At 32.1% G+C, this 46,175-nt stretch carries 46 protein-coding genes and 1 tRNA gene; 24 read left to right on the forward strand and 23 right to left on the reverse strand.

Annotated elements, in window-relative coordinates:
• Window positions 1-93 precede the first annotated feature (93 nt).
• Window positions 94-165: transfer RNA gene (locus ACXAHM_RS21645), tRNA-Glu, on the reverse strand.
• 148 nt (window positions 166-313) lie between these two features.
• On the opposite strand from ACXAHM_RS21645, the gene ACXAHM_RS21650 reads away from it, so the two are divergent.
• The 3 genes from ACXAHM_RS21650 to ACXAHM_RS21660 all read left to right on the forward strand — a co-directional run bounded on the left by ACXAHM_RS21650 (window position 314) and on the right by ACXAHM_RS21660 (window position 2,896).
• The gene (locus ACXAHM_RS21650) at window positions 314-1,078 is read left to right on the forward strand and encodes a TIGR02757 family protein (protein ID WP_474964738.1); all 765 of its coding nucleotides are present in this window, start codon (window positions 314-316) and stop codon (window positions 1,076-1,078) included.
• Window positions 1,079-1,192: 114 nt separating this feature from the next.
• Window positions 1,193-1,591: a c-type cytochrome gene (locus tag ACXAHM_RS21655; RefSeq protein ID WP_474964740.1), complete on the forward strand. Its 399-nt coding sequence runs from the start codon at window positions 1,193-1,195 to the stop codon at window positions 1,589-1,591.
• Window positions 1,592-1,729: 138 nt separating this feature from the next.
• Entirely contained in the window at window positions 1,730-2,896 is a 1,167-nt protein-coding gene (locus ACXAHM_RS21660; protein WP_474964743.1) for an AIR synthase related protein, read from the forward strand.
• A 138-nt stretch (window positions 2,897-3,034) separates the two neighbouring features.
• Here the strand turns inward: ACXAHM_RS21660 and ACXAHM_RS21665 are convergent, their stop codons facing one another.
• Entirely contained in the window at window positions 3,035-3,253 is a 219-nt protein-coding gene (locus ACXAHM_RS21665; RefSeq protein WP_474964746.1) for a DUF5522 domain-containing protein, read from the reverse strand.
• Window positions 3,254-3,737: 484 nt separating this feature from the next.
• Here ACXAHM_RS21665 and ACXAHM_RS21670 point away from each other — a divergent pair, with 484 nt between their 5' ends.
• Window positions 3,738-4,073: a hypothetical protein gene (locus ACXAHM_RS21670; RefSeq protein WP_474964750.1), complete on the forward strand. Its 336-nt coding sequence runs from the start codon at window positions 3,738-3,740 to the stop codon at window positions 4,071-4,073.
• A 140-nt stretch (window positions 4,074-4,213) separates the two neighbouring features.
• On the opposite strand, the gene ACXAHM_RS21675 is transcribed toward ACXAHM_RS21670, so the two are convergent.
• Window positions 4,214-4,858 (reverse strand): glucosaminidase domain-containing protein, encoded by a 645-nt coding sequence (locus ACXAHM_RS21675; protein ID WP_474964753.1) that lies wholly within the window; start codon window positions 4,856-4,858, stop codon window positions 4,214-4,216.
• A 560-nt stretch (window positions 4,859-5,418) separates the two neighbouring features.
• Here ACXAHM_RS21675 and ACXAHM_RS21680 point away from each other — a divergent pair.
• The 4 genes from ACXAHM_RS21680 to ACXAHM_RS21695 all read left to right on the forward strand — a co-directional run bounded on the left by ACXAHM_RS21680 (window position 5,419) and on the right by ACXAHM_RS21695 (window position 10,500).
• Entirely contained in the window at window positions 5,419-6,324 is a 906-nt protein-coding gene (locus ACXAHM_RS21680; RefSeq protein ID WP_474964757.1) for a hypothetical protein, read from the forward strand.
• Window positions 6,325-6,399: 75 nt separating this feature from the next.
• Entirely contained in the window at window positions 6,400-7,212 is an 813-nt protein-coding gene (locus ACXAHM_RS21685; protein WP_474964760.1) for a hypothetical protein, read from the forward strand.
• Window positions 7,213-7,507: 295 nt separating this feature from the next.
• Window positions 7,508-9,043, forward strand: a complete 1,536-nt coding sequence (locus ACXAHM_RS21690) for a glycoside hydrolase family 10-like protein (protein ID WP_474964764.1) — start codon at window positions 7,508-7,510, stop codon at window positions 9,041-9,043.
• Window positions 9,044-9,063: 20 nt separating this feature from the next.
• Window positions 9,064-10,500 carry an MFS transporter gene (locus ACXAHM_RS21695; protein WP_474964767.1) on the forward strand — a complete coding sequence of 479 codons (1,437 nt, stop codon included), beginning with the start codon at window positions 9,064-9,066 and terminating at the stop codon, window positions 10,498-10,500.
• Window positions 10,501-10,602: 102 nt separating this feature from the next.
• Here the strand turns inward: ACXAHM_RS21695 and ACXAHM_RS21700 are convergent, their stop codons facing one another.
• From ACXAHM_RS21700 to thrC, 5 genes are all read right to left on the reverse strand, one after another.
• On the reverse strand, window positions 10,603-12,000 hold the full coding sequence (locus ACXAHM_RS21700; RefSeq protein ID WP_474964769.1) for a TolC family protein: 1,398 nt from the start codon (window positions 11,998-12,000) through the stop codon (window positions 10,603-10,605).
• Window positions 12,001-12,021: 21 nt separating this feature from the next.
• The gene (locus ACXAHM_RS21705) at window positions 12,022-13,143 is read right to left on the reverse strand and encodes an HlyD family secretion protein (RefSeq protein ID WP_474964771.1); all 1,122 of its coding nucleotides are present in this window, start codon (window positions 13,141-13,143) and stop codon (window positions 12,022-12,024) included.
• A gap of 39 nt (window positions 13,144-13,182) precedes the next feature.
• Window positions 13,183-13,575: a DUF3302 domain-containing protein gene (locus ACXAHM_RS21710; RefSeq protein WP_474964774.1), complete on the reverse strand. Its 393-nt coding sequence runs from the start codon at window positions 13,573-13,575 to the stop codon at window positions 13,183-13,185.
• A gap of 447 nt (window positions 13,576-14,022) precedes the next feature.
• Window positions 14,023-14,976 (reverse strand): helix-turn-helix domain-containing protein, encoded by a 954-nt coding sequence (locus tag ACXAHM_RS21715; RefSeq protein WP_474964778.1) that lies wholly within the window; start codon window positions 14,974-14,976, stop codon window positions 14,023-14,025.
• A 161-nt stretch (window positions 14,977-15,137) separates the two neighbouring features.
• Window positions 15,138-16,457, reverse strand: a complete 1,320-nt coding sequence (gene thrC / locus ACXAHM_RS21720; RefSeq protein ID WP_474964782.1) for a threonine synthase — start codon at window positions 16,455-16,457, stop codon at window positions 15,138-15,140.
• Between the two features lie 220 nt (window positions 16,458-16,677).
• On the opposite strand from thrC, the gene ACXAHM_RS21725 reads away from it, so the two are divergent.
• Both ACXAHM_RS21725 and ACXAHM_RS21730 read left to right on the forward strand, forming a co-directional pair.
• Window positions 16,678-18,903, forward strand: a complete 2,226-nt coding sequence (locus ACXAHM_RS21725; RefSeq protein ID WP_474964785.1) for a caspase family protein — start codon at window positions 16,678-16,680, stop codon at window positions 18,901-18,903.
• 19 nt (window positions 18,904-18,922) lie between these two features.
• Window positions 18,923-19,504 (forward strand): Crp/Fnr family transcriptional regulator, encoded by a 582-nt coding sequence (locus ACXAHM_RS21730; RefSeq protein WP_474964788.1) that lies wholly within the window; start codon window positions 18,923-18,925, stop codon window positions 19,502-19,504.
• Window positions 19,505-19,545: 41 nt separating this feature from the next.
• Here the strand turns inward: ACXAHM_RS21730 and ACXAHM_RS21735 are convergent, their stop codons facing one another.
• Together ACXAHM_RS21735 and ACXAHM_RS21740 are read right to left on the reverse strand one after the other, a co-directional pair.
• A complete protein-coding gene (locus ACXAHM_RS21735) occupies window positions 19,546-20,565 on the reverse strand; it encodes a hypothetical protein (protein WP_474964792.1) in 1,020 nt (339 codons plus the stop codon).
• A gap of 42 nt (window positions 20,566-20,607) precedes the next feature.
• Window positions 20,608-21,165: a transporter gene (locus ACXAHM_RS21740; RefSeq protein ID WP_474964795.1), complete on the reverse strand. Its 558-nt coding sequence runs from the start codon at window positions 21,163-21,165 to the stop codon at window positions 20,608-20,610.
• A gap of 266 nt (window positions 21,166-21,431) precedes the next feature.
• On the opposite strand from ACXAHM_RS21740, the gene ACXAHM_RS21745 reads away from it, so the two are divergent.
• Entirely contained in the window at window positions 21,432-21,848 is a 417-nt protein-coding gene (locus ACXAHM_RS21745) for a YybH family protein (protein ID WP_474964800.1), read from the forward strand.
• 58 nt (window positions 21,849-21,906) lie between these two features.
• Here the strand turns inward: ACXAHM_RS21745 and ACXAHM_RS21750 are convergent, their stop codons facing one another.
• The 4 genes from ACXAHM_RS21750 to ACXAHM_RS21765 form a co-directional block, all read right to left on the reverse strand.
• Window positions 21,907-22,818, reverse strand: a complete 912-nt coding sequence (locus tag ACXAHM_RS21750; RefSeq protein WP_474964804.1) for a Kelch repeat-containing protein — start codon at window positions 22,816-22,818, stop codon at window positions 21,907-21,909.
• Between the two features lie 172 nt (window positions 22,819-22,990).
• The gene (locus ACXAHM_RS21755) at window positions 22,991-23,389 is read right to left on the reverse strand and encodes a nucleoside 2-deoxyribosyltransferase (protein WP_474964807.1); all 399 of its coding nucleotides are present in this window, start codon (window positions 23,387-23,389) and stop codon (window positions 22,991-22,993) included.
• A 113-nt stretch (window positions 23,390-23,502) separates the two neighbouring features.
• On the reverse strand, window positions 23,503-24,687 hold the full coding sequence (gene trpB / locus ACXAHM_RS21760) for a tryptophan synthase subunit beta (RefSeq protein ID WP_474964810.1): 1,185 nt from the start codon (window positions 24,685-24,687) through the stop codon (window positions 23,503-23,505).
• Between the two features lie 4 nt (window positions 24,688-24,691).
• A complete protein-coding gene (locus ACXAHM_RS21765; protein ID WP_474964812.1) occupies window positions 24,692-25,363 on the reverse strand; it encodes a phosphoribosylanthranilate isomerase in 672 nt (223 codons plus the stop codon).
• A 35-nt stretch (window positions 25,364-25,398) separates the two neighbouring features.
• Here ACXAHM_RS21765 and ACXAHM_RS21770 point away from each other — a divergent pair, with 35 nt between their 5' ends.
• Together ACXAHM_RS21770 and ACXAHM_RS21775 are read left to right on the forward strand one after the other, a co-directional pair.
• Entirely contained in the window at window positions 25,399-26,124 is a 726-nt protein-coding gene (locus ACXAHM_RS21770; protein ID WP_474964814.1) for a hypothetical protein, read from the forward strand.
• Between the two features lie 39 nt (window positions 26,125-26,163).
• Entirely contained in the window at window positions 26,164-26,562 is a 399-nt protein-coding gene (locus ACXAHM_RS21775) for a hypothetical protein (RefSeq protein WP_474964816.1), read from the forward strand.
• On the opposite strand, the gene trpC is transcribed toward ACXAHM_RS21775, so the two are convergent.
• From trpC to ACXAHM_RS21795, 4 genes are read right to left on the reverse strand one after another with little or no spacing between them, the layout of a single operon-like run.
• Window positions 26,563-27,345, reverse strand: coding sequence for an indole-3-glycerol phosphate synthase TrpC (trpC, locus tag ACXAHM_RS21780; protein ID WP_474964818.1), 783 nt, complete (start codon window positions 27,343-27,345; stop codon window positions 26,563-26,565).
• A gap of 20 nt (window positions 27,346-27,365) precedes the next feature.
• Complete coding sequence (gene trpD / locus ACXAHM_RS21785) at window positions 27,366-28,352, reverse strand: anthranilate phosphoribosyltransferase (protein ID WP_474964822.1); 987 nt, start codon at window positions 28,350-28,352, stop codon at window positions 27,366-27,368.
• Between the two features lie 18 nt (window positions 28,353-28,370).
• On the reverse strand, window positions 28,371-28,937 hold the full coding sequence (locus ACXAHM_RS21790; protein ID WP_474964826.1) for an anthranilate synthase component II: 567 nt from the start codon (window positions 28,935-28,937) through the stop codon (window positions 28,371-28,373).
• Window positions 28,938-28,964: 27 nt separating this feature from the next.
• Window positions 28,965-30,371 (reverse strand): anthranilate synthase component I family protein, encoded by a 1,407-nt coding sequence (locus ACXAHM_RS21795; protein WP_474964830.1) that lies wholly within the window; start codon window positions 30,369-30,371, stop codon window positions 28,965-28,967.
• 399 nt (window positions 30,372-30,770) lie between these two features.
• Here ACXAHM_RS21795 and ACXAHM_RS21800 point away from each other — a divergent pair, with 399 nt between their 5' ends.
• The 3 genes from ACXAHM_RS21800 to ACXAHM_RS21810 are packed head-to-tail and all read left to right on the forward strand — an operon-like array spanning window position 30,771 to window position 33,131.
• Complete coding sequence (locus tag ACXAHM_RS21800; RefSeq protein WP_474964833.1) at window positions 30,771-31,412, forward strand: ATP-binding cassette domain-containing protein; 642 nt, start codon at window positions 30,771-30,773, stop codon at window positions 31,410-31,412.
• 1 nt (window position 31,413) lies between these two features.
• Window positions 31,414-32,685 carry an ABC transporter permease gene (locus tag ACXAHM_RS21805; protein ID WP_474964838.1) on the forward strand — a complete coding sequence of 424 codons (1,272 nt, stop codon included), beginning with the start codon at window positions 31,414-31,416 and terminating at the stop codon, window positions 32,683-32,685.
• 2 nt (window positions 32,686-32,687) lie between these two features.
• Complete coding sequence (locus tag ACXAHM_RS21810; RefSeq protein ID WP_474964840.1) at window positions 32,688-33,131, forward strand: hypothetical protein; 444 nt, start codon at window positions 32,688-32,690, stop codon at window positions 33,129-33,131.
• Window positions 33,132-33,147: 16 nt separating this feature from the next.
• Here the strand turns inward: ACXAHM_RS21810 and ACXAHM_RS21815 are convergent, their stop codons facing one another.
• Window positions 33,148-33,618, reverse strand: a complete 471-nt coding sequence (locus ACXAHM_RS21815; RefSeq protein WP_474964842.1) for a MerC domain-containing protein — start codon at window positions 33,616-33,618, stop codon at window positions 33,148-33,150.
• A gap of 177 nt (window positions 33,619-33,795) precedes the next feature.
• Between ACXAHM_RS21815 and ACXAHM_RS21820 the strand changes: the two genes are divergently transcribed.
• Genes ACXAHM_RS21820 through ACXAHM_RS21835 form a run of 4 tightly spaced genes read left to right on the forward strand, consistent with a single transcriptional unit; the run spans window position 33,796 to window position 36,258 of the window.
• A complete protein-coding gene (locus ACXAHM_RS21820; protein WP_474964844.1) occupies window positions 33,796-35,016 on the forward strand; it encodes an aminotransferase class V-fold PLP-dependent enzyme in 1,221 nt (406 codons plus the stop codon).
• 15 nt (window positions 35,017-35,031) lie between these two features.
• The gene (locus tag ACXAHM_RS21825) at window positions 35,032-35,469 is read left to right on the forward strand and encodes a SufE family protein (protein ID WP_474964848.1); all 438 of its coding nucleotides are present in this window, start codon (window positions 35,032-35,034) and stop codon (window positions 35,467-35,469) included.
• 19 nt (window positions 35,470-35,488) lie between these two features.
• Window positions 35,489-35,806, forward strand: a complete 318-nt coding sequence (locus ACXAHM_RS21830; protein ID WP_474964851.1) for an iron-sulfur cluster assembly protein — start codon at window positions 35,489-35,491, stop codon at window positions 35,804-35,806.
• Window positions 35,807-35,841: 35 nt separating this feature from the next.
• On the forward strand, window positions 35,842-36,258 hold the full coding sequence (locus ACXAHM_RS21835; RefSeq protein ID WP_474964855.1) for a BrxA/BrxB family bacilliredoxin: 417 nt from the start codon (window positions 35,842-35,844) through the stop codon (window positions 36,256-36,258).
• 56 nt (window positions 36,259-36,314) lie between these two features.
• On the opposite strand, the gene ACXAHM_RS21840 is transcribed toward ACXAHM_RS21835, so the two are convergent.
• Window positions 36,315-39,164, reverse strand: coding sequence for an OmpA family protein (locus ACXAHM_RS21840; RefSeq protein WP_474964860.1), 2,850 nt, complete (start codon window positions 39,162-39,164; stop codon window positions 36,315-36,317).
• Between the two features lie 129 nt (window positions 39,165-39,293).
• Window positions 39,294-41,693: an OmpA family protein gene (locus ACXAHM_RS21845; RefSeq protein ID WP_474964863.1), complete on the reverse strand. Its 2,400-nt coding sequence runs from the start codon at window positions 41,691-41,693 to the stop codon at window positions 39,294-39,296.
• 184 nt (window positions 41,694-41,877) lie between these two features.
• On the opposite strand from ACXAHM_RS21845, the gene ubiE reads away from it, so the two are divergent.
• Together ubiE and porT are read left to right on the forward strand one after the other, a co-directional pair.
• Complete coding sequence (ubiE, locus tag ACXAHM_RS21850) at window positions 41,878-42,603, forward strand: bifunctional demethylmenaquinone methyltransferase/2-methoxy-6-polyprenyl-1,4-benzoquinol methylase UbiE (protein ID WP_474964866.1); 726 nt, start codon at window positions 41,878-41,880, stop codon at window positions 42,601-42,603.
• On the forward strand, window positions 42,552-43,361 hold the full coding sequence (gene porT / locus ACXAHM_RS21855; protein WP_474964869.1) for a type IX secretion/gliding motility protein PorT/SprT: 810 nt from the start codon (window positions 42,552-42,554) through the stop codon (window positions 43,359-43,361). The genes ubiE and porT overlap by 52 nt, the downstream gene beginning before the upstream one ends.
• Here the strand turns inward: porT and ACXAHM_RS21860 are convergent, their stop codons facing one another.
• A complete protein-coding gene (locus ACXAHM_RS21860; protein ID WP_474964871.1) occupies window positions 43,362-43,991 on the reverse strand; it encodes a hypothetical protein in 630 nt (209 codons plus the stop codon). It lies immediately after the preceding gene.
• Window positions 43,992-44,113: 122 nt separating this feature from the next.
• On the opposite strand from ACXAHM_RS21860, the gene ACXAHM_RS21865 reads away from it, so the two are divergent.
• Together ACXAHM_RS21865 and ACXAHM_RS21870 are read left to right on the forward strand one after the other, a co-directional pair.
• Window positions 44,114-45,103, forward strand: coding sequence for an acyl transferase (locus ACXAHM_RS21865; protein WP_474964874.1), 990 nt, complete (start codon window positions 44,114-44,116; stop codon window positions 45,101-45,103).
• A gap of 15 nt (window positions 45,104-45,118) precedes the next feature.
• Window positions 45,119-45,265, forward strand: coding sequence for a hypothetical protein (locus ACXAHM_RS21870; RefSeq protein WP_474964878.1), 147 nt, complete (start codon window positions 45,119-45,121; stop codon window positions 45,263-45,265).
• Between the two features lie 76 nt (window positions 45,266-45,341).
• Here the strand turns inward: ACXAHM_RS21870 and ACXAHM_RS21875 are convergent, their stop codons facing one another.
• Complete coding sequence (locus tag ACXAHM_RS21875) at window positions 45,342-45,941, reverse strand: hypothetical protein (protein WP_474964881.1); 600 nt, start codon at window positions 45,939-45,941, stop codon at window positions 45,342-45,344.
• Between the last annotated feature and the right edge of the window lie 234 nt (window positions 45,942-46,175).

Here is a 46,175-nt window from a genome sequence, read left to right on the forward strand (position 1 = left end):
GGATTCGAACCCGTGCTACCAGGATGAAAACCTGGCGTCCTAACCCCTAGACGAACGGAGCGGGGTATTGATTTTAAGTCTCAATTAGACTTGTACTCCGTACGGGATTCGAACCCGTGCTACCAGGATGAAAACCTGGCGTCCTAACCCCTAGACGAACGGAGCAACTGTTTTTTGCGAGTGCAAAGGTATTTGAAAAGTGCATTCACTCCAAACCTTTTTCAAAAAAAAAGAGCAATTATTACAATCATTAAGAATAAAATAGGATTAAACACTATTTTTGAGAGGAAAATTGACTTAAAAATTAAAAAATATGATTGATCTCTTAGAAAGCAGCTTAAAAAAATACAATCAGCCAAATTTCATTCCTGATGATCCAATTTGCATTCCCCACTCTTTTTCAAAAAAAGAAGATATTGAGATCATGGGATTTTGGGCAGCTGTACTTGCTTGGGGTCAGAGGAAAACAATTATCAATAAGTGTAGAGAGCTAATAATCCTCATGGACAATGCTCCACATGACTTTATCATGAATCATCAGGAAAGTGATTTAGCTCCTTTCTTAGATTTCAAACACCGAACTTTTAATGATATAGATACCCTTTATTTTATTTCATTTTTCAAAAGACACTATCAAAAGTACAATTCATTAGAAGATGCATTCCTTTTGGGGCTTTCGGAAGATGATCCTAATGTAGAAAATGCATTAATTAAGTTTCATGATTATTTTTTTGAAGAAGAGGATGCACCCCAAAGAACAAGAAAACATATTGCTACCCCAGCAAGAAAGTCTGCCTGTAAAAGAATAAATATGTTTTTAAGATGGATGGTTAGAGATGATAATAAAGGTATTGACTTTGGATTATGGAAAACGATGCAACCTTCCCAATTAATCTGCCCTTTAGATGTGCATGTCGAAAGAGTAAGTAGAAAATTAAAATTACTCACAAGAAAACAAACAGACTGGCAAGCAGCTGTTGAATTAACAGATAATTTAAAAAAGCTTGATCCTGTAGATCCTGTCAAATATGATTTTGCTTTATTTGGACTTGGTTTAGAAAAATTTGCTTCCTCTTAATCAAGAAGAATGATAATAATACTCCTTTAAACACTGATGATAGTCACCGGTGAAAAGTTATAAAAAAATTACCTTTAAAGTATAAACGTAACTTTAACACCTAAGATATTCATCATGAAAAAAATAACACCTTATCTCATCGTTTTATTTTCGATAATATTATTCTCCTTTATTAGTTATAATCCATTAGATGAAAGTATTAAAAGAGGACAAGGAGTATATATGGTTAATTGTATGCATTGTCATTTAAGTGAAGGACAAGGTATCGAACCTCAGGTTCCTCCATTAGCAGATGCAAAATATTTAGTTGAAAATAAACACCAAGCAATCCGTCAAGTTTTACATGGTTTAGAAGAGCCAATTACCATTAATGGAGTTACATATACGGGTGCTATGCCTAAACAAGGAGCTCTTTCTGACCAAGAAGCTGCAGACGTATTGAACTACATTAGAAACTCTTGGGGTAACACTGCTCCTATCATTACAGCAGACGATGTAGCCATGGAAAGATAAAAACAATTAAATATTACTTTTTTTATCATAGAAAATATTTAATAATCCCCATAAAAAGTATAATTTTGCCGCATCAGCCCAATCCCACAAAAAATAGAGGTCTGGGCTTTTCAGTTTCATTACAACCTATTGAATCTCATGCAAGAGCGATACGCACAGCGCGGTGTTTCCGCCTCAAAAGAGGACATCCACAATGCAATTAAGCGTTTGGATAAAGGCTTATTTCCTAAAGCATTCTGCAAAATCGTTCCTGATATTCTAACAGGCGATCCAGAGTACTGTGCAATTATGCACGCTGATGGTGCAGGCACAAAATCATCTTTAGCTTATTTATACTGGAAAGAAACAGGCGATATGTCTGTCTGGAAAGGTATTGCACAAGATGCTATCATCATGAATACAGATGATCTTCTTTGTGTTGGAGCAACAGGAAGTACTCTATTATCTTCCACAATTGGTAGAAACAAAAACCTTATCCCAGGTGAAGTAATTTCAGAGTTAATCAACGGTACAGAAGAAGTATTACAAATGCTTCGTGACAATGGATTCGATATCCATAGTACAGGTGGAGAAACTGCTGACGTTGGAGATCTTGTTAGAACAGTTATCGTAGACAGTACTGTAACAACAAGAATGAGACGTGATGAAGTTATTGACAATAGCAATATCCAAGGTGGTGATGTAATTGTTGGTCTAGCTTCATATGGTCAAGCAACTTATGAATCAGAATACAATGGCGGTATGGGTAGTAACGGGCTTACTTCTGCTCGTCATGATGTATTTGCTAAATATCTTGCTGAAAAGTATCCTGAAAGTTTTGATCCACAAGTTCCTAATGAATTAATCTATTCTGGAACACAGAAATTGACAGATGCAATTGCTGATCTTACATTAGATGCTGGTAAACTTGTTTTATCACCTACGAGAACTTATGCACCAATCATTAAAAAAGTATTGGATGAATTAAGACCAGAAATTCATGGTATGGTTCACTGTAGCGGTGGTGCTCAAACAAAAGTTTTACACTTTGTAGACAATGTACATGTTGTCAAGGATAACTTATTCCCAATCCCTCCTCTATTTGAGATGATCCACAAAAACAGTGGTACAGATTGGAAAGAAATGTACAAAGTATTCAATATGGGTCACCGTATGGAAATCTATGTTGATCCTAAACATGCACAAACTATTATTGACATCTCTAAATCATTTAATGTAGATGCTCAAATAATCGGTAGAGTAGAAACAAAAGAAGGAGGAAAGTCATTAGACATCCACTCTCCTTATGGAACATATTCATATTAGTGAGTTAAGCATTAAAAATAAGGAATGAGTTTGCAATAACTTATACTTCATTTTTAATGCTAAATTATTCATTCAAAAAAAAAAGGATTGATCAAACTTAAACATTTGATCAATCTTTTTTTATATCTAATACTTAGGTTAAAGAATAGATGTCTTTATCTTATTTTTTTTAAAACCCCAAGGGCAATGTTTACATTGATTTTTACAACAATATCCTCTTTTTATATGGTATTCTTTTGTAAAAACATAAAGACCATTTTCAATGTAATAATCCTTACCTTCTTCAAGCTTTGGAGTACTCATATTTATTAAAATTTTATTTGCAGTAAAGTTAAAAACTAAAGAGCACAGATTCATAAGTTACATAACTTTTTTGAGATTACCATAAATTTCAGATCAACTTTTGATCAACAATTTTTAAGGAATAATCCAAACCTACCTACTCTATCTATTTCACAGTCAATATCTCTCTTATAAAAGTGCATTTCTCATTAATATTCATTAACTTATTTAGCGTGCTTAGCACTCTTGTTACTTATTTTATTTTTATCATCGACGTGCAAGCTCTAGACGGGAGACTGTGCGTTTTTTTATTTCTAGCAAATATGTTTATTGAAATCAGCACTCATGCCTACAACGCGATGTCCAAGCGATGTCGTCATTGGCGCAAAAAAGATTATCTAAACATCGTCTACCAAGCATACAAATCAGAATGCTTTGGTTCACACTGCCGAAGAGATAAACGGAAGTACAAATCGTACATATTTATCTTTGAGGACACCCGTCTCATTACGGTGTACCGATCTAGAAAAAAGTCGAAAAACTATGTAAACAGAGCTTCATGAAGCATTTTATCAAACCACGCGTGACTGCTACTGCCAAAGGAGACAATTATGATTTTAATGTTTCCATCAGAGCTAATTCAGATTTTGAATTAGGTGTTTGTGCTCAGTTAGTCCAAAGCATGAAGGACATTCTGGTAAAGAATGAAATTCAACGAAGAGGCCTGAAAGATCTTTACAGATTTGCTTCAGAAGAAGATGAAAAAAACTTTTTCGAAATTGTAGAGATGAACATCTGGGATGAACTTCTAGCACAAGGAGAAGTTGTTCGTGATCTCGGCCGAAAAGGGTACAGAGAAATGGATTCGACAATTAATTCTATTCTAAAACCCTAAACTTTTTGATTTTTTCTGACATAACAAAAAGTTTACACTGATTTTGTTTCACCTTTTAAATAACAACAGGAGACCTCACAATTAAGTGGGATCTCCTGTTTCTTATAATTCCAATATGTTATGTCTAGGTAAAGACGTTTCTAGTAGCTTGACGGCAAACAGAAACGAATATGTTGTGCTTCAACGCTACTCACTGAAGTTACTGCTTGAAGTTGTTCTGATCTTCTAGCAATTGCTTCTTCTTCACGTAAGTTATCTACAACAGGAGAAACAAATTTCTCCATCACAGCAGTTACCAATTCTTGGTACTTTGGGTTTGTTGCATATCCACCTTTCGCAATTGATTCGATTTGCATGTTTGGATCTAAAGTCTCAAACAATCCATTTTTGCGATAAGTGTGAAAACTAGTTAGCACTTTGCAATAATCCTCTACAGCTTGTTCTAATGAAGTATATACTCGATATCTTCTAAAACGTTGTTCCCCATTATCATAAACTAGTTTGCTTCTAGTAGGGTTAGTAGATGCAATATTGAAAATTCTGAAATCCTTTCTTAATTCCCAACCTTGCTCGGCTATTGCTTGAGATATAGCCACTTTTGTATTGATTCCGTATTTTCTACAGATAGGATCAAAAGATTTATATAAAGTTCTAATGTAACTTTCTCTTTTAATAGTATCCGTATCTTTTACACTTGTAATAGAATTATTTAAAGATGCTGAAGCATTATCAATAGTTCCAATACTTAATACAAACGCAGTTAAATAAAGCAAAAACTTTTTCATTAAAAGTTTATTTCGTAATAAAATCAAGTGTCCGTCTGACGCTTGTGCTGATTATCAGCGATTTATTTAGAAAATTCTCATTTCTAAAATTTATGGATGCAAATATACTATACATTTACATTTATACAACAACTAATTTAGATTTATTTACAACCTTATTATTATACATTTCCATGTATTTATTGTACTTTTCCAAGGTTATATAATTAATCAAAGAAACCATATAAACCATAAAAGAGTTTTGAATGATTTATTTTCGCTAATCAACTCTACATATCTATATTTTTATTGAATATCATCTGTACACTTTATGTAATAATTCACTCTTCAAAACACATTTTAGAGTCTAAAATTTAATAATTCCAAGTACAACAAATTGATAACATTCTGATTTACTTGATTATATATATCATTATTTTCTTTGAAAAATTGCTAAAATTCACAATATTTAATGTGTAATACTGACATAACCCTTTAACAAAACAGTAAACTTTATCTAAACTACCATGTAGTTTTCTATTTTAATCTGTAACACTATTTTTATTGCACACAAACAGTCAATGAGAAATAATAAAAATAATTTTCAAGAAGAGCTAATTCAGCAAAAAAACTGGGTGAAGATTGGCGTCATTGGTCTATTGGTCTGTGGAGCTCTTGGTGTTTATGCTGCTTTCTCTGGATCCGATGGATCTAAACAACAACGAATGAGAATTAACGAACTTGAAAAAAAGAACGCACAAATAGATGCTGAAAATAATGCTTATCTGTCTAAGATTAAACATCAAAATGATAGAATTTTAGACTTAAAAGAAGATTTATTACGCTTAGAAAAAAGACTTAATGAAAGAGAAGCTGAATTATCTACTAATGATCAGAAGTTAGACATGAAACAAGGTTCAATTCGTTCTTTAGAAACTAGAATTTCAGAATTAAAAGATGATAAGTATAGGTTGCAGAGAAATATAGACGACAACAACCGTCAAATCCAAGAAATGGGGCAGCGTGCAAAAGAACATAATGAGTTACTTAAAAGCACTCAAGAACAACTCGCAGAAACACAGGCTTTGTTGGAAAAAACACAAGCCAAACATTTACAATCTCTAAAAGAACAAAAATTAGCAGAACAGTCTGAAGCCTCAGCTCAACAAGCACTTCTTAAACAAAAAGAGTTGACCAATAACTTAATGCAAGAATTAGCTCAAACAAAAGGTGACCTCAATTCTGCTCAACTTTCTGTCAATGATAAAGAATTACAACTGCAGTTAGCACAACAAAAAGAATTACAGCAACAACATCTTCAACTCAAAGAAAAAGAGTTAGAAACTCAAGCAAATACAGATATTTATAAGATAATGGCAGCTACAAGTATTGTTTTGGTCATTGCTTTAATTATTTTTGTTGTATTCGCATTACAAAGAAATGGAACTGATTTGATGATATTTCAAAGAAGCCATGAAAAGAACTAATTTTTTAATCACTACAAATAAAAAGTAATTTTTAAATTAATAGCAGACAGCGGGTCTACCAAAACAGACTGGACTTTGATCGATACAAAAAATCGAAAAGTCATTAAGAATCATCAATCATCGGGGTATAATCCTTTGTTTTGGTCTCATGAAGAGCTTACTAAAGCATTTCATCAGGATCTTTGTGTATTTAAAGAAATACTTGAAGATGATATTATTGAACAAGTTTACTTTTATGGTGCAGGTTGTAGTTCTGAAGACCGAATCAATAAAATAAAAGATACGCTTACTCCTCACCTTCCCAATGCAAAATTAGTTGTAGAAACTGATCTTCTTGGTGCTGCAAGAGGATTATTACATAAAGAAACTGGTATTGCCGCAATCTTAGGCACTGGTGCTAATTCTTGTTTATATAGAAAAGAAGAAATTATTGAAAAACCGGTTTCTTTAGGTTATCTATTAAGTGATTTTGGAAGTGGGGCTACCTTAGGACTTACTTTCCTACAAAAATTATTAACTACTCAATTGTCTATGGAAACTATTAGTCATTTCATAGATACTTATAATCTTAATACAAATGATATTTTGGAGTCTTTATACAAAAAGAAAAATCCAAATACGTTTTGCGCTTCATTTGCTCCTTTTATCATAGAACATCATCAATATGATGAACACCTAAAAGAGATGATCTTAGAGCAATTTGCTAAATTTATTCAGTATTATATTATCCCTTTTTACAAAGAAAACTTACCAATTAAAATAACGGGTTCTATTGCTCATCATTTTTCCCCTTTATTATTAAAAGCTTTTGAAAAAGTTGATATCGCTTCTCCTCAAATTATCAAATCTCCAACTCAGGGGTTAATAGATTATCATATTAATTTGTAATACAATACATATAGATTCATTTTGAAATTTATTAATTATTGAATTCTAATAACAATTGTAACTTTAGGCTGCATTAAAATTGATATTATTAATTAGCTCAAAATCTTTTCAACAATACTTATATCACAGTCAATAATTCATCTATCGCTACAACAAGATCAGAAGTACAATTGAACCAACGACAATTTATTATAGGAGGCAGATTTAAATTATAATATTTGAATTAATAGATAGAATTATTGCCTCTACCTAAAAAACCTTATCTTCATGTTTAGAAATAATTTGACTATCTAACATGAAGATTTTTTTTGTACTTCAAGTATTTTTTATTTTTCTAATCGGTTCTCTTTCTGCACAAAATACACGTGAATTTAGAGCAGTATGGATTGCAACGGTTAACAATATCGATTACCCTGCCCCTAATTTGACTACGACAGAAGAGCAAAGGGAAGATTATGTTCGCTATCTAGATAAAATACAAGAACTTGGTTTTAATACGGTCATTGTTCAAGTACGCCCTGTTTCAGATACTTTTTACCCTTCTTCTTATGAACCATGGAGTAAATATTTGACAGGAAAACAAGGAAAAGCCCCTACTCCTTATTTTAATCCTCTTCAATTTATGATTGAGGAAGCACATCAACGTAACTTAGATTTTCATGCTTGGTTCAATCCCTACAGGGTAACCATGAATGCTGATACAACACAGCTAGCGCCAGATCATCCGTTTTTTCATCACAGAGAGTGGTTTGTAAAATATGGCAATAAATTTTACTTCGATCCAGGTCATCCTGAAGGAAGAAAGTTTGTTTTAAAATCCATTATGGAAGTAGCTAGGCATTATGATTTAGATGCTATACATTTTGACGATTATTTTTATCCTTATAAAATACAAGGACAAGAATTTCCAGATGATGAATCATTTCAAAAGTATGGAATTGGATTTGATGATAAAGCAGCTTGGCGAAGAGAAAATGTCGACTATTTCGTCCAAAGTCTTTCAATGCAATTGAGAGAGGAAAGACCTGATGTACAATTTGGTATTAGTCCATTTGGTGTTTGGAGAAATAATAATGTGGATCCAAGCGGTTCTAATACCCGAGCAGGCATTACTAACTATGATGATTTGCATGCTGATATTGTCAAATGGATGCGTAGAGGTTGGATTGATTATGTTATACCTCAAGTATATTGGCATAGAGAATTGGGAGCTGCTCCATACGAGGAAGTTGTTCGATGGTGGAATAATAACTGTTACAATACCAATCTTTACATTGGTCAAGCCCTATACAAAGTGGGTACTAAATGGGAAGATCCTCAGGAAATTGCTGCTCAGATTTATATCAATAGAAAATATGATAGAGTAAAAGGAAATGCATTTTTTAGTGCAAAGTACCTTTTTGAAGATCCTTTAAAAGTAACTTCTTCCATCCAATTAAATTATAAAAATTATGTCCTTCCTCCTTCAGTTACCACAAAAGAATTAGTTTCTCCATCAAAAGTTAGAATTACTGAAACATCTGGAACTGTTTATAGTGGTGTTCAATTGAAATGGGAAGAATTAGAACTAAATTCAGGTATTGAGAAGTATGTCATCTACAGATATGAAGAAGAAGGTTTTGGTAATTTAGATGGAAAATATATACATACTATCATCAATAAGGAGCCCTATAAGACACAGACTTACGTTGATCGAGATATTCAAAAAGGAAAAAATTATACTTACATTGTTACAGCTTTGGATGCTAATTATAATGAAAGTAGCCGAAGCAATGCGATCATGCTTAAAGCAGGCGGTCTCTTCTCTAAAAAGATAAAAGTTCAATACTAAAAATATAAACTACTCAACACATGCAACAACATAAAGAAAGAAGTCCATGGCAATGGCTACCTAGTCTTTATATATTAGAAAGTATACCTTACATCATGGTGAATGTGGTAGCATTGATCATGTATAAGAATTTAAAAATAAGTAATGCTGAAGCTGCTTTATATACTTCATGGTTAAATCTACCTTGGGTAATCAAACCTATTTGGAGTCCAATAGTTGATGTCATTCGCACAAAGAAATGGTGGATATACCTAATGCAATTGGTCATTGGAGGTGGTTTTGCTGCTATTGCTCTAACTCTTCCAATGGAAAACTTTTTTAAATATTCCCTAGCTGCTTTTTGGATCATTGCTCTATCCTCAGCAACTAATGATATCGCAACAGATGGGTTTTACATGATAGGTTTGAGAGATGATCAACAAGCCTTTTTTGTTGGTATTAGAAGTACGTTTTACCGTATCGGAATGTGGATTGGACAAGGATTGATTGTTACGGTAACTGGATATTTACACAATATGTATCAGGACTATACAACGGTTTGGAGTATTGCTTTTGCGGGTCTTGGTGTCTTTATGGTAATTTTTAGTTTTATACATAAATTTATTTTACCTAATAATGAAAAACTAAGATCTGAAGATGAACAATCTAAAGGTTTAAAAGAAGTAGGTATCATCTTTAGTCAAATCTGTATTATAGGTCTTGGTGGATGGTTGATCAATCAATTTTTAGAAGTTGAGACTACTATTACTTATTTAATTCTGGGAGCTTTGGTGGTTATTTATACTGTTTTTGACTTAAGAAAAAAGGCAGAGAAAAATCATAAAGTCTTAGATTCTCCAATCCTAACTTTCTTCAAAAAAGACAAAATTTACATTGGTATAGTATTCATTTTATTATACCGACTAGGTGAAGCACAACTAGTAAAAATTGCAACTCCCTTTTTATTAGATGATGTTGGTACTGGCGGAATGGGACTTTCCAATGATGATTATGGTGTGCTTTACGGAACAATTGGCTTGGGTTGTTTAGTTGCTGGAGGTATTTTAGGAGGAATCGCTATCTATACAAAAGGATTAAAATTTTGGTTAATCCCCATGCTTTTATCATTAAACTTACCGAATCTTGGTTATTGGATATTAGCGACATTAGCTTCCAATAATATGATTTATGTAGCGATTGTTATTGCAATTGAACAATTCTTTTATGGTTTTGGTTTTACTGCATTAATGATGTACATGCTTTATATTTCAAAGGGAGACAATGCAACATCACATTATGCCGTTTGTACTGGATTAATGGCATTAGGAATGATGCTTCCTGGTATGGTGTCTGGCTACATCCAAGAATTTGTTGGTTATAGCAACTTCTTTTTGTTGGTGGTAATATCAGGCATTCCCGCTATTCTATGGAGTTTTAAATTGAATATAGATCCAAAATTTGGTATTAAGAACAAGTAATTATTTTTAGATATCAAATAAACAAAGCCCTACATCTAACAAAAGACGTAGGGCTGATTTATATACTGAAGGTTAGTATATACTTACAAATTATTCATCTTATTAATTCTTTGCGATGTAATCGCCACCTAATGCAAGATAAAGATTGATACGTTGAGAAATCTTTTCATACTTCAGGTTTAATTGATTCGTTGCTACTTCAAGAAGTTGTAATTGTTTTTGAAGTAGTGTAAACATATTTTCATTACCGATTTTATATTGTAATTCCGATAACTTATAAGTTCTTTCTAAATTCTCTAAAGCAATTGTAGATTGTTCAAAACGATCTTCAACAGCATTGATACCATTCAAGCTTGTTTCTACTTCACTTAATGCCGTCAAATATGATTTTGCATAATATAAAACAGCTTGTTTTTGTGCTTCATCTTGAATAGAAATATTGGCTTTGATTGCTCCCCAACTAAAAATTGGCGTCACAAGGTTTCCACCCAATGAGAAAATTGGATTGGAAAGGTGTAACATACCTTGCATAGTAGAATTGACTCCACCAAATGAAGAATTGATACTAACTTTTGGCCATCTTGCCGCCTTTGCAATTTCTTTACTATAGAAAGCTTGTTGTACTGCATACTGACTAATCATGATATCAGGGCGATTTTCCAACATGCTCATTGGTAAATTCTCAGGAACTTCCGTTTTCAACTCTGGCAATGCAGCAGCAACTTCCAATTCACCTTTAGGATATCTACCAATTAATAATTCAATTGATCTTTTTGTATCTTTTTCAACTTGCTCTAAAGCGACTAGTTTTTCTCTAAACTTTGCTTCTTGAGCGTTCATTTGTAATACATCAGACTCCTTAGCAACACCAATTTTTAATCGAGCTTCATTTAAAGTCGCCATCTCAGCAGTAGCTTCAATTGCTTGATTCAGTAATTCTTTTTGTTGCTGAATAAAAACGGCAGTGTACCATGCTTTTGCAATTGTAGCGGCTAAAACTTGCTCTAATTTCTGCTTTCCATATTCTGCAGAATAAATCATTGTCTCCGTTCCTTTTTTAGCATAACGAAGCTTTCCCCAAAGGTCAACTTCCCATGACATGTTGACAAAACCATAACTTGGTGCTGCCCCCTGAGTAGGAAAATTATATCCTCCTGAAGCACCTGCACCAAAAATAGGAAGCATTTGTGCTTTTACGATTTTCAACCCTTTGTTTGCTTGTTCTATTCTAGAAGCAGCAACATTGATATCTACATTATATCTATAACCTTCTGCAATGATGGAATCCAAATCTGCAGTCTCCCATTCTTTTGCCCAACCTAAATCAATTGCAGATGAATCTATTTCTTCAAATACCCAATCATCAGGAATATTCATATTCTCTAATGCAGTATTATCTTCTTTTATCTGATCCGAAGTTGGAGCATCTTTTAGTTTGATACATCCACTAAGTACAAAAGCTGCACTTAGTGAAAGGATTATTTTTTTAGATAAATTCATAATGAACAATCATTTGATTTTTTAGTGAGCTTTTAAAATTAGGTAGTTCACTTTAGCCGAAAGACGAATCATTACTTTACGAATGATATAGAAAGGTTCCATCGTCGAAGTATAAACAGCTACAGAGCCATTTGCACCCATCGGAATGTTGTAGTCTTCTTCTGTAGAAAACTTCACCATATATTTACCTCTCTTTTGTAAATTTTGATCAATTTGAGGCATTTTACCACTTGGCAATAATTGACCTCTACTAGATGCCCAAACAATCGATTCTACTTTTGCAGGAATAATTTCTCCTGGACGTGTAACGAAGGTAAGGTCTACTTCATTTCCTTCACGGATTTTATGTAATTCGTTTTGATCAAATGAAGCAATGATATTTTGACGAGACTCTACAAGTGACATTAAATCTGTCAATGGAAGTGCCATGGCACCTGGACGCAATTGCAAGTTGACCACTGTCGCATCTATTGGAGCTTTGATTACAGTTTGTTCTAAGTCCCATTCTGCTTTTTCTAACTTAGCAATTAGCTCTGCTACAGAAACCTGTTGTCCATTATACTCTGCTGTAATATTGGCTAGAATTGAAGCTTCTTGTGCTTTTATTTGTGCCAATTGAGCTTCCAACTGACGAACATTATTTTGAGCTTGCTCCAAATCAAATTTGTTACCTGCGTTTGCATCTACTAATTCTTGGAACTGTTGCTCACGTTTTCTTTGAAGATCTAATTGAGCTTGAACGGCTCTACCACTTGCTTTTAATGCTTCCACATTTTTGTATTGAACACTCACTGAAGCCTCTGCTTTTTTAATCGAAGCATTTAATCCTTCAATTTGTGCTAAGAAGGGAGCTTGTTCGATGATAAATAAAGTATCGCCTTTATTTACTTTTGAATTTTCCTGAACTAATACTTTATCTACTCGTCCACGAACATTTGATTTTATCTGAACAGTTTTATTGTAAACTCTTACGTCATCTGATGAAGGCATAAAGATATTCATTGCCAAGACTAAGAAAGAGATTCCTACTACAGGAATAATGAAAACGATAATTTTTGAAGTTGTATTCCAGGCTAGTAATTTGAATTTGATAAAAACTAACCATACAATAAGACAATAAACAATTAATATTAAATCTACCATGATTATTGATTTTTAAGATTTTGAGGAAAATGAGGGAAATTAGGCTGTTTGTTTTTCTTCTTCTTCTTCAGAAGAATCTGTATTTGCTCCGAAAGCTTGTTGTTCAGTCACATGAATTTGGTGAGGATTAGAATAAGCCCAGATTAATGCTACTGGCCAAAGCATTCCTCCCATCACTAAAGAAAGCAAACACATCATGTGAATGGAGTCTGCTTGCGGATGATTTCTCCTTTTTGCAATTTCTTCTGGAATAATATGAATTTTCCAAAATACGATAGCTCCAACCACTGGAACGACACATATTACAACCCAAGTCATAATATCTGCGACTGTATTCACTTTTTCAGGGCTAATCATCGCTGATGCATTTTGTGGAATTGTCAACAAAATGTACATCATAAAAACAATAGATAAAGTAAGTTTCTTTTTCATTTCAAATAATATTTTAATCAAGTATCAATCGAATTTGATTGTATTAAGTAGAATGATGTATGGAAGTCAAACTTCCATGACTAAAGTAGCTCAACATCTTTTTGAAGGTTTATCGTAATTGTTTTTATCTACAAAAATGCGATGAGCAACAAAAGTGTTTAATAGATTAAACAAACAGCTGAAACCGTGTTATTTAATTATTAATACGTCAAATATAGTTTATGGTTTAACAATAATATTATTTGAATATTCATTTATAATTATGCGATTGTTCATTTAAATATTATTCACACTTAAACAAAGTTATTAATGATTGATATCATTGTAACAACTGTAAAAGTGTGACATTCATCATATTTCTATTGAGGAAGATATAATAATTAGAACTTAATATGAATATTTACTTTTACGCGAAAAATGAGAATTTTTAGATAAAAAAAGGTTTATTTATAGCATTCCTCTATCAAATCCTTTCCTAAATTGGACTGGAGTTACACCAAATTCTTTTTTAAACCGATTTGTAAAATGAGGAATAGAATGATAGCCCACTCTGACAGAAATTTCAGATATTGGTAAATTTGTCGTTAGTAAAAGTGATTTTGCTTTAGATAATCGTAGGAATTTTATGTAATCATACATAGAGTGATTAAAGTAGGACTTAAACAAATTATGCAGTTTAGTTTTCGAATAACCAATCTTTCTACACAGCATTTCTATTGTTATTTCCTTCTCTAAGTTCTCTTTGATATATACTTCTAAATCATCTAGTTCTGTTTGAATTTCTTCTGAAAAGGAATGCTTATTTGCATTATCTTTTGACTTCTGCAATTGATGAATAATATCAGCAACAATAATCAATACTAAGCCTTTATAAACAGGTTTTTTAATTTCATCTGGATATTCAGTAAACATCAATTCTTCCAATGAACGTTGATGTTTTAAAGAGTATGATTGTTTCGCAAAAAAAGAACGAGGAGTTTTTAGACCTACATCAACATTGGGGAATTTTTGAATAAAATCTTTATAATTTCTTTTCAACCAAGAAAAATCAACAATAATCTGCGTATACATTCGAGGGAAATTTTCTGAAAACCTACTGATGATTGTAGAGTTATCAGAATAGATCAGTACCTGTTTTTCATCTACCAAAATTTCCTTAGGATGTTCTACAATTACAGTTCCTTCCGGATAGCCTTGGTAAGAAAAGTTTATGACAAGTGCCTGCTTTTCTTTGTTTGCTTGTTCTTTAAAAAGTATCTCTTGTTTTAAAGTAAAACTCACATGACGAACATCCACTCCTTCTTCGATTGGGTAAGCATTAAAATTTCCTTTCCCAAATTCATTATCAAATGCGAAGCTATTTTCTCCCTCTTCCAAAGGAGCCTTTAAAAATTTAGCCAATGTTGAAAGCCATGTATTTTTATCTGAAACTTCAATTAACACAATGATAAAAGATATAGTGAATGATTTACTAATAAAGTAAAAAAGGTGAAAAGTAATTATAATAACTACCTTTCACCTTTATATATTTTAAGATTGCAGTATTAAACTACAATTCTATATTAAACTAATTCAGTTTCTGCTAACAGATATTGTTTGAAAATCTTGAAATCAGCAGGCATTAATGTTGCCTCTTTCGGTCTTTCAATAATCTCTTGTAAACGTTGAGGAATTTCAATCTTTTTATTGATCACTGGTTCCACAATTTCCACAAATTTCACCGGATGAGCAGTTGATAAGAAAACACCTGCCGTTTTCTTGTTTGTATCCTCATCTTTCATATATGTTTCTAATGCTTTATATGCAATCGCCGTATGCGGGCACATTACATATTCTGTCGCATCATAAACCTCTTTCATCGTTTCTCTAGTTTCTTCGTCTGTATAATAAGCACCTGAAACTTTCTTAGTCAACTTCTCAAAAGAGTTTCCTGTCAATTCTAATAGACGCGGAAAGTTAGAGGGGTTACCTACATCCATTGCATTTGAAATTGTAGCAATAGAAGGTTTAGGTTGGAAAACCTCAGTTTTAAAATAAACAGGAACTACTTTATTGGCATTAGTTGCTGCAATAAATTGCTCCACCTTAAGACCCATTCTATTTGCGATCAATCCTCCACAAAGGTTACCAAAGTTTCCACTTGGAGTACAGAAAACTACTTTTTTGAATCCTTCTCTCTTTAATTGAGCAAAAGCATTGAAATAGTAGAATGACTGAGGAATTAATCGGCTAATATTGATTGAATTTGCCGAAGTAAGGTTTAATGCCTCACTTAATTCCTGATCCAAAAATGCTTCTTTTACCAAACGTTGGCAATCATCAAACGTTCCTTCAATCTCAACAGCTTTGATGTTTCCACCATTTGTAGTTAACTGTTGTTCTTGAATAGGACTCACTTTTCCTTTAGGATAAAGAATAGTCACTTGAATACCTTCCACTCCAAAGAAACCTTGTGCTACAGCACTACCTGTATCACCTGAAGTAGCTACTAAGATGTGTAATTTTTCTCCTTTATCTAAGAAATAAGACATAAGGCGAGCCATAAATCTCGCTCCAAAATCTTTAAATGCTAAAGTTGGACCATGGAATAATTCGAGAGCATAAATTTGATCTACTACTTTTACGATAGGTGCATCAAAATTTACCGCATCATTTACAATCTTACGAATTTCTTCCGTAGGAACGTCTTCTCCTAATAAAGCATTGGTCACTTCAAAAGCAATTTCCTGAAATGATAAATTCTCAATATTATCGAAGAATTCTTGTGGTAACTTCGCAATTTTTTCGGGCATATAAAGACCATTGTCTTCTGGTAAACCCTTGAAGAGTGCTTTCTTTAAGCTAGCTTCTTCAGCCTGTTGTTTAGTACTGTAGTAGATCATCTTACTTCTGCTTTTCTCGCTTCACATTGATATATCCGTAAAAGATAATCGTGTTTTATTAAAAATATTATAAGCAAATATAGTGATTTAATAAAATATTTCAATGAATTAAGGTATTTACCTGCTTTTTTCTAAAATATTGATTCTAATTTTTGTGATATAATTTGTTATTTTTGAGATATCATACAACCTCAACATTTATTGTTGTATTTATTGATTTATGAAAAAGAACCTACTACTGTTAGTATTAGTCACTGCATTTTTTAGCTCTAGTGTCTATGCAAAGAAAATTGCCCTTGTTATTGGAATCGACAAATATATACCCAATACTCCTACAAACTCTACCGTTACTTGGAGAAATTTGAATGGTGCTGTAAGGGATGCAAATGCTATTTCAAATGTATTACAGTGTAAGTATCAGTTTGATATTATAAAAAAGTTAGATACTCCTGAGACCACAACGACTAATAGCCTTAAAGAAGCTTTCAAGTGGCTTGAGAAAAATACTGATCCTAATGATATCGTTTTCTTTTACTATGCCGGCCATGGTTCACAAGTAGAAAACAGTAAACATTTTGAAGCAGATAAAACTCAAGAATGCATTGTACCTTCAGATGCTTATAAAGGAACTCAAAATTATATTCTTGATACAGAATTAAATGCTTTTTTCTTAGCACTCACTGATAAAAAAGCAGTTGTCACTGCAATTTTTGATAGTTGTCATAGTGGGTCTGTAAGTAGAAATGCACTTACTCCTGACACTCCTGTGTCTAGAAGTTTGAATCATAAGTTTCCAGATAGAAATACAACAGTTGAAAAAACAATTCCTCCTTCTACTAGAGGTGCATTGATCATTTCTGCTGCACAAAATAATGAAACAGCTGACGAAACAGTTAATCTAGAAGGGCTCCCACAAGGTGCATTTACGGATGCTTTCTTACAAGCTATTAATGCCTCTCCTTCAGTAGAAAATGTAGCAACACTTGAGAAGAGAATTCGTTCTCTATTGAGATACGATGGAAAAGTTCAAACGCCTACATTTGAAGGGCAAGAAGATCGAATGAATAAAACTTTATTTGGTGCTAATGCTAACTCTTCTGAAAACCCATTATTATTTGTAGAAAAAATTAATGCAACTACTGGAGAAGTAAAATTATTGGGAGGAGCTGCACTAAATATTACGAAAGGCTCAACTATTAAAGATGAAAAAGGAAACACACTTGAAATTTCATCATTGGATGGCATGACTTATTCTTATGCAAAGCTATCTTCTGGCGATTTAAAGTCTTTAAAAGAAGGAGATATATTTGAAGTTAAAGTTTTAGCACATGCTAGTCGTGCAAATTTAGTAGTTTATGTACCTCAGAGTAAACTAAGTGATCAGGAGCTTTTGGAAATTGGAAAAGAATTAAGCAGTATTTCTTCTTTTCAACTCGTTAAACCATGGGAAAAAGGTACGCATACTTTAGCCTACAACCCGAGTACTTCTCAATGGGTAGTATCAAATACTTGTGGACAAAATAAAATACTCTCTAGTCCTTCTTCAAAAGAAGTGAGTAATGCAGTGTCAAGTCTAAAATGTGAAGGTGATTCTGAAGTAAAATTATTAGTTAACCTTCCATTGTCTACTTCTCAATTTCAAGCTATAAATGGAAAACTAGATGGTTCTGCAACAAAATTAGCAACATCAAGTATGGGGTCAACCTATATATTAAGTGGTTTTTATGAAGGTGGAAATTTGAAATATGCTTGGACACACCAATCTGCAAACTCAAATACATCTGACATCAAAACCCTCCCTACTTTTGCTGATCCTGTAAATTTAGATAGTCAGTCTTTTACTTTTACATTAACAGACCAAGCACAAAAAATTGGTGCTATTAAAAAATGGATGACATTAAAATCACCAGCTAGTATGGCATTTCCTTTTAAATTATGTTTAGAGGATTTAGATAATGGAAATATCATAGAAGAAGGGAAAATCTATGAAGGACAAAATATGCGTTTAGCTTTCAAAAAAGACCCTGCCCTTTACGATAGATGGAAAAAAAGAAATATGTTCCTATATGTATTTATGATCAATGACGCTGGAGCAATGCAACTTCTCCTTCCTTATAACTTCTCAGACAATAAATCTGATAATATCTTAGAAGGATATGAAAAAGATATTGTACCGGTCAATCTTGAAGGAAATTTTATTGAATTCACTGTAGAGGGTACTGGTATTGACAAAATGTTTGTCTTAGCATCAGAAGAGGCAATTCCAAATCCCGAACAATTATTCAATATAAATGGTGTACGTTCTACTCGTTCTGCTGCAGATAGTAACCCATTAGTCAACTTGTTGAATAGTATAAATTCAAATACTAGAGGATTAACGACTAAACCCAGAAAAGTAAAATCTGTTTGGAGTATCAGTTCCACAACATTTGAAAGTTGTTTATAAACTTAAGCTTTAAAAAGGTATGGTAGATAAAATCATTTCTTATTTTACTAATATCCTTCCTTTGACCGAAGAGGAAATTGCCTTCATCACTAAAATTTCTGAAGTAAAAAAACTTAGGAGGAGACAATATTTATCACAAAGCGGTGATATTGTTACCCATATGAATTTTGTGGTAGAAGGTGCATTAAAAATGTATTATGTAGATCAGGAAGGTAAAGAACATAATATGCAATTTGCTGTTGAGAATCATTGGATTAATGACATCAAAAGTATGCATAAAAATGAACCTTCTAGGCTAGAAATTGAGGCTTTAGATGCTACCACTGTGATTCGTTTGAGTTTAGAAAACTTAAAAGTACTTTTTGTAGAACACCCTAAATTCAATAGAATTTTTAGAGTTCTTATAGAAAATGCTTATATGAGTTTACAGGATCGAATATTAGATAATATAAGTAGTAGTGCTCAAGAGAGGTATATTAATTTTACTGAAAAACACCCTTACCTACTCCAACGAATTTCAAATGTTCAAATTGCTTCTTACTTAGGTATTACTCCTGAGTTTTTAAGTAAAATCAGAAAAGAACTTTCAAGTAAAAAATAAGGGTGTCATCTCCAAAATGATACCCTCTTCATTACATTAATTTATTTCTTTTTAATTCCGAACCGATAATTAACCCCTGTCATCAAGAACTTACTATAATCCGAAACCCCGTACTCACCTCTAATCATCCATGATTCATTGATTTCAAAATTACCACCAAATTGGAAAGTCCATTTTTTAATTAAATCTTTTTTGATAGTATATGAAATAGGTAAATCAGTAATCTTGTCATAAGGCGTATCGGATAAGGCATCTTCGACTTGACCTTCCACTCGATCAATAATTCGTTTTTGTGCAGGAGTAAGTCCATTGTACCATTCCTCATATTTCCCTTCTAAACCAGGTAAAGCTTCTCCTAATGTTACACTTCCATCATTACCTTCATGATTCACAAAGTTTCTATACATAGCACCGATGTAAAAGGCTAATTTAGAGCCTCTTTTGAAATGAAACCTTCTTCCAAATCTATAAGAAGAAGTAACAACACCTACATTTTGATCTAATAGTTCACTTGAAGATGATGATAAGTTTACATCTGCACTTATAAAAAACTTCTTAAACCCATAAACTAAAGTAGCTCCACCACCTGCTGTTAATGCGTTAAATTCAACATTGGAGCTAAATTCAGGAAATTTTTCTCCTCCAAAATTGGGTTGTAAAGCTACTTCTGTTCCACCTCTTGAATAAGAGATGAGCCCATAAACATTTAGGAAGGGAAGTATAAACATATCCAATCGGAAATTACCTCCATGAGCATAAGCTCTTGTTTTTTTAAACCCTAAAGTTTCTTCATTCAAAATACTGGTAAGATCAACTCCACCGATTCCCATTTTAAATTCAGAAATATCTAAATACATTTCATTGTAAACATAGTTCAATCCTAAACCAATAGGTCTTGGAAACTTATATCCTCTATCGGTTACTTTTTGCCCCCAAATAGGTAATCTATAAGGATAGATTTCTTTTTGGTCGTTTAGAGTTGCTGTTGAATCTCCTCCTTCTTGCCCGAAAATTGATAATGGTAATAGAAAGAGTAATAAATAGATTAATATATTTTTCATTTTTAAAATAGTTCTAGAATAGACAGTAGAGTAAACTTAAATTTAAAAGGCTTTTCCAACACCTACACTAAAAGATAGTGTATTATAGTAACCATTTTTAATATCATAAAAGACACCAAATGGTATAGCCCAATCTTTTCCTAAATCAATACTTACCTCAGTGCCAACACGATACACTGCTAAATGTTCATGCTTTTCAAATTCTACACCACCTCCGGCAAATAATACCCAATTTGGGATCAATTCATAAGTAACAACACCACACAAGATCAATGCATTTTCTCTCTCTAAATCTTCTTCATGTGGTATGAGATAATGTCCTAGTTCATAATCAATCATCACACCTACTTCAAATTTTGGTTTAAATCGATAGAAGTAATCAAATCCTATCCCAGGTACAAAATGTCCTTTATGATCAAGATTATCCATGCCCGAGCCTTCAGGAATATAAGTCTCAGCAAAAGTCACTGAAATATAATGTCGATTTTTAATTTTTTCTTTCACTTTCGTTGGTCCTACTTCTTCTTGGGCAAAACTATTCTGAGAAAAAGATAGAAGAAGAACAAAAAGTAATTTTACAGTATTGATACAATACCTCATTCTTGATTTGGGCTAATAGTAATTGGTTAATAAGCTTTTAGACTATTAAAATACACACTTTATAAGTAATAATTTAATATACACCTGTATTGTGAAACTTATTCTACTCTTAATCTAGTTTAAGATTTTTTCTTGTTATTCTTTATAAGTAAACCCTACCAAAACCTGCCACCTTTGTGATGTAATCAAAACGAAATAATTCACACTAAACAGAGAATACAATGAAATCTTTAAATAAAATTTTATTCATTTTAATAATTACAATCATGAACACAGCAGCAGTAAATGCAGGTACTAAACCAGCAAATGAAAAAGAAGAAGTAATTTCTTTATTAAAAACTTATGAAACAGCATTAAACGCTGGAGACACTAAGACAATTGTTACCTTATATACAGAGGATGGGATTTTTTATCCAACAACTTTTCCAACAGCGACAGGAAGTGAAGAACTTGCAATATCATATGATAATGTATTTGCAGCAATTCAACTTACAGTAGTTTTCGATATTGAGGAAGTTGTTGTGAAAGATGATTATGCATTTGCAAGAACTCAATCACATGGTAAAACACTTATTCATGCAAATGGACAGACTGTTGAAGAAGCAAACCGTGAACTTTTTATTCTAAAAAAAGTAAATGGTGAATGGAAAATCGACAGATACATGTTCAATAAATCAAAATAATAAAAAAGGCCGATTATATTAAAGTATAATCGGCCTTCTTCATAATTTATCAATTTCTTTACATTCCTAACTTTTGAACATTATTCAAAGCTGGTGATTTCTTGTCTACAATACCTCCGAATACGATTAATTCATTGTTTACATAAGCACAACCTCCATAAAGGTTTGCTTTAATGTTTGAATTATATTCGATATAAATTTTATTAATAGGATCAAAAGAAGCTAAAAAGTTGTTTTCATTCGCATTTCCTACAATCCAAATTTTCCCATCAATTACTGTAGTTGCATGTCCCGATACATCCACAGGAAGGTCAAAAACATGACTCCATCTCTTTGAAGAAATATCGTAAACATCTACACTATTAGATGCTTTTTCTTGATTATACCCACCAATGATATATAATTTTCCATCTATTATCTCCCCACGTGTTGATTTTTCTTCAGGCATACCAGGAAGTTGTTCCCATGATTTTTCTATTGGATCATAACTCCATAAATTCTTTGAAAACTTAGATTCATCAAAAGCTCCTCCAAAAACATATATTTTTCCTCCCCAAACTGCAGAACCACAACTATACACTGGCTCAGGCATAGCTTTTCCTTTCATCATTTTTTGAGATTTGATATCATAGATATCTACATTGCTATGTAGTTTAGAAGTCTTATATCTTCCACCAATAATAAATAATTTATCTTCAGTAAGTGCCAAAGTAGAAAAACGTAACGAAGGAGTTTTCTTAGAAATCACTTCCCACTTATTCTCTTTTACATCATATCTTTCAAGAGTTGAAATTGGAGTATTATTAGTTGAAATACCGCTAGACACGTAGACATAGTTGGCATCTTTCTCATAACCAAAAGCATATCTAGGTGATAATAAATTTTGCTGTTCTTTAAAATCAAGTACTTGACCTTTTGGGGAAGAAATACTATTGTCGTTTGTATAAGCAAGTTGTGCTACAGAAAACAATGAGGAAAAGAGGCAGTATATTAAAAAAAAGAGCTGTTTGTTCATGCAACTTGAATTTTGATTTTCATTAAAAATAGATTAATTCTATTATTATATCAAAGTACTTTCTATGTTTTCTTATAAAAAGAAATAAAAAACCACCTACTAACTAATGGTAAAAAGTGGTTTTTTATTATACCTTTTGAAAGGTTTCAGCTAATAATACCTTAATTTCTTCCAAAGTTTCATATTTATAAGTTGATATTTCTTGACATCCAGAAATCATTGCAGATGTTTTTTCACTACGATGGAAACAAAAAATTGGCTTCTTCATTTCTAAACCTCTTCCTATTTCATAGCCAACTCCCAATGATGGAACCGTTACTTCTGCAATAATTATATCTGATGCTGTTAACCAAGCCATATCTTGGTCATGAATCTGAACATCTGTAATGTCTTCTTCTTGTAGATTCATTTGTCCAATATGTTCCGTTAAAACCTCTCCATATTGTTTTAGTTCCTCAATTATTTGTGCATAAAGATCTGCATCCTCTCTTCCTCCTCGAATTGAGCCTGAAAAATATATTTTCATCTGATTTTTATTTAAAAATACTAAAAAGGTAAATGTAAATTTTAATCTTATACAAAAAAAGCTCATGCAATGATTAATGTATTACATGAGCTTCATATTGAATCAATGAGTGATTAATAATTCCCCCATTTTATGTATGTTTCTAAATCTTTATCTCCTCTACCAGATAGATTTATCACAACTACATCATCTTCTTTGAAATCAATTTTTCCTAGTGCTGCAAATGCATGAGCAGATTCTACAGCAGGAATAATACCTTCCATTCGCGAAAGTTCAACACCCGCAGTCATTGCTTCATCATCTGTAACATATTTGAATTGTGCTCTACCCGAATCAAATAAGAAAGCATGAATTGGACCTATTCCAGGATAATCTAAACCTGCAGAGATAGAATAAGGTTCTACTACTTGACCATCTGCCGTTTGCATCAATATTGTTTTAGAACCGTGTAAAACACCAGGAGTTCCTAATGCTGTTGTTGCTGCGGATTCACCTGATTCTACACCATGCCCTGCAGCTTCAACAGCTACAAGATTAACATCTAATTCATCTAAATAATGGAAAAATGCACCTGCTGCATTACTACCTCCACCAACACAAGCAATTACATAATCAGGATTTTCTTTTCCTTCTTTTTCTTTAAGCTGCCATTTCATTTCTTCTGAAATTACAGATTGAAATTTAGCAACCATATCAGGATAAGGATGTGGACCTACAACTGAACCAATGATATAATGTGTATCATTTGGGTTATTGATCCAATGACGCATCGCTTCGTTAGTTGCATCTTTCAAAGTCTTAGACCCACTAGTTGCAGGAATAACTTCTGCACCTAACAAACGCATACGTTCTACATTAGGGCGTTGACGAGCAATGTCTATTTCACCCATGTAAACAATACACTCCAATCCCATCAATGCACAAACAGTTGCAGTTGCCACACCATGTTGACCTGCTCCTGTTTCAGCAATAATCTTCTGTTTTCCCAAACGCTTAGCTAAAAGTATTTGACCAATTGTATTATTTACTTTGTGAGCACCTGTATGATTTAGGTCTTCTCTTTTTAAATATATTTTTGCTCCATATTTCTCTGATAATTTCTTAGCATGATATAATGGAGTAGGTCTACCAACATAATCTTTTAATAAACCATCAAATTCTTCTTTAAATTTAGGATCGGCAATCATTGCCTCATAATTATCCTTCAATTCTTTAACATTTGGATAAAGCATCTCTGGGATATATGCTCCTCCAAATTGGCCATAATAGCCATTCTGATCTGGTTCTTGATATGTCATAGTACTATTTATTTTTATCGTTGATGGTATTAACCCAATCGCTTAATTCTGTTAGCATTGCAATATCTTTCATTGCTGGCTCAATTTCAAACTTACTGTTCACATCTATACCTTTAAATGGTAAATCTTCCAAAAATGTAAGATCTTTTATGTTTTCTAGAGAAACACCTCCACTCAAAAAGAAAGGTTTTGTTGAGTTATATTGTTTTAGTACTCCCCAATCAAAAGTTTTACCTGTTCCTCCATGTTGTTTACTTTTTGTATCAAATAAAAAAGCATCCACAAAAGGTTCGTACGGAATCAAAACTGAAAAGTCAAATTCATCTTTAATACCAAATACTTTAAACACTTCCAATCCTTTCTCTTTTAATATCTGAGCTTCTGCTGGGGTCTCTTTACCATGTAATTGGATAACATCAAAGTGATATTTCTCAGCTGCTGCTAAAATATTAGCTGTTGTTTCATTGACAAAAACTCCAACTCTTTTGACGGAGTTATTCCATTTATTAGTCAGAAAAGAAACATCTTCTTTTTCGATATAGCGACTAGAAGGCGAGTACATAATAAAGCCTAAATAATCAGGTTTCAATGTTAAAACATCTGAAATATTTTGAGGATTTCTCATTCCACAAACTTTCCAGTTGACACTCTTAGTATTTTGTTTGTCTGTACTCATAATAAACCTATTTTCTATTCTAACACTCTTTAATTATGAAAATCAATTTTTTGATCACTCTCTTTCTTTTTATTAATTTCTACAGTAACGCTCAAACATTTGAAAATTTCAAAGGAGATAAAGTTTTAACTGTTGATAATACGAACTTCAAAGTCATTGGTAATGCTGAATTCACAAACAAGAATGTAAAAATCGAAGGAGATACTATATTTTTTGATGCCTCTAAAAAAACACTCTTGGTATCATCTTCTTCAAATTATATCTTGATGACACAAAACCCAACAGAAAAAAAATCAAAGGTGATTAATTTCTATCTTTCTTCATTAACCTATCTCATTGAAAATAATTCTGTTGAATATCCTAAGGGGATTAATACAGTTTTAAAAGAAAACTCTGAATTTGAAATAAGTATTTATCTAAATGATCAACAATCAGATAAAAAACAAAAGAAAGCTGATCTATTAGAATATTCTGCTACATCTGTTACCTTTCAATCAAACAATCAAGAAATGCATTTGGATGGAAATGTCTTATATCAAAATAATGACATTATTATTTCTAGTGATAACCTTATCTGTAATTTAAAAGACCAAACTATCACTATTAAAGCATCTGATGTTACACCAACTGTTTTGATTAATAGAAGTCAAAAGTTTAAAGTAGATAATAAACTTAAGATAACTACCTTACAAGAAAATCAATTGATTCTTAAGGAAGACTGTCTATACGATATCAATTCAAAAGAACTATTATCGAAATAATTATAGAAAGAAGTATATATAAAATTGTATCTTTATAGTATGAGATCAGTAGCATATATACTTCTTTTTGTTTCTTTCCTTTTTAGCTGTAATCAACAATTTTATGATCGTGAAAGATCACTCGAATACAGTGCTGATAATGCTTTTATCAACCAATCAAAACATCTTTTATGTCTAAGAGGAAATGCATTTTTCAAAGACCCATCAATAGAAATTAATGCTGATTCTATAGATATACATCACAAAACTGGAAGAGTCATTGTTTATGGAACAGAAAACTCTCCTTCTGAAATATATTGTAAACAAAGCAACATCAAAGTTCTTGGTAAATACCAAATGACAGGTGCTAAAGAAAAGTTTTACAGAGATTTTGATTACTACCCTCAGATCAACCGTATTCGATTTAGATCAGAGGGTAATAAATGGAAATTATTCTGACTATAACTGTTTCATAAAATCCATTGCTGCTTGAGCTGGATTTTCTGTCTTCATGAAGTTTTCACCAATTAAAAATCCCTGGTAACCATACTTCTTCAGTTCTTTGATATTTTCAATATTACTGATCCCACTCTCAGAAACTTTCACAAATTCGTTAGGTATCATATCTGCCAATCTCTTTGAGTTTTCAATACTTACCTCAAAAGTTTTCAAGTTTCTATTGTTCACTCCTACCAAATCCATTTTATCACAAACATGAGCTTCCAATTCTTGCTCATCGTGTACTTCTAAAAGAATTTGCATACCTAAATTTCTCGCAACAGTAGCATACTCCTTACTTTCCTCAGGAGTTAAGCATGAAGCAATTAATAATATAAAATCTGCTCCAATTGATTTAGCCTCTATAATTTGATATTCATCAACTATGAAATCTTTTCTAATTATAGGCACAGGAGAAACTGATCTTGCTGCTAATAAATCATCGACCGTACCTCCAAAAAATTCTTGATCTGTAAGAACAGACATTGCAGAAGCACCTGCTTTATAATATCCTTCTGCAACATCAGAAACTTTTGCTGTCCCATTGATTAATCCTTTAGAGGGAGACTGCCTTTTAAATTCAGCAATGATACCTGTTCTATTTGGACTTGTAATCCATGATTTGGCAGAAACAGGCTCTTTATCAAAAAGAGGTCTTCCTTCTAAATCCTGAACAGTTAAAATCTCTTTTCTTGCTGCTACTTCAATTTTTTTATGTGCAACAATTTTATCTAGAATTGTCATTTTCTATTTAATTTTTCTCCTTAGGAATTAATCAATTTCTTAAATGCATTGAATGCCGCTCCTGATTCTAAAGATTCTTTAGCTTGAGCAACACCTTCTTCTAATGCTAAACCTTTTCCTGTTGCAATGGCTACACCGGCATTTGCTAAAACAGCTTCTTTTTGTGGTTCAGTTCCTTTATTTTCTAGAACATCAGTAAAAATCTTTGCAGACTCAGCTATTGTTCCTCCACCAAATAAAGATTCTTTCGTTTGATAATGGAGCCCTAAATCTTCAGGCTTCAATAAACGTTCACTTTCTTTCGTGATAATTTTAAATGGTGAAGTCAAAGAAATCTCATCATACACATCCAATGAATGAAGAATAGCAAATTTCTTATCTGTTTGTTGATATAAGTAACCATACAAACGAGCAATTTCTAAACTGAAGACTCCTACAATTTGCTTCTTTGGAAAAGATGGATTTACCATTGGCCCTAACATATTAAAGAATGTCTTCACTCCTAATTCTCTACGAATAGGTGCAACATTTTTCATTGCTGGATGGAATAACGGGGCATGAATAAAACAAATCCCTGCCTCTTCTAAATTTCTTTTTAATGTATCAATGTCATTGGTAAAATTATATCCAAAATGAGCCATTAAATTTGATGATCCACAAATAGAAGAAACTCCATTATTACCATGTTTTGCTACATTTTGCCCTGCACCTGCTACAATAAATGATGATAACGTAGAAATATTGAAAGTATCTTGACCATCTCCCCCAGTACCACAAAGGTCCATAGCGTCAAAATCATCTAAATCTATTCTTAAACACAACTCTAACATTGCATCTCTGAATCCAGTCAATTCTTCCACAGTAATACTTCTCATGGAGTAAACTGTCAAAAATGCTGCGATCTGACTTGGGTTAAACTCCCCTTGTGCTAGTTGTGTGAGTGTCTCTTTTGCTTCTTGTTCAGAAAGAGACCCATATTCAAACAGTCGGTTTAGTATTTTTTTCATTCTAATCTATTCTAATTGTTAGCCTTGAATCCAGTTTTTGAGAATATCCATACCATGTTCTGTCAATACTGATTCTGGATGGAATTGTACTCCTTGTACATCATATTTTTGATGTTGAACTGCCATGACGAATCCTTTTTCATCACGCGCTGTCACTTTTAATGGAGAACCTGCTAGACTATCTGACTGAATTACCCATGAATGATAATGACCAATCTTAAAAGTATTGGGTAACCCTTGGAATAATCGAGCATCAGGAGTTACTACTTGAGCATTATCTTGAACTCCATGAAGTGGATAGTTATTTTCTAATGTTGCTCCAAAAGCTTCACCAATTGCTTGGTGTCCTAAACAAACACCTAATATACTTTTTGTCGTACCGTATGTTTTAATTACTTCAGGCATAATTCCAGCTTCCGAAGGAATACCTGGACCTGGAGAAAGTAGTATTTTATCATATTTACCTACCTCTTCTAAAGTAATTTTATCATTTCTGTATATATCTACCGTTTGTCCCAATTCTCTTAGGTAGTGCACTAAGTTGTAGACAAACGAATCATAATTATCTAGAACAAGAATTTTCATAGCCTTCTTCAAATTTTCTTCCCTTAATTAAAGTTCTTCAGCCATATCCAATGCTTTACGCAAAGCAGCTAATTTATTGTGTACTTCCTGTAACTCACTTTCTTCAGAAGATTGAGCGACAACACCCGCACCTGCACGATAATGTAATTGATTATCTAAACTCAAGAAGGAACGAATCATGATAGCATGGTTAAAGTCTCCATCGAAACTCATAAAACCGATTGCTCCACCATAAAAACTTCTTCTTACGTTTTCATATTTATCAATCAATTCCATTGCCTTATACTTAGGTGAACCTGATAATGTACCTGCAGGGAATGTATCAGCAACTACTCTCAAAGGATCAGTGCCTTCCGTCAATTGACCATTTACCTTAGATACTAAATGAATCAAATGAGAATAGTATTGGATTTCTTTGAATACTTCTACTTCAACATTATCTCCATTTCTACTCAAATCATTCCTCGCTAAATCAACAAGCATTACATGTTCTGAGTTCTCTTTTGGATCATCATATAATTTTTGAGCAATTTCAGCATCTTGTTTATCATTACCTGTACGTTTAAAAGTACCTGCAATAGGATGAATTGTTGCTTGTTTATCTTTAATAATAATTTGAGCTTCTGGAGATGAACCAAAAATCTTATATGTACCGTAATCAAAATAGAATAGATAAGGTGAAGGATTAATCGATCTTAATGCTCTATAAACATTAAATTCATCACCCTGAAAATGTTGTTGATAACGTCTTGATAAAACAATTTGGAATACATCACCTCTAAAACAATGATCCTTACCTTTTTTCAAAACTTCTAAGAATTCCTCATCCGTAAAGTTTGTTGTTTCTTCTCCAGATCTTGAAAAATGATACGCTGGGAAATTCTTACTTTTTATTAAAGCTTTAATTTCTTCAATATTACTTTCAGTACCTTCTCCTTCAGGGATATGTTCAAAAATATGTAACTCATTTTTAAAATGATTAATCGCAATTACATATCTAAAAGCTTGGTATCTAATCTGAGGAATATTTGTATCTGTCTTACTATCATCAAAAGTAATTTCCTCAAAAGATTGTACAGCATCATACGTCATGTATCCAAATAAACCATGTGAAGGAAATTTCTTTGCTCTTCCTGATTTATATTCAAAAGATTTTGAGAAAGTAGATAGTTCAGTTAATGCTTCTGCGTGACTAGTTAATTCTTTTTTAATTTCATCCTGATTAGGATATTGAACTCTCAATAATTTATCCTGAACAGAAAATTCTGCAACAGGCTCACAACAAATAAATGAATAACTGTTGTCAGCTCCATGGTAATCTGAACTTTCCAATAATAAACTATTCGCAAATCTATCTCTCACTCTAAGATAGATGCTCACTGGCGTCACTGTATCAGCCAATAGTTCTGCATGTGTATTAATAAATCGATACATAATATATGACGTATAATCTTGATTGTAAGCAAATAAAAAGTAAAAAAAAAGCTCACTGAGTGAACAGCGAGCCTTTTATATATATCTTAAAATAAAGCCAATACGCAACAGTCCACTCAATTTGATTTAACTGAGTGCCACCACCATGACTTTACAATATTTTTTACTGAATTTTTCATTACGAGATAAAACTATGAATTAAGAATGATATTCACAATTAAATTAATGTTTTTATAAATTTTCACTCTAAAATTAAAAGAAAATATATCTAACACGTTCTTTTTCTATGAATTAAGAAAAAACTTACATCACTAATGTTTTCATATTTAACATAGTATTAAGCTTTTTACTATTAATAGTCTTTCATCATTACTATTTTTACAGCAAAGTATAAACATAATGATACAAACTACTCAACTAAATTACACCTATCCTAAAGGTAGTAGTATTACATTTCCTGACTTTTCAATTTCAGCTGGTAATGAACTTTTGATTCTAGGACCTTCAGGATGTGGAAAAACCACATTATTGCACTTATTAGGTGGTTTATTACCAAGTACTTCTGGATCTGTTAAAATAAATAATAAAAATATTTCAGACTTTAAAGGGAGTGAAATGGATCGCTTTAGAGGTGAAAATATTGGTATTATTTTTCAAAAACCACACTTTGCTCAGGCACTTTCTGTGGGTGAAAATATGGCATTTGCTCAACAAGCAGCTGGAAATAAAATTGATAAGAATAGAATTAAATACCTTCTAGAAAAATTAGGTATTGTAAAGCATATCAATAGGCTTCCCAAAAAAATGAGTGAGGGAGAAAAGCAAAGATTATCTGTAGCAATGGCATTAATTAATAAACCTGCCTTACTTTTAGCAGACGAACCAACGGCAAGTCTTGACGACTATCATGCTATGGAGGTGATCAAATTACTAAAAGGAATAGCTCGTGAAGAATATACTGCTTTAGTAATTGTCACTCACGATAGTCGTTTAAAAGATCAATTCAAAGAACAAACATTGACACTATCAAGTCTATCTTAGCATGAATATATTCAAATTTGCCTGGAAAAACCTTTGGTATAAGCCATTAAGTACGCTGCTAAACCTAACACTTTTTGCCTTTGGAGTAAGTATTATATCTGCTCTTCTGTTGGCTCAAGATTATTTTGAATCTACTTTAGAAAAAAATAAAGCTGGTATTGGAATGGTTGTAGGAGCTAAAGGAAGTCCTTTACAATTAATCCTCTGTGCAATTTATCAAGTAGATACTCCCACAGGAAATATTCCTCTCAGTGAGGCAATGCGTTTAAAAAAACATCCACTTGTTGCAAAAGCTATACCCCAATCATTAGGAGATAGTTATAAAGGTTATCGAATTGTAGGTACAACGCATGAATATGTAGATATTTACAAAGCCGAAATAAATGAAGGTAAACTATGGAATGAGAAAGGAACTTTAGAAGTTACTTTAGGTGCCAATGTTGCTAGAAAATTAAATTTAAAAATTGGCGATGATTTTCATAGTTCACATGGAATGGGTGAAGGTGGACATGATCATGATGAAGAACATTTCATTGTTGTTGGTATATTAAAAAATACGGGCACCGTCATTGACAATCTTCTTTTAACTAGTTTAAATTCTATTTGGGATGTACATGCTCATGCTCCTAAAAGTAAAGTAAGCTTTGGAAATTTATCTAAAGATAAAAAGCATGAAAAAGAAGATCATGATCATGAAAATGAGGAAGAACATGAACATCACGAAGAGGAGGAAAAAGAAATAACAACAATGTTGATTAAATTCAGAAACCCTATGGGGGCGATTACACTTCCTAGAATGGTCAATGAACAAACATCAATGCAAGCAGCTAGTCCTGCTTATGAAACTGCTAGACTTCTAAGTTTGGTTGGTGATGTCATTTTAGCATTAAAATACCTAGCTGTTGCCATCATTTTTGTATCTGGTCTAAGTATCTTTATTTCTCTTTATAATTCACTTAAGGAAAGGAAATATGAGTTAGCTTACCTAAGATCTCTAGGTTCAAAACAATCATATATTTTTGGTCTTCTTCTAATTGAAGGTTTATTATGTGCTTTGGTTGGTTATATTATCGGTATTTCAATTAGTCATATTGGAATATATGCTGCTAGTTCATCAGTAGAAGCTTTGCAAACCTTAAATATCCAAGGTTTATCTTTTACGATCGGTGAAGTCTATTTATTTATGGGTACAATGACAATTGGTTTAATTGCCTCTATAGTCCCAGCAATTCAAGCTGCTAAAACAAACATATCACAAGCTTTATCAGAATAAAAATGAAAAAAATATTTATAACATTATTGATCCTATTTATTTCCAATTTTGGGTATTCTCAAAGTAACGCTGAAGATGTATGGAAAACTTTAGGAAACGTCGAAATGAAAACATACATGGATGAGACGTTAGGGTTCGAAGTCTCTGAACCTATTTTTGGAGGCGAAGTTGAAATGATTGATGGATCCATGATCACAATAAGCGGATATATACTTCCTGTTGATAGTGAAGATGGTACAAGTATTCTTTCTTATATGGCTTTTGCCAATTGTTTTTTCTGTGGAAATGCAGGGCCTGAAACGGTAATGGAATTAGATACTCCTAAGAAGCAAAATCTTGTCAACAAGAAAGTTGTTGTAAAAGGAAGATTGGAATTGAATAGAGATGACTTTTACAGTCTTATTTATAGATTAAAAAATACTGAAATAGTAGAAGTACTAAATTAGTATGATGATTTTTAAACTAACATGTACAAGCTTGGCTTTGCTTTGTATGTGTTAGTTTAAGATTAATTAAATGGCTGATAATTAAACCTAAAGATGCACCGTAAGATAAAATAGCTAACCAAAGTGGTTCATATCCTACATATTTAATTAACATACTAACAGCATATAGAACATAAAACAACCACATCCCTGTTTTCAAGTACTCTGAATATGTCTTTCTAGCGGCAAAAAATACTGCCAAGCCACTTATCAGAATCATTGAAATATCTAAATATCCCCACATATCTAATGTATGTGTATGATGTTCATGCTCGTCAACATGAGAAACAGCAGAACTAATCACAATAATTCCTGAAGTAAGAATACAGTGGATTAAGCAGAATAAAGATCCTGTAAAACCAATTTGGTCTGCATATTTAGCAATATGTTGTTTCGCCGTTTTAATCATGTCACAAAATAAATAGTTACGACTTGAAAATGCAAACATGTTGCAAGTAACATTTTGTTGCAAAAAGATAATATGTCTTAAATATCAACAATTGTTCATATAAACATCTTTTTTTACAATTATTTGATATGTATTTCTTAAGAAACTTGAACAAGACGAACTTTTATACAAAATTGCGTCTTTATTAGAGTAGATTCATTCTAAATAAGAAATAAAATGATTGATGTAGAACAACTTCGCAAAGAATTTCCCATTCTAAGTACTGAGGTAAATGGACATCCACTAGTATATTTTGACAATGCTGCAACGAACCAAAAACCGAAAGTTGTAATTGATGCTTTGAACGAATACTATGACGGATATAATTCAAATGTACATAGAGGAGCGCATGCTTTAGCTGATAAAGCTACTCAAGCTTTTGAAGAAACACGTACTTTACTTCAAGAGTTCATTAATGCAGGAAAGTCTGAAGAAGTTATATTCACTAAAGGTACAACTGAAGGAATCAATTTAGTAGCACAAACTTATGGTCGCATGGTGCTATCTGAAGGAGATATCATCCTTGTATCTACATTAGAACATCATTCAAACATTGTTCCTTGGCAATTAATAGCAGAAGAAAAAGGTGCAACTGTTAAAGCAATTCCTGTTTCAGAGAAAGGTGAGATCATGTTAGATGAATATGAGAACATGTTATCTGAAAAAGTGAAAATAGTTGCAGTAAACCATGCTTCAAATGCGTTAGGAACTATAAACCCTGTTGAATTCATTATTGAAAAAGCTCACAATTTCAATGCTAAAGTACTCATAGATGGAGCACAATCAGCTGCACATTTAGCAGTTGATGTTCAAGCTATGAATTGTGATTTTTTTGTTTCATCAGCGCATAAAATGTTTGGTCCTACCGGTATGGGTTTCCTTTACGGTAAAGAAGAACTTTTAAATGCTATGCCTCCTTTCCTAGGTGGTGGTGAAATGATTAAAGAAGTTTCTTTTGATGGAACTACGTTCAATGAATTACCATATAAATTTGAAGCAGGTACGCCAAATATTGCTGATACTATTGCATTTGGTGTAGCCATTAAATTTATAAATGAATGGGGTAAAGAAAATTTTGCTACTCATGAAGCTGCATTATTGGATTACGCAACTGAAAAACTTAAAAAAGAAGTACCAACAGCTAAAATATACGGAGAAGCTCAAAACAAAGTAAGTGTACTATCGTTTGTTATTGAAAATATTCATAATTACGATGTAGGAATGATGTTAGATGCAAGAGGGATTGCTGTAAGAACTGGACATCACTGTACACAACCTTTAATGGCAAGATATGGCCTTGAAGGAACTGTTAGAGCATCATTCTCAGCCTACAATACGTTTGAAGAGGTAGATAAATTTATAGAGGGGTTAGTACGTATCGTAAAAATGTTTGGTTAACAAATAGACAAAATTATGGCAGTAGTGACAAAAAATATAGAAGAAATTCAAAACGAAATTATTGATGAATTCGATCTTCTTGATGGAGATAGAGAATCAACAATATTTTACATTATGGAGTTAGGTCAAGATTTACCTCCAATTGATGATTCTGCAATGGTTGATGAAAATCTTATCAAAGGTTGTCAGTCTAAGGTATGGCTTACGACAGATTTTGTAGATGGTAATGTAATTTTCAAAGCAGATAGTAATACTGATATCACAAAAGGTCTTATCAGCTTATTAATTCGTGTCTTGAGTAATAGAACTCCTAAAGAAATCATCAATGCTGACTTATTTTTCTTTGACAAAATCGGTATGAACGGAGTAATTGGTTCTCAGCGTTCAAATGGTTTTGCTTCAATGATTAAACAAATGAAATTCTATGCTTTAGCTTATAGTGCTAAAAACTAGTTTATAAAAATTTACTACAGTGGATAATACAGAGATTTTAAAAGAAAAAATCGTCGATGCTATCAAGACGGTTTATGATCCAGAAATTCCAGTTGATGTTTTCGAACTAGGATTAATCTATGATATCAATATCATACCACCACTTAATAAAGTGCACGTGCTCATGACACTTACTACACCTTCATGTCCTTCTGCAGAACAAATACCAGGAGAAATTGAGCAAGTAGTAAAAAATGTAGAGGAAGTAAGCGAAGTTGAAATCGAATTAACTTTCGAGCCTCCTTACACTACAGACATGATGTCTGAAGAAGCTAAATTAGAACTTGGCTTTTTATAATAAATAGAAAACGAAAAATTTAATTTATATATAATATGTATCCTGAACATTTAACAACTCCTATGAAATTGGAGTTAACAGACAACGGTTTTACAGATTTAACAACAGCATCTCAAGTAGAGGAATCTTTAGCAAAAGAAGGTACTACTCTTTTAGTAATCAACTCTGTTTGTGGTTGTGCTGCTGGTACTTGTAGACCAGGTGTGTTACACTCACTTCAAGCTTCTGCTAAAAAACCTTCTCAGTTAGCAACAGTATTTGCTGGAGTTGATGCTGAAGCAGTTGCTAAAGCAAGAGAATTAATGTTACCTTACCCTCCTTCTTCTCCATCTATTGCTTTATTCAAAGATGGTGAATTGGTTCACTTCATTGAAAGACACCATATCGAAGGACGTTCTGCTGAAATGATTTCAGAACACCTAGTAGCGGTTTATGATGAGTTTGTTGACTAAGTCAATTCTCATTTTGATAAAAAAAATAGCCCTTTGTATATCAAAGGGCTATTTTTTTATTTTGAATTTTCTGTATCCACAATACCAAATTTAAAATGTATCCTTCTGTTAGTAGAACGACCTTTTTTGGTTTCATTAGATACAAGTGGCTGAGATTCTCCCTTACTATCTATGAATATTCGATTAGGGTTTTCGATATTTCTAAAGAAGTAAGCAACTGATTTTGCTCTTTCCATACCCAAGTATTGGTTATAAACATCGGGACCAGAACTATCAGTATGACCTGTTATTTTTAAAGATTTATTTAAATTTAATTCAAGATATTCTTTAATTTTTAAAAGTGTCTCTTCATTCTCATTATTAAAATCTTTCGAATCAAATGGGAAGGTAATCGTAAAACTTTCTATACCTGCCTCAAATGCCAAATCTTCAGTTGAATTTATAATTCTTGCATTTGAAAGTGTCGTTCCTTCCTCTAAAATTTCATCATTATTATCTTTTTCAGTTTCATTAGAAGTTAATAAAACATCTTGATCTTTAGTATATACTTTTGGTGTGATAGTACCCGATCCGTCTCCATTATAATCATTCTCCTCTTTATACCTTAAATACATTGATAATGGAGCACCTAATTCTAACTTTAATGTTAGATGATCTCTTGGTATACCTTGACTCTCAAAATATTGGAAGATTTCGTTAGATAAATCCAAATACTGTTGATTAGCTTCTGCAGTTAAAACTAATTCCAAGAAAGAACATTGTTTTAATTCTGATACCAAATGACTTAATGGTATTTCATTAATCATGACAACTTTTTCTACAAGATCCGTTTCTTTTAGTTCATAACGAGTTGTATCATAATCTGTAACACTACAATCTGCAGCTCTAGAAGCCAACTTTTGATACCCTTTAGGTCGAATCATATACTCCATTCTACTATTCTTCCATGATGATTCATGACCAGGCATGTACATTGGGTATCTGATTCCGTATCCTACATTTTCATTCAAAAGCTGTTCTTCAGTAATCCCGATAGTCTTCATTGCTTCTAAAGCTTCCATAGCTTTATTTTTCGACATAAACTCAAGTACTAATTTACTTTTCTGAGGATTAAAGTCGGAGTGTCCTACTATTTCAAGACAGTAATTAGGATATTTCTCGATAAACTGTTTCAGTTCCTTTAATTCAGCTGATGAATAAGATAAATTTAACTCTTCTTCATTATCAAAATAAATATTCATCAAAGCTTCAGATTTATCTACTCCAAATTTTTGAAGTTCATATTTCTCTGAAATTGTCACTGTTGATGAATTATATGTATTGAAATCGAATCGATCTGATTTTAATAAATAACCATCTGCTGATACTAATAATGCATAGTTGCCACTACAGCGATGCATCCATTCTAACGTTCCATCTTTAGTATTAATTAATTGTTCTTTTTCAACTTCTTGAGTTTGAACATTCACTAACTTCACTAAAACATCAATATCTTTTTCAGTCTCAGCTTCAAAATCTAATTCAAAAAATGTTACTCTTCGAATGTTAGATTCATTATTTTTTACACAATAAATATCATATCCACCCATTCCTTCTTCACGAACAGATGAAAAATACGCTTCTGAACCATCTGCTGACATGACATAAAATAAATCATCACTAGCACTATTCACAGGGTAATTTAACTGCACTACCTCACCTAAATCTCCTGATGACAAATCTATATCTACCTTAAAAACATCATATCCACCTATACTATGATGACCTTGAGAACTAAAATATAAAGTCTTACCATTAGGGTGAAGGTAAGGTGATTCCTCGTTTAAAGGTGTATTAATTTTATCACCCATATTTTGTGGTTCAGCCCATTCTCCATTAGGTAATTGCCTAATAATATACAAGTCCATTTCTCCATGAGCATCTTCTTGTTCTCTATTACTAGTAAAGATGATCACTTTGCCATCAGCTGACATACTCATGTGTGTCTCTAAAGATGATGAATTGATAGGAGCTTCTATTTCTTTTGGAGTTGTCCACTTTCCACTGTAATCATTAACTTCAAAAATATCTCCTGGATTTGAAGTACTTGCACCTACACTTCTATACAAAAATAACCTTTCACCATCAGATGAAAGTGCAATTGCTGCATCATGTTCTTCTGTATTGATTTCTACAAATTCCTTAGGTGAAGACCAAAAGCCATCCTCTCTTCTATCCATATAAAAAACATCCTGATAAGGAAGTTGATCATGTGGATCTAATTCATGGTGACTGGAAATATCTTGACGATGAGAAGTGAAAAATAATCTTTGACCATCAACTGTTATGATGGGTGTGATATCTGGAAGATATGTATTGGCAATAGATAAGTTTAATATGTTTTTATCATCAGCTTTTGCCATAAATGTCGGTCCTCTTTGACATTGATCAACTAAGCGTTGAAGGTCTGAAACGGAAATATTCTTATATCCTACTTCTTTCTTTTGTAAAGCTAGGTCCTCTTCATTCAAAGCTGCAATCCTTTTTTCTTCCAAAGCAAAGAAGTCTTCAGCTCGATTAAATTGATGAGATAATTGTAAAGATTTTCCCATCCAATAATTTATTTGTCTAAAATTGGGATCCTTTTGGTACACTTTTTCAAAGTGAGGAAGAGCATCAATTCTATTCTTTGTTAAGTCATGATAAATTGAAATTCCAAGATAATATTGACATAACACATTATCAGGTGCATACTTTACAGCTTCTAGCATCTCTTCTTCTACATAATGATACTCTTCTAAAGCCAAATACGTTTCCGCCTCTCTTAATGCTTTTCTTAATTTATTTTTGTCTGCATCCGTTTGAGCGTAAGCAATTCCATTTATCAAAATCAATAGTAAAAAGCAGTAAATGGGAATAGTCTTCATAATGATAGTCTTAAGTCAGATAAATAATTAAAAATTAAATAGAAATACAGCTTGCTTTTTGATCAAAAAAATCAAAAAATATTTATGTTAGCTTAGATTCTTTTCACAAAGAAAACATAAGTTAATAAATTATTTAAACTCTATAGGTGTAAATGAGATACGTCTGTTGTTTTTTCGTCCTTCTTCAGTCGAATTTGAATCAATAGGACTATCAAAACCATAAGATTTATATTGAAGTCTCTCAGGTTCAATTCCTAATCTAACTAATTCTTGAACGACAATTCTAGCTCTTTTCTCACCTAGTTTATAGTTAAATAACGCAGAACCTTTATTATCAGTATGTCCACCCACCTCTACAATTAGATTAGGGTATCTATACATTACATCGAAAACTTGAGCAATAACTCTATAACTTTCAGGTGTAATATGGTTACTACCAAAGGCAAAGTTAATTGTTCCTACAATATCCATAACCTCTCCCAAATGTGGTGTGATTTCGGGTAAAGGTTCTTCTTCTACTTCAATAACCTCTTCAAATACTACAATTTCTTCAGGAGTTCTAACTACATATTCAATCCTTTCATTTTTTAACCTTCCTAATTGAGTTTGATTAGATGCAATTGGATATTTCCATCCATACCCAACAGCAGATACTTTATCTGTAGATACTCCATAATTAATTAATTTTGATAGAATTAATTCTGCCTCTTTTTGAGATTTCACTAAAACAGCAACTGAATCTTCATTTACATATTTAGCTTTATGAACATTTATATCTATTGAATATTCATCTAAATTTTTAATAAAGTTGGTCAAGTCTCTTAATTCATAATCGGAAGCAATCAACAGATCATTATTTTTAAGAAAGACATTATTTAATTGCTCTCTTTTCTGATCACCAATTTTATGTAATTTAATAGTATTTGATACTTCAATATAATCAGTCTGATTAGGGATATTAATATTATCAGAATGGAATAAATAACCATCTAACATATATCTTACACCGTAATTTATATTTGGATCAAGATAAAGAAGAAATTCTCCATTCTTAGCAATAATATCCTCTACAATTTCTCCAGTTTCATTATTAATCACTTTTACACGTCCTTCTAAGGATTGATCAGAGTCAGCATCTTTTATATCGCCATTTAATGCAATTAAGTTGATAGACTTTGCAGGAATTGTTGCCATATAAATATCTTGTCCTCCATAACTATCTTCTCTTATGGATGAAAAATAGCTTCTCTCTCCATCTGCTGAAATAACATAAAAAACATCATGATCAGCTGTATTTATTGGATAGCCAATGTTTTTTGCTTTACCCCAAGATTTAGATTCATCATCCCATTCTGAATAAAAAATATCATAACCTCCTATACCATTATGACCTTTTGAACTAAAATATAATACATTCCCATTTGGATGAACATAAGGTCCTTCTTCATCAAAAGATGTATTAATATTACTTCCTAAATTCTTTGCTTTACCCCAAGATCCATCAGACTGTTTGTGTGAAACATAAATATCTTGACCACCTAAAGCTTCTCTATCATTTCTTGAACTAGTGAAATATAATGTTTTGCCATCTGCAGTAAGTGAAGCATGAGTTTCTGAAAAATCCGAATTTATATCTCCCTTTAAAGGGGTTGGTTTAGACCAATATTTCCCATTCCGTTTACTTTCATAAATATCACCACCTGATTCTCCATTTCGAGATGATTTACCATCAGAGTGATATAAAAAAATTGTATTTCCATCAGGAGACATTCCTACTGCTGCATCATGATGAGTTGTATTAATATTACTACTGATAGGTTTTACTTTTTTCCATTCACCTAAATCATCTCTTTCACTGATAAATACATCTTCATAATATAAACCTGATAATTCATCAATTTCAGCATTAGGTGTATTTTTTCTTCTAGAAGTCAATACCATTGTATATTCATCAGCAGATAAAACTGGTGCAACTTCTGCATATTTGGAGTTGACATTTGGCCCTAGGTTTACAATAAGTAAATCTAGAGAATCTTTCATTAAGCTTAGAGCAACTTGACATTCTTTCATATAACCTTGAATAAGGTCATATGTTTTTTTATCGATACCCTCATTATCTTTTAAAAACTTCTCAAACAAATTGTAAGCTTCTAGAAACTTATGGTTGTATTGTAAAGATCTGGCTAAATAAAAGTCCAATTCATAATATGAATCAAGGTCTTTTATTTCATTGAAATAGAAAAGAGACTTACTCTTATTAAGGTAAGGTGCATGTAGATAAGCATAGCCAACTAAAAAATTCCATTCATCAAATTGGGCACCTTCTGATTCAATTTCATGTAAAACATCTATTGCAACTTGATATTGACCAAGATTAATAGATTCATCTGCAAATTTTAAATGCTTTTTTAACTCAGAAGACTTCTTAATATTCTGAGCATAAGAAGACAAAGTGACAAATGATAGAATTAGGATAAAAAATAGGTTCTGAAGTCTTTTTTTATGAACAAAAGTAAAGGAATAGGCCATTAAAGTTATTTTTTTGTCAACAAAATTATACTAAAGACAGTTTATATGTTAATCGCATTGGTCAACACTTTAAAAAGTTATAATTTTGTATGTAACCGAAGTTTGTTTATTTAATTTTATTTCGGGTACAATATAGAGTATATCTATCATTCTAACAATGTGTTAGAGTAAAAAAATAAAAATCATGACAGTACTTCCATATAAAGATAGAGAAGAAGGTAAAAAAGAGCAGGTAGCCAACATGTTTAATAACATATCTAAAAAGTATGATTTATTAAACAGAGTATTAAGTGGTGGTATAGACATCTATTGGAGAAAAGTTGCTATCAATAAACTCAAAAAGAAACAACCTAAAACTTTATTAGATGTAGCTACAGGAACTGGAGATTTAGCATTACAAGCATGGGCAACGTTAAAACCTGAAAAAATCACAGGTGCAGATATTTCAGCTGGAATGGTTGAAGTTGGTCGTGAGAAAGTAGCAAAAAAAGGTCTGTCAGATAAAATTGATTTACAAATAGGTGACTCTGAAAACCTTCCATTTGAAGATAATTCATTCGATGCTGTAACAGTTGCTTTTGGTGTGAGAAATTTTGAAAATCTTGAAAAAGGTTTAGCTGAAATCAAACGAGTATTAAAACCTAATGGCACATTAGTTGTACTTGAGTTCTCACAACCACAATCATTCCCATTCAAGCAGCTTTACAGATTTTATTCTATGAATATTTTGCCTTTAATTGGAAAGATTGTTTCTAAAGATAACTCCGCCTATACATACCTTCCTGAATCAGTAGAACAATTCCCATATGGAAAAGCTTTTACAGGTATTCTAGAGAAATTAGGCTATAAAACTGTAACATGTACATCACTCACTTTTGGAATAAGCTCGATTTATACGGGTCAAAAATAATTTTTTTAGCTTTTTTCTTTGTACTGACGTTAGGGTTTAATCATAAATCATATAGTCAGTACAAAGGGAAAAAAAGTGAAACAATTTTAAACCTTCCTAATTTTGATAAGAAACCATTTCATTATGGCTTTCAAATTGGGTTTATATCATCTCCTGTAGGATTAGATCCTTCTGAAAATGCATTCAACGTTAATGGTACAGATACTACAGCTGTTTATATTACTCCACAAACAACTGCAAGTTTCCTTCTTGGTTTCTTATTAAATGTTCAATTATCTAAAGATAATCATTGGGCTTTAAGATTTTCACCAAATGTATCTTTCTACTCACGTAGATTTACAATGGATACTCTTGGATATCAATTGCCCCAATCTGAAATTATTGTAAAACCAGAAGATTTAGTTCAACTGCAATCCAATACTACATTGGAATTTCCAATCATGTTGAAATATCAATCTGACAGGAGAAAAAACCATAGAATGTACCTTCTTGGTGGATTAACCCCTTCTTTTACTGTAGCAACAAAACAAGAATCTACACGTGAGGAATTTTATGTCAACCTAAAAAGCTTTAATATGTCACTTACATGGGGCTTTGGTTTCCATTTATATAATAACATGTTTTGCTTATCTCCTGAGGTAAGAATTTCACACGGAGTTATGAATGTAGCAGATCAATCAGGTGACTCTGTTTATATGCCATTTGTTGATGCTATCAGGTTGCATAAAATATCATTCATCATCAATTTCGAAGGTTAATTAGTCTCCAACTTGTGTGGGAGTCTCACCTTGATCTTGCTCTCTACTTTTAGGAGTACCTATCATAATACCGTTTGTAACAATCTCGTTACTCTCATTCAAAGCTCTATCAGCTATATGAATATTAAATTTAACCGAATCACCTTTATGTAATGGTGAATCAAATACACCATTAAATAATAACAACCCTCCATATCTAAGCTCTCCTTCCAATGGTCTTTCTCTACCTGAATTATTTAAGATTGGAAAACGACCATCAAAATTTTGTTGATTCTCAAATATAACTGGATGATAAATTCCATCATCTTCTTTTCTTAATACAGTTACAAAATAGTTGTTTCTATATTTATTCTCTACGGTATCTTGAGGTAACTTATCTTCTTCATAAGGTCCATAAGGATAAACTGTATCTGCAGCACTCAATCCCAAATCACCATCTCCATCTTGAAATTTAATACCTAAGTATACACTATCTTGATTTTCAGATAAAACATGATTTTCAATCCAAGCATATTCAATTTCAGGTTCTTTAGGATATTCAGGTTCACCAAAACAAGATACTAAACTAGTAACGATTAAAGATCCAAGAGAGATTTTAAGAAGAAGTGTTTTATATCTTTGTGAAATCATATGATTTATAATTGATTTATTAGAGTGGTTAATATTAATTTCTAATTTTTTAGTAATTTGCTATATACTCATCTATCAAAGTAATTTCATTACCAATCAATTTTTGAATATATTTTTATTTAATGGATTTTATCAATCAGTTTAAAAAGAAAATCTTTACAATCCGAAATGAGGATGAATTTGAAGCTGCAGCCTTAGAAGCTTTTCATTTCCAAGCGAAAGAAAATCCTATTTATGCTCAATATTTATCTTACTTAAATATTTCATCTAATAAGATACATAAGATTAATGAAATTCCATTTATGCCAATTGAATTTTTTAAGACACAACAGGTATTATGTAACAATTCTAAAGTAGAAAGAGTTTTCCAAAGTAGTGGTACAACAGGTAGTATTCGAAGTAAGCATTATGTCTCAGACTTAAATCACTACAAAAAAATATCGACTACTTTTTTTGAATGTTTATATGGACCTCTTGATAAAATTCATATTTTGGCTCTTTTACCAAGCTACATTGAAAGAAAAGATGCTTCTTTAATTTGTATGGTTTCGGATTTCATGGAAAAATCTGGTAGACATTCTGACTTCTATCTAAATAACCACGAAATGTTGGCTCATAAATTGCATGAAATTCAAAATAAAGGAGAAAAGGCCGTTTTATTTGGAGTTACTTTCGCTTTACTAGAGTTCGCCGAAAAATTCCCTAATAATTTTTCTGATATTATTATTATGGAAACAGGAGGTATGAAAGGTAGAAGAAAAGAACTAACTAGATCAGAAGTACATCAACAATTAAAAGAAGCTTTTCAAACTGAAAATATTCATTCTGAATATGGAATGACAGAGTTATTATCTCAAGGTTATTCTTTAGGTGATGAGCAATTTGTCTCTCCACCTTGGATGAAAATATTTTTTAGAGAGATAAATGATCCTTTTACATTTTCTAAAACACAACGAGGTGGGATTAATGTAATTGATCTCGGAAATATTGAATCATGTTGTTTTATCGAAACAAAAGATATTGGTGCACCAGGAAAAAATTCTGATCACTTTTATGTTTTAGGCCGATTTGATAATACTGATATCAGAGGTTGTAATTTAATGGTACAATAAAAGAATTTAACAATAATGAAACGCGTAATTATCTTCTGTATTAGTCTATTTTTATTAGGGCTTACTTCTTCTTGTAGAACATATAAGACATGTCCTACATATGCTAAAATTGAATCTAATCAAATTAAGAAAAGTACAGTAGATGAAAGCTATGCTAAATAATCTTGTTATTTCTTAGTTTAAATAAAAAAGCCAATCATTACTGATTGGCTTTTTTATTTTTTATAGGAATTGATAATTAGAATACTTTCTTTCTCATATAAGCTCCTAATTCTTTTCCTGCTTTAGCGTATGCTTCTTGAATACGTAATCCAGAATCAAAGTCATAACCCATAGCAGCTGCTCCAGGAGCGGCAATTACATCAATAACTGCTAATACTTTATTCGATGCTTTTTCTTTATAAGTTACCTTTAAAGTAACATATGCATTTCTTCTCATTACACCTACATTAAAGCCTGGTTCTGTAACAATTGTAGCAATTTCCATTACATAAGCATTTGCTTCGTCACCTTCTTTAATTGTCACTTCACCTTTTGAGTGATCATTGAATAAAGAAATAAATTTAGGTTCAAAGTTCTCATCTCTATCAGCGAACCAGTTTTCCTTAAATTTATCACCATTACCAGCTTCTTTGTCATTGTAAGCTTTTACTTTTTCTTCTAGGTAAGTTGTTTCTTGTTTTTTACCTACTTTCATATTTTCATATGTGAAAACTACATCATATGAAGTGATACTGGATAAAGACGATAATTTGCCTTCTTTTACTTTGATCTTTTGGGCATTAGCAGCAAAAGAAACAAATAATAACATTGTTAGATTAAAAATTATTGTTTTCATTACAAAAAAATTGAGTGAGATAACATTAACGGATATGAAATTATATTTTTTTAATGAATTTTAAAACAATTTCATTAAATATATTGTTTCTCATAGTTATTTATTCAAATATGGACTCACATAACAATGAGTATTCTTTATATAAAAAAAGGTTAGTCAACATCTTGTGTTAACTAACCTTCTATATTTAATGAATGTGGCGCCGACTTACTCTCCCGGGGGTTAACCCAGTAC

The organism is Flammeovirga sp. AWQ4_249, from assembly GCF_056161045.1.

Bases quoted from the DNA above. Each gene is read 5' to 3' on its own strand.
- ubiE (WP_474964866.1), top strand. From the start codon at position 41,878: ATGACAGTACTTCCATATAAAGATAGAGAAGAAGGTAAAAAAGAGCAG.
- ACXAHM_RS21740 (WP_474964795.1), bottom strand. From the start codon at position 21,165: ATGAGGTATTGTATCAATACTGTAAAATTACTTTTTGTTCTTCTTCTA.
- ACXAHM_RS21730 (WP_474964788.1), top strand. From the start codon at position 18,923: ATGGTAGATAAAATCATTTCTTATTTTACTAATATCCTTCCTTTGACC.
- ACXAHM_RS21825 (WP_474964848.1), top strand. From the start codon at position 35,032: ATGGCAGTAGTGACAAAAAATATAGAAGAAATTCAAAACGAAATTATT.
- ACXAHM_RS21800 (WP_474964833.1), top strand. From the start codon at position 30,771: ATGATACAAACTACTCAACTAAATTACACCTATCCTAAAGGTAGTAGT.
- ACXAHM_RS21725 (WP_474964785.1), top strand. From the start codon at position 16,678: ATGAAAAAGAACCTACTACTGTTAGTATTAGTCACTGCATTTTTTAGC.
- thrC (WP_474964782.1), bottom strand. From the start codon at position 16,457: ATGATCTACTACAGTACTAAACAACAGGCTGAAGAAGCTAGCTTAAAG.
- ACXAHM_RS21810 (WP_474964840.1), top strand. From the start codon at position 32,688: ATGAAAAAAATATTTATAACATTATTGATCCTATTTATTTCCAATTTT.
- porT (WP_474964869.1), top strand. From the start codon at position 42,552: ATGTACATCACTCACTTTTGGAATAAGCTCGATTTATACGGGTCAAAA.
- ACXAHM_RS21690 (WP_474964764.1), top strand. From the start codon at position 7,508: ATGAAGATTTTTTTTGTACTTCAAGTATTTTTTATTTTTCTAATCGGT.
- ACXAHM_RS21660 (WP_474964743.1), top strand. From the start codon at position 1,730: ATGCAAGAGCGATACGCACAGCGCGGTGTTTCCGCCTCAAAAGAGGAC.
- ACXAHM_RS21705 (WP_474964771.1), bottom strand. From the start codon at position 13,143: ATGGTAGATTTAATATTAATTGTTTATTGTCTTATTGTATGGTTAGTT.
- trpB (WP_474964810.1), bottom strand. From the start codon at position 24,687: ATGACATATCAAGAACCAGATCAGAATGGCTATTATGGCCAATTTGGA.
- ACXAHM_RS21755 (WP_474964807.1), bottom strand. From the start codon at position 23,389: ATGAAAATATATTTTTCAGGCTCAATTCGAGGAGGAAGAGAGGATGCA.
- ACXAHM_RS21650 (WP_474964738.1), top strand. From the start codon at position 314: ATGATTGATCTCTTAGAAAGCAGCTTAAAAAAATACAATCAGCCAAAT.
- ACXAHM_RS21815 (WP_474964842.1), bottom strand. From the start codon at position 33,618: ATGTTTGCATTTTCAAGTCGTAACTATTTATTTTGTGACATGATTAAA.
- ACXAHM_RS21860 (WP_474964871.1), bottom strand. From the start codon at position 43,991: ATGATTTCACAAAGATATAAAACACTTCTTCTTAAAATCTCTCTTGGA.
- ACXAHM_RS21735 (WP_474964792.1), bottom strand. From the start codon at position 20,565: ATGAAAAATATATTAATCTATTTATTACTCTTTCTATTACCATTATCA.
- ACXAHM_RS21835 (WP_474964855.1), top strand. From the start codon at position 35,842: ATGTATCCTGAACATTTAACAACTCCTATGAAATTGGAGTTAACAGAC.
- ACXAHM_RS21820 (WP_474964844.1), top strand. From the start codon at position 33,796: ATGATTGATGTAGAACAACTTCGCAAAGAATTTCCCATTCTAAGTACT.
- ACXAHM_RS21795 (WP_474964830.1), bottom strand. From the start codon at position 30,371: ATGTATCGATTTATTAATACACATGCAGAACTATTGGCTGATACAGTG.
- ACXAHM_RS21775 (WP_474964816.1), top strand. From the start codon at position 26,164: ATGAGATCAGTAGCATATATACTTCTTTTTGTTTCTTTCCTTTTTAGC.
- ACXAHM_RS21875 (WP_474964881.1), bottom strand. From the start codon at position 45,941: ATGAAAACAATAATTTTTAATCTAACAATGTTATTATTTGTTTCTTTT.
- ACXAHM_RS21670 (WP_474964750.1), top strand. From the start codon at position 3,738: ATGAAGCATTTTATCAAACCACGCGTGACTGCTACTGCCAAAGGAGAC.
- ACXAHM_RS21840 (WP_474964860.1), bottom strand. From the start codon at position 39,164: ATGAAGACTATTCCCATTTACTGCTTTTTACTATTGATTTTGATAAAT.
- trpC (WP_474964818.1), bottom strand. From the start codon at position 27,345: ATGACAATTCTAGATAAAATTGTTGCACATAAAAAAATTGAAGTAGCA.
- ACXAHM_RS21870 (WP_474964878.1), top strand. From the start codon at position 45,119: ATGAAACGCGTAATTATCTTCTGTATTAGTCTATTTTTATTAGGGCTT.
- ACXAHM_RS21790 (WP_474964826.1), bottom strand. From the start codon at position 28,937: ATGAAAATTCTTGTTCTAGATAATTATGATTCGTTTGTCTACAACTTA.
- ACXAHM_RS21845 (WP_474964863.1), bottom strand. From the start codon at position 41,693: ATGGCCTATTCCTTTACTTTTGTTCATAAAAAAAGACTTCAGAACCTA.
- ACXAHM_RS21680 (WP_474964757.1), top strand. From the start codon at position 5,419: ATGAGAAATAATAAAAATAATTTTCAAGAAGAGCTAATTCAGCAAAAA.
- ACXAHM_RS21710 (WP_474964774.1), bottom strand. From the start codon at position 13,575: ATGAAAAAGAAACTTACTTTATCTATTGTTTTTATGATGTACATTTTG.
- ACXAHM_RS21745 (WP_474964800.1), top strand. From the start codon at position 21,432: ATGAACACAGCAGCAGTAAATGCAGGTACTAAACCAGCAAATGAAAAA.
- ACXAHM_RS21765 (WP_474964812.1), bottom strand. From the start codon at position 25,363: ATGAGTACAGACAAACAAAATACTAAGAGTGTCAACTGGAAAGTTTGT.
- ACXAHM_RS21665 (WP_474964746.1), bottom strand. From the start codon at position 3,253: ATGAATCTGTGCTCTTTAGTTTTTAACTTTACTGCAAATAAAATTTTA.
- trpD (WP_474964822.1), bottom strand. From the start codon at position 28,352: ATGAAAAAAATACTAAACCGACTGTTTGAATATGGGTCTCTTTCTGAA.
- ACXAHM_RS21770 (WP_474964814.1), top strand. From the start codon at position 25,399: ATGAAAATCAATTTTTTGATCACTCTCTTTCTTTTTATTAATTTCTAC.
- ACXAHM_RS21675 (WP_474964753.1), bottom strand. From the start codon at position 4,858: ATGAAAAAGTTTTTGCTTTATTTAACTGCGTTTGTATTAAGTATTGGA.
- ACXAHM_RS21700 (WP_474964769.1), bottom strand. From the start codon at position 12,000: ATGAATTTATCTAAAAAAATAATCCTTTCACTAAGTGCAGCTTTTGTA.
- ACXAHM_RS21865 (WP_474964874.1), top strand. From the start codon at position 44,114: ATGGATTTTATCAATCAGTTTAAAAAGAAAATCTTTACAATCCGAAAT.
- ACXAHM_RS21655 (WP_474964740.1), top strand. From the start codon at position 1,193: ATGAAAAAAATAACACCTTATCTCATCGTTTTATTTTCGATAATATTA.
- ACXAHM_RS21805 (WP_474964838.1), top strand. From the start codon at position 31,414: ATGAATATATTCAAATTTGCCTGGAAAAACCTTTGGTATAAGCCATTA.
- ACXAHM_RS21695 (WP_474964767.1), top strand. From the start codon at position 9,064: ATGCAACAACATAAAGAAAGAAGTCCATGGCAATGGCTACCTAGTCTT.